The sequence below is a fragment of the Pseudomonas sp. Marseille-Q7302 genome (assembly GCF_965111925.1).
Map to the genome: position 1 here is coordinate 1,339,867 of NZ_CBCOPK010000001.1, position 55,923 is coordinate 1,395,789.

A 55,923-nucleotide genomic window follows, 5' to 3' on the forward strand; every position below is an offset into this window, starting at 1 on the left:
GGTGATCGGGGTGGTGGTGCTCTGCCTGCTGGACAACGGCATCCAGGATGCCAAGTGGCTGAACGTGCAGGAAAAGGCTGAGCTGACCCGGCGCCTCGCCGTGGACGCCTCGGAGAAGGTCAGCGTGCCCTTCAAGCGGCTCTTTGCCTTGCCCATCATCTGGTTGCTGACCGCCATCTACGTGCTGTTGATGCTCGGCAACTACGGCATCAATTTCTGGGTGCCGACCATCATCAAGAACGCCGGGGTGGCCTCGGTTCTGGATATCGGCCTCATCACCGCCATCCCCTATGTGTTCGGGGCGGTGACCATGGTCTGGGTGACCCGCCAAGCCCAGCGCACGGGTAACCAGCGTGCCTATGGCGCCCTGATGTCGATACTGGCCGGCATCGGCCTGATCCTCTGCGCGGCCTTCCCCCAGCAGCTGCTGCTGATGATCCTGGGCGTCGCCTTCGCGGTAGGTGGCAGCCTGAGCGCCATCGCACTGTTCTGGGGACTGCCCGGGGCCTTCCTGCAGGGCGCTGCCGCCGCAGCCGGCATCGCCCTCATCAACTCCTTCGGCAATCTCGGCGGCTTCGCCGGGCCCTATCTGCTGGGCCTGCTGACGACCCTGTTCGGTTCGGCGCAGGTCGGCCTGATGCTGCTTGGGGTTGCCTGCTGGTGTGTGCGGCGCTGATGCTGTGGGTGACCCGGCGGCCCGTGCCATCGAATGCCGGGATGCTGGCCGAGTAATCGCGCCGGCGCTACCCGCGCGTTTCCGAGCGGGAGCGGCCTTTGCTCGCTCCCGTTTCCTTTGCCAGCGAAGAGGGCGTCATGGATCTGGTCAGTGAGTTGCAAGCCATCGTCGGGCGTCGCCACGTCTTGCAGGGGGACGCCGCGACCCGCCGCTTCCGCCTGGGAATCCGCTATGGCGGCGGGGCGGTACTCGCCGTGGTGCAGCCCGGCAGCCTGCTGGAGATGTGGCGGGTGCTGCAGCGTTGTCACCAAGCCGGGACCATCATCATCTGCCAGGCGGCCAACACGGGCCTGACCGGGGGCTCCACCCCGGTGGCCGAGGGCTACGACCGCCCGGTGGTGCTGATCAACACCCTGCGCCTGACCCGCCTGGCCCTGCTGCGCCAGGGCGAGCAGGTGGTTTCCCAGCCGGGCGTGACCCTGAGCCAGTTGGAAACGACCCTGAAACCCCTGGGGCGCGAGCCGCATTCGGTGATCGGCTCGACTTGCATCGGTGCCTCCATCACCGGTGGCGTCTGCAACAACTCCGGAGGCTCGCTGATCCGCCGCGGCCCGGCCTTCACCCAGCTGTCGCTATTCGCCCGCATCGACGAAGCCGGGCAGCTGCAACTGGTCAATCATCTGGGCCTGAAATTGGGCGACACCCCCGAGGAGATTCTGAGCCGGCTCGACGAGGGGCGTTTCGACGACAGCGCCGTGCAGGACCCGGCCGGGGCCATGGCCTCCGATCGCGAGTACGCTCGCCACGTTCGCGACGTGACATCCGCTACGCCGGCCCGCTACAACGCCGACCCGCGGCGGCTGTACGAGGCGTCGGGCTCGGCGGGCAAGGTCGCCGTGTTCGCCCTGCGCCTGGATACCTTTGCCGCTGATCGCAACACCCGGGTGTTCTACATCGGCTCCAACCGAGCCGCTGATCTCGAAGCCATTCGCCGGCACATCCTGGTCAATTTCACCTCTCTGCCAATCGCCGGCGAGTACATGCACCGCACGGCCTATGAGCTGAGTCGCACCTACGGCAAGGATCTGTTTCTCTTCATCCAGCGTTGCGGTGCGCAGCGGGTGCCCCAGGCCTTTGCCTGGAAGACCCGCTTCGATGCCCTGAGCGAACGCCTGGGCCTGAGCGCCCAGCTCGGCGACCGACTCCTGCAACGCCTCGCCGCGCCGCTACCCGAGCATCTGCCGGCGCGGCTCAATGCGTTCGCCGAGCGCTTCGAGCATCATCTGCTGCTGAAGATGGGCGAAGAGGGCATCGACGAGGCGCGTGCCTATCTGCAGGCCTGGCTGCCCAGCGCGGACGCGGATTTCATCGAGTGCAGCGTGGAGGAGGGCAACGCCGCCTTCCTCAATCGCTTCGCGGTCGGCAACGCCATGAATCGCTACCGGGCGGTGCACCGGGATACCGTGGAAGACATCCTCGCCCTGGACATCGCCTTGCCGCGCAACACCCAGGACTGGTTCGAGACCCTGCCGCCAGAGCTGGCGGAACAGATCGAGGTGACCATGTACTGCGGGCACTTCTTCTGCCACGTGCTGCACCAGGAGTACCTGGTGAAGAAGGGGCACGACTGCGCGGCGCTCAAGCGGCGCCTGCTGGCCCTGCTGGATGCCCGCGGCGCCCGCTATCCGGCCGAGCACAATGTCGGCCACCTCTACGAGGCGGCGCCCGAACTGGAGCGGCACTATCGCCAGCTCGATCCGACCAATGCCTTCAATCCCGGCATCGGTCGGCTGACGCGCCGCTATCGTTGGCAGGACGAGTGTTGCGCCGAGCATGCCGGTGAGGCCATCGCCGCGGCCGCTGCCGTTGCCAGGGCGGAGCCTGCGGAGACCAGCGACACGCCCTGACCGCTGTTCCCGAGCGTGCTCAGGTCTCCTGCTGGATCGCGTAGAGCGACTCGACGAGCAGCTCGAACGCCGGATTCTGCTGGGCGCTGCGCCGCGAGACCAGCTCATAGGGCTCGCTGTGGGACCTCAGCTGCAGCGGCAGGCGACTGACCAGGCCATGCTGGCAGACATAGTCCGCCACCTCGACCGAGACCAGGGCCACCAGCCGTGGATTGCGGCTCAGCAGCGACAGGGTGGTCAGCGCCGAGGTGGTCTCGATCAGGTGCAGCGGAAACGGCAGCTGGGCTTCGAAGAACTCGTGCTCCAAGGTGCGGCGCATGGGCATGTTGGCCCGATAGACCACCCAGCGACTGTCCGACAGATCCTGCAGCTCGACTCGCTCGCGCTGAGCCGCCGGATGGGAGGCATGGGCGATGACCGCGAGGGACTCGTCCTTGATGACCAGGGCGTCGTAGGCAGCGGGCTTGTCGCTCACCGATAGCCGGCAGATGGCGGCATCCAGCCGCCCCTGATCGACCAGGCCGAGCAGACTCTCGCTGGTGTCCTCCACCACCTCGATCGACAGCCGCGGCTGCAGCTCCAGCAGCCGGGAAATGGCATGGGTGAGCAGGGGGACGGCGCCCATGATGGTGCCGATGGCCAACTTGCCGCCCGAGCCACTGGCGATGGCGTGCAGCTCATGGCGCAGGTTGTCCAGGTCGGCCTGGATCAGCCGGGCGAAGCGAATCGCGCAGGTGCCGGCCGGCGTCGGCAGCAGGCCGCGGTTGGTGCGCAGGAACAACTCCACCCCCAGCGTGGATTCCAGCTCCTTGAGCGCCTTGCTGGCGCCCGGCTGCGTGAGCCCCAGGCCGTCCGCCGCATTGAGCAGCGAGCCCTTTTCCGCCAGGGCGATGAGCAGGCGCAGCTGTTTGGCGTGCAGGCGGGACATGATGGAGTTGAGACTGGCGAGATTCTTCATTGATCGAAGGTTATACCGCAGTGGCTGCGATCAGATCCTTAACAATAAGCAGCAGGTACGCGGCTTGGCTCGGTTTGCTGGGCTGTGGCGATAGAACGCCCGCAACTCAATCTACGGAACCTGTGTAGGTTGGGTTGAGCGCAGCAAAGCCCAGCGGGCCGGATTCAAGGTGCGTACCCTTTCCCTCACCCCAACCCTCTCCCAGAGGGAGAGGGGGCGGCAAAGGCGCGAAGGGAGGCGGCGGCATCGAGAGGTACGCTTTTATCCCCTCTCACCCTGGGAGAGGGGGCGGTAAAAGCGTGAAGGGAGGTGGGGCGGTATCAAGATGCACGCTTTACCCCCTCTCCCTTTGGGAGAGGGTTGGGGTGAGGGCAGCCCCCTAGAGCAACGTGAAACTTCCCTCGCGCACCCGCTCCGAATCCAGGCCGACCATCACCTTGAATTCGCCCGGTTCCGAGACCAGCTTGAGGTCGTTGTTGTAGAAGCGCAGGTCCGCCTCGGTGATGGGAAAGTCCAGCTCGCGGCTTTCGCCTGGTTGCAGCATCACCTTCTGGAAGCCCTTGAGCTCCTTGACCGGTCGCGCCAGGGAGGCGGTCACGTCGTGCAGGTAGAGCTGCACCACGGTGGCGCCAGCACGATTGCCAGTGTTCTTGACCGTGACCCGAGCAGTCAGGGTGTCGCCCTTCTTCAGGGTGGCGCTGGACAGCTGCGGCGCCGAGACGTCGAAGGTGGTGTAGCTCAGGCCGTAACCGAAGGGGTAGAGCGGACCGTTGACGATGTCGAAGTAGCGCGAGGTGTACTTGTTCGGCTTGGCCGCGTCGAAGGGCCGGCCGCTGCTCAGGTGGTTGTAGTACAGCGGCACCTGGCCCACTTCGCGGGGAAAGGTCATGGTCAGCTTGCCGGACGGGTTGTGGTCGCCGAACAGCACATCGGCCACGGCGTTGCCGCCCTCGGTGCCGGGGAACCAGGCCTCCAGCAGCGCGTTGGCCTGCTCCTGTTCCCATTCCAGGGCCAGCGGGCGGCCGTTCATCAGCACCAGCACCAGCGGCTTGCCGGTGGCCTTGAGCGCCTTGATCAGCTCGCGCTGGGTGTCGGGCACGCTGATGCGGGCGCGGCTGGAGGCCTCGTGGGCCATGCCCTGCGACTCGCCGACCACGGCCACCACCACGTCGGCCTGGCGCGCGGTGGCCACGGCTTCGGCGATCAACTCGCTGGCGCTGCGCGGGTCCACCGCGACCGCGGGTTCATAGGAGTTGAGGTAGGCCAGCACATCGCGGTCGTCCAGCAGGTTGGCGCCCTTGGCATAGAGCACCTTGCCCTGGCCGGCCACGGCGTTTTCCAGCCCACGGCGGATGGAGACCGCCTGGGCGGCCACGCCAGCGGCGGACCAGTTGCCCATGACGTCGCGCGGGCTGTCGGCCAGCGGACCGACCACGGCCAGGGTGGCGCCCTTGCGCAGCGGCAGGACGGCCTTCTCGTTCTTCAGCAGCACCAGGCTCTCGCGGGCCACCTGGCGCGCCTCGACGCGGTGCAGGCGCGATTCGGCGTTGGTGTCGACCGGATCCTGGCCCTGCAGGCGACGATAGGGATCGTCGAACAGGCCCAGGCGGTACTTGGTAAGGAGCATGTCGCGCACGGCCTGGTCGATCTCGGCCTGGGTCACCTTGCCGGCCGCCAGCAGGGCGGGCAGCTGCTTGCCATAGACGTCGTCGTGCATGTTCAGCTCGACACCGGCCTTGAGCGCCTGCTCGGCGGCGTCGCGGGTGTCCTTGGCCACGCCGTGCAAGACCAGTTCGTTGATGGCGCCGTGGTCGCTGATCAACAGGCCCTGGTAGTTCCAGTCCTTGCGCAAGAGGTCCTGCAGCAGCCCGCGATTGGCCGTGGCTGGAACGCCGTTGATGCTGTTCAGGGCCACCATCACCGCGCCGGCTCCGGCCTCGGCGGCGGCGCGATAGGGCGGCAGGTAGTCCTGCATGAGCCGCTGCGGACTCATGTCGACGTTGCTGTAGTCACGCCCGGCTTCCACTGCGCCATAGCCGCCGAAGTGCTTGATGCTGGCCATGAGGCTGTCGGGCGCGCGCAGGTCTTTGCCCTGGTAGGCGCGTACCAGGGTGGCGCCGATGCGCGAGGTCAGCCAGGTGTCCTCGCCGAAGGTCTCGGAGGCACGGCCCCAGCGCGGTTCGCGGGTGACATCGACGGTGGGGGAGAAGGTCAGGTCGAGGCCGTCGGCGGCCGCCTCGATGGCGGAGATGTGCGCGCTGGTGGCGATGGCGTCGAGATTCCAGGTGCTGGCCAGGCCCAGGTTGATGGGGAAGATGGTGCGCATGCCGTGGATGACGTCATAGGCATAGAACAGCGGGATCTTCAGCCGGCTGTGCGCGACCTGGTCCTGCATCTGGCGGATGTCGGGGCGGGTCACGGTGTTGAACATGGCGCCCACCTTGCCGGCGCGGATGTCCGCCATGATGGCTTCCTTGGGATAGTCCGGCCCGACGCTCACCAGATTGAGCTGGCCGATCTTTTCCTCCAGGGTCATCTTCGCCAGCAGGGCGTCGACGTAGGCGCGCGCCGGATCGGCGTCTTGCGCCGAGGCGAGAGTGGCGCCGATGGCCAGTCCCAGGCCGAGCATGAGTGCGGTGAGGCGTGGTGCGTTCAACATCTTCCCCCGATTCCCTGTGCGTATTTTTTCGTTGTTCTTGGGCACTGTCGTGCGCCGCCGATTGTACACAGCGAAGGGGCGGGAGGCGGAGCCGTCGACGGCCGGCGCGGGGCCGGTCGTCCGGGCTCGGGTGGGCTGCTGGAGGCGTCAGAAGCGCGGCTTGCGCGTCTCCCAGTCCGGCTGGTACTTGCGCATCTGGCGCACGTCGTCGCGGCTGCGGATGTCGATGGCGAGGAACTGCTCATGCAGCTTGGCCAGTTGCTCCTGATCCAGCTCCACACCCAGGCCGGGGGCGTCGGTGATCGCCACGCAGCCGTTGCGGATCGGCAGCTTGCCGCCCTGGATGACTTCCTCGTCCTCTTCCTGCCACGGGTAGTGGGTGTCGCAGGCATAGGCGAGATTGGGCACGGCGGCGGCCACGTGGGTCATGGCCATGAGGCTGATGCCCAGGTGCGAGTTGGAGTGCATGGAGGCGCCCAGGCCGAAGGTGTCGCACATCCGCGCTAGGATCTGGGTGTCTCGGAGGCCACCCCAGTAGTGATGGTCAGCCAAGACGATCTGCACACTGTTCTGGGCCACGCTGCGGCGGAATTCGTCGAAGTCGGTGACCACCATGTTGGTGGCCAGGGGAATGCCGGTGCGCCGATGCAGTTCGGCCATGCCGTCGAGGCCGGGGGTCGGGTCCTCGTAGTACTGGAGGTCGCCCGCCAGGACCTCGGCGATGCGCAGCGACGTTTCCAGCGACCAGTTGCCGTTGGGGTCGATCCGCAGCGGTGCCTGGGGAAAGGCCTGGCGCAGCGCCTTGATGCAGGCCGCTTCGTGATCCGGGCCAAGCAGGGTGCCGGCCTTGAGCTTGATGCTCTGGAAGCCGTTCTCCTCGATCATCCGCGCGGCCTGGGCCACCACCTGCTCGGGGCTGATGGCCTCGCCCCAGCGATCGGGCGGGTAGGGGGCGTCGATGTGCTCGGCGTACTTGAGGAACAGGTAGGCGCTGAAGGGGACTTCGCGGCGCACCGCGCCACCGAGCAGCTCCACCAGCGGAATGCCCAGGGAGCGTGCCTGCAGATCGAGGAAGGCCACCTCGAAGGCGGAATAGGCATTGGCCACCTGCTTGCTCGGATGGGAGCCGGGCGCCAGCTCCGCACCGGCCACCACGCCGCCGGCGAGACTGGCGACGGTCTCCACCACCCGCGCGCGCAGGCCATTGAGATCCCAGGCGGAGAGGCCGACCAGGCTGCTTTCCATGGCCTTGAGCACTGCCAGCACCGGGGCGTCGCCGTAGCTTTCGCCGAGGCCGATGTAGCCGTTGTCGCCTTCCACCTCGATGATGGATCTCAGCGCATAGGGTTCGTGGATGCCGCTGGCATTGAGCAGCGGCGCATCGCGAAAGGCGATGGGGGTGACTTTGATGCGTTTGATCTTCACGCTCAGACTCCTGGACTTGTAATTATGACGGCGGTCTTTGTCAGTCATCGTATGACTACTGGTCGGCTTCTTCAACCTGGAAATCGCACGACCGCCTGGGCGAACGACCGCGCATCGCTTCAGGGTTGCCCGCTCCGGTCGGGGCTGGATAAATAGCCAGCCGCTCGCCTATTGCCCGTGTCGTCATGAACGCTCCGCTCGAAGATCCCCTCTATTATCTGCACAACTTCCAGCGGGTACTGGACTGGGTTGCCCTGCGCTATCCCGATCTGCTCGACGACCATGAGCAGGGTTTCATCGCGGCCTTCGCCGACTTGCCACAGCCCTCACGGGCATTGCTGGTGCGCCTGGTGATGCGCAAGGGCGAGGTGTTCCGTGCCAGCAAGCTGGTCTACAGCGAGATCGGCTGCCCCCGTGCCGCCGCCTTGCCGCTGGTGGACCTTGGCTGGCTGCTTTCCGATCCCGAATTGCACCTGATCGAACTCTTCGCCCTGCTGCGCAAGGAAGAACTGCTCGGCTGTTTTGGCAGCCGCCTGCCCAAGGCCGGTCGCAAGGAAGATTGGCTGGCGCGGCTGGAGGCCGAGCAGGCCACGCCCCTGGCCTTCAGCGGCTGGGCCGGCACGGTGCCGGAGCTGGTGGAGGAGGGCGTCTGGCGCCTGACGCTGATGGATCTCTGCGACCGCCTGCGCCTGCTGTTCTTTGGCAATCTGCACCAGGACTGGACCGACTTCGTGCTGGCCGATCTGGGCATCTTCCAGTACGAGACGGTGGCCTTCAGTGCCGAATCCCGCGCCTTTGGCCAGCGCCATGAGGTGGACGCCTATCTACACATCCAGCGTTGTCGCCAGGCGCTGCGCGATGGCCTGCCAGCCGCCGAGCTGCTGCCGCTGCTGCCCGCCGAGCGCTTTGCCAACACCTGGCTGGAATTGCGCCGCGGCAAGCTGCTCCACGAACTGGCCCAGCACCACGAGCGCCTCGGCGAACTGGCCCAGGCGCAGGCGCTCTATGCCGCCTCGGCGCATCCCGAGTCGCGTATTCGCGCTTTGCGCATGCTCGAACGGCTGGAGGACTGGCCCGCCGCCCAGGCGCTGGCGGAAGCCATCGCCGCCGCACCGGCCCATGACGCCGAGCGCCAGCAGGTGGCGCGTATCCTGCCGCGGCTGGTGCGCAAGCAAGGTGGCCCGCCCAACAAACGCCGCCCCGCCAGCCCGGTGGAGCGCCTCGATTTCGAGCTGGTGAACGACGGCCTGCGCCGGGTCGAGTGGCTGGTGCGCGAGCACCTGGGCCGCGACGAGGCGCCGGTGCACTATGTGGAAAACACCCTGCTTACCAGCCTCTTCGGCCTGCTGTGCTGGGACGCCATCTTCCTGGCCATCCCCGGCGCCTTCTTCCACCCCTATCAGCGCGAGCCGGCCGACCTGCGTCTGCCGGGCTTTCGCGAACGCCGCGCCGAGGCCTTCGCCGCCTGCCTGGCGCGGCTGGACGATGGCTCCTACGCGGCGGTGATCCGCGAGCGTTTCGCCGCCAAGCGCGGCCTGGCCTCGCCCTTCGTCGCCTGGGGCATCCTCGGCAGCGACTTGCTCGACCAGGCCCTGGCCTGCCTGCCGGCGCGTCACCTGCGGCTGTGCTTCGAGCGACTGCTGGAGGATCCGGAAAACAACCGCACCGGCTTGCCCGACCTGATCCAGTTTTGGCCGGCGAAAGGCCGCTACCGGATGATCGAGGTCAAGGGCCCGGGCGACCGTCTGCAGGACAACCAGCGCCGCTGGCTGGACTTCTTCGCCGCCCACGACATCCCGGTCAGCGTCTGCCACGTGCAGTGGCAGGTGGCCGCGACCTCCGCATGAGCTATCGCATCGCCGTTCGCGCCCTCTGCGAATTCACCGCCAAGGCCGGCGACCTGGATCTCAGGTTCACCCCGTCGCCCACCGCCCTGGAAGGTATCGAAGGCCACCAGCGGGTGGCGGCGCGGCGCGGTCCCGGCTATGAGCGCGAGGTCAGCCTGCAGGGCGACTTCGAGGACCTGCAGGTGCGTGGTCGCGCCGATGGCTTCGACGCCGCTGCCAATCGCCTGGAAGAGATCAAGACCCACAGGGGCAGCCTGGACCGCCAGCCCGGCAACCATCGTCACCTGCATTGGGCCCAGGCCAAGGTTTATGGGCATCTGCTTTGCCAGAGTCGTGAGTTATCCGGGCTGACCCTGGCGCTGGTCTATTTCGACATCGGCAGTGGCGCCGAGACCGTCTTCACCGAAGCCTGGACGGCGGCCGATCTGGCTGAGCACTTCGCCTTGCAGTGCTCGCGCTTTCTCGCCTGGGCGCGCCAGGAGCTGGCCCATCGCGCCGCGCGCGATGAGGCGCTGGCGACCCTGGCCTTTCCCCATGCCGACTTCCGCCACGGCCAGCGGCCGCTGGCGGAAGCCGTCTACAAGGCCGCCAGCGTCGGCTGTTGCCTGCTGGCCCAGGCGCCCACCGGCATCGGCAAGACGGTGGGCACCCTGTTCCCGCTGCTCAAGGCCATGCCGCGGCAGAACCTGGATCGGCTGTTCTTCCTGGCCGCCAAGACCCCCGGCCGCGCCCTGGCCCTGCATGGGCTGGAGTCCCTGGCCGCACCGGTGCGGGTGCTGGAACTGGTGGCGCGGGACAAGGCTTGCGAGCACCCGGAGCTGGCCTGCCATGGCGAGTCCTGTCCGCTGGCACGAGGTTTCTACGACCGCCTCCCGGCCGCCCGCGCGGCCGCCCTGGCCGAACCCATGCAGTTGACCCGGGCGCGGGTGCGGGAGACCGCCCTGGCCCATGAGGTCTGCCCCTACTACCTGGCCCAGGAACTGGCGCGCTGGAGCGATGTGGTGGTGGGCGACTACAACTACTATTTCGACGGCAGCGCCATGCTCCATGCCCTGGCCCAGACCCAGGAGTGGCGGGTCGGGGTGCTGGTGGACGAGGCCCACAACCTGCTCGACCGCGCCCGCGGCATGTACAGTGCCAGCCTCGACCAGCGCCGCCTGGCCGCCGGCAAGAGCGTGGCACCACCGGCAATCGCCAAGAGCCTGCAGGCGCTCAATCGCGAATGGAACCGCCTGCACAAGGAGCAGCAGGTCGACTACCAGGTGCAGCCGGAATTGCCCGCCGCCTTCCTCACCGCCCTGCAACGGGTGGTGGGTCTGCTCACCGAGCATTTCGGCGAATCCGGCCAGCCCCCGGCGCCGGAGTTGCAGACGCTGTTCTTCGACCTGCTGCAGTTCATGCGCCTGGGCGAGACCTTTGGTGATCACTCGCTGTTCGACGTCACCCTGCTCAAGGGCCGCGGCAAGGCGCAGTCGCAACTCAATCTGCGCAACCTGGTGCCGGCGCCCTTCGTCGGTCCGCGGCTGGCGGCGGCGCACAGCTGTACCCTGTTCTCCGCCACCCTGATTCCCCAGCATTTTCACCGCGACCTGCTCGGGATCCCGGTTGGCAGTGCCTGGGTCGATGTCGCTTCGCCCTTCGCCGCCGAGCAGCTGGAGGTGCGCCTGGTGCGGCTCTCCACCCGCTACGCCGACCGCGCCGCCTCCCGCGTACCCATCGCCGCCCTGATCGCCAGTCGCTATCGCCAGCGACCGGGCAACTACCTGGCCTTCTTCAGCAGCTTCGACTACCTCGACCAGGTGGCCGAAGCCCTGGCCGAATTGGCACCTGACGTCCCCCAGTGGCGCCAATCGCGCGGCATGGACGAAGCCGCGCGCCAGGCCTTTCTCGACCGTTTCCAGGCTGATGGCCGTGGTATCGGTTTCGCCGTTCTGGGCGGCAGTTTCGGCGAGGGCATCGACCTGCCCGGCGACCGCCTGATCGGCGCTTTCGTCGCCACCCTGGGGCTGCCCCAGCTCAATCCGGTCAACGAACAGCTGCGCCAGCGCCTGCAGCGGCGCTTCGGCGATGGCTATTGCTACGCCTATCTCTATCCGGGCCTGCAAAAGGTCATCCAGGCCGCCGGCCGGGTGATCCGTACCGTGCAGGACCGCGGCTGCCTCTATCTCATCGACGACAGATTCACCCAGCCCGAGGTCCGGGCGCTGCTGCCGAGTTGGTGGCAGGTGGAGGAGGGCACGGTGCCCCTGTTGGAGCCGTTGCCGGCCTGAGGCTGTTGGGCTTCGCTGGGCTCAACCCAACCTACGAATGAGACGGTGACCGCGGGCGGTGCCTTTCCCTCACCCCAACCCTCTCCCCGAGGGAGAGGGAGCGGAGCGGCAGGGGGGCGTGACGCCGGCGTAGGGTGGAAAACCGCGTAGCGTTTTCCACGAAGTGTGCCTGCCCTGATAGCCAAGTCCATCCAGGGTCTCCCGTAGGTTGGGTTGAGACAGCTCCACCGTCGAAGCCCAACATGGCGGCGTCGGGCGGTGCCTATCCCTCACCCCAGCCCTCTCCCCGAGGGAGAGGGGGCAGGGCGGCAGGGGCTTGGTCCTGTAGGTTGGGTTGAGACAGCTCCACCGTCGAAGCCCAACAAAGCGGGCCCGCGCCGGGGGCTAACCCGCCACCTCGTCCTCGCAAAACCTCAACCTGTTGCCAAAGGGATCGGCGATCTCCATCACCAGGCCCCAGGGCAGTTCCTCGATGCTCGGGCGGGCGAAGCCGTAATCCTTGGCCAGCAGCTCGGTCTGCAGAGCGCGGATGCCGGTCAGCCGTACGAAGACCGTCGAGCCGGGACAGGCGTCGCCATGATGGCCGGAAAGATGCAGGCGCAGACCGGCGCGCTCGACCTCGGCGTAGAGCGGCAATCCCGGCTCGAAGCGATGCTCCCAGACCAGGCGGAAGCCCAGGAAGCTGCAATAGAATTCACGCGCCTTTTCGTCATCGAAGATGCGCAGGATGGGGCTGGGTTGCCCGAAGGCGACGGTATCGACAGACATGGCGGTACTCGACAGGCGCAGAAAGCGCGGTGGGGTGAGCGCCAGGGCGCACCTTTGAGGCTGCCCGGCAACCCGAACTGTGATCCGGAAAGCTTTGGTAACCCCTCTGGCAGGCCAGAGCGTGCGCTAGGCTGCAGTTCACCGGTGCGATGGCGAACCTATCCGGGTATCGTGCATTCTTTTTCTCTCTGGCGGTTCGGCTGGGCCGAATCTTTTCATCCTTAGTGACCAAGGTTGATCCATGCAGCGTCGACACCTGCTCAAAGCGTCCCTGGCCCTGGCGGCCTACACCGGCATTCCTTCCACTGGGCTGTTCGCCCTCCAGGCCTTTGCCAATCCGGCCAATGGCGACGGCCAGGCCTTCGATTTCGACTGGCTCAAGCAGCATGCCAAGGAGCTGGCCGGCAAGGCCTACCAGCCTACCGCCCAGAAGCTGCCCGACACCCTGGCGAACATGACGCCCCAGCAGTTCAATGCCATTGGCTACGATGCCCAGCATTCGCTCTGGCACGACCTCAAGGGCCAGCTGGACGTGCAGTTCTTCCATGTCGGCATGGGTTTCAAGACACCCGTGCACATGTATTCGGTGGACCCCAAGACCAACGAGGCCAAGGAAGTCCACTTCCGCCCCGAGCTGTTCAACTACAACGACAGCGGTGTCGACAAGAGCCAGCTCAAGGGCGACCTGGGCTTTGCCGGCTTCAAGCTGTTCAAGGCGCCGCACCTGGCCCAGTACGACATCGTCTCCTTCCTGGGCGCCAGCTACTTCCGCGCCGTGGACAAGACCCGCCAGTACGGCCTTTCGGCCCGTGGCCTGGCCATCGATACCTACGCCGATCGGCCCGAGGAATTCCCGGATTTCACCAAGTTCTGGTTCGTCACCCCGAACAAGAACAGCACGCGCTTCGTGGTCTATGCGCTGCTGGATTCGCCCAGCGCCACCGGTGCCTATCGCTTCGACATCGACTGCCTGAACGACCGGGTGGTGATGGACGTGGACGCCAACGTCAACGCCCGTCGCGACATCAAGCAACTGGGCATCGCGCCCATGACCAGCATGTTCAGCTGTGGCACCCACGAGCGCCAGAGCTGCAACACCTACCATCCGCAAATCCACGACTCCGACCGCCTGGCCATGTGGAAGGGCAATGGCGAGTGGATCTGCCGCCCGCTGAACAACCCGCCCAAGCTGCAATTCAACGCCTTCAAGGACGACAGTCCCAAGGGCTTCGGCCTGGTGCAGACCGATCACGAGTTCGAAAGCTACCAGGACGTCATGGTCCGCTACGACCGCCGGCCGAGCCTGTGGGTCGAGCCCACCTCCGCCTGGGGCGAGGGCGCCATCCAGTTGCTGGAGATCCCCACCACCGGCGAGACCCTGGACAACATCGTGGCCTTCTGGGCCCCGGCCGAGACCATCACCGCCGGCAAATCGCTACACTATGGCTACAAGCTGCACTGGAGCGCGTTGCCACCGGTGAGCACGCCGCTGGCACGGGTCTACGCGACCCGTTCCGGGATCGGCGGCTTCCCCGAAGGCTGGGCGCCCGGTGAGCATTGGCCCAAGGTCTGGGCACGGCGCTTCGCCATCGACTTCAATGGCGGCGGCCTGTCCTTCCTGCCCGAGGGCACCGGCATCGAGCCGGTGGTGACCGTCACAGACGGCAAGGTGCAGGATTTCCATGTGCTCAAGATCGACGAGATTGGCGGCTACCGGGTGATCTTCGACTGGTACCCCACCAGCGACAAGGCCGACCCGGTGCAGATCCGCGCCTTCATCCGGACCCAGGACCGCGCCCTGAGCGAAACCTGGCTGTTCCAGTACTTCCCGCCGACGGCCGACCAGCGCCGCTATCCGGACTGGAAGCAGTCCTAAGCGGCTGACCTGAAAAAGCCGCTGTGCCTCGCCAGGCGCAGCGGCTTTTTTTCGTCCCGTGAAAGGCCAGGCAGGTGGTGATCGCCTGCGCTGGACACCGCTAGTCGGCCAGCATCACCTGGTTGCGCCCGCCGCGCTTGGCCTGATAGAGCGCCGCATCGGCCAGGCTGTAGGCGATCTCGAACTCGGTGCCCGGCGCATTCAGGCTGAGGCCGAAGCTGGCGGTCACCGGCGCCGGCCCTGTCGTGTCCTGGGCGATGCGCAGGCGCAGGCGCTCGGTCATGGCCAGGGCGTCGTCCCGCGCCATGGTTGGCAGCAAGACGGTGAATTCCTCGCCACCTACCCGGCCGACGATGGCCGGCGCCTGGACGATCTCCTGCAGACAGCGGGCGATGGCCTGGATGACCCGGTCTCCGACCGGATGGCCGAATTCGTCGTTGATGCGTTTGAAGTGATCGATGTCCAGCACGATCATGGCGCCGCCACCCTGGCGCAGGGCCTGGCCGGCCTGGTCGATGACCGCGCCGCGATTGAGCACCCCGGTCAGGGCATCGTGGGTGGCGCGGTACTCCAGCTGCTGGGTGAGGGTCTGCAACTGCTGGTTGAGGGCATTCATCTCGCGCTCGGCGCGATCGCTGCGCGCGATCAGCCGGCGTGTCTCGCGCATCAGCCGCTCGAAGTGCAGGGTCAGGTCGCCCAGCGCGGCTCGGTAGCGTTCGGCGTCGGCGTCATCGGCCGTATAGAGCGCGCGTGCGGCCTGCAGCACCCCGGCCTCCTGCTCGAACAGGTCGGGGCCTGGATCGGCCGGGCTATAGCGCCGGACGCTGGCGGTCATGCCGGCAGCTCGGGATGCTCGACGAACGCCAGGGCCTGGAAGTCCAGCCGCAACTCTTCGCCGAACTCCTGGATGGTCTCGTCTTCGGCATCGTAGTACCAGTGCAGCTCCACCCGGTTGCCGGCCTGGGCCGCCTGGTCCAGGGCGTCGAACAGGGTGAACAGCATCTTGGTGCTGGAACTGTTGAAGTAGGCGAGGGCGACATGCACCAGCAGCGTGGCCTCCTGCCGCTGGTCGAGATAGGCGCGTAGCTGCTCGATCACCGGCAGATAGAAGGCGGCGGCGTTTTCCGGAAAGGATTCACCCTTGAGCCAAAGCACGTCTTCGGCGAAGCGGAAATCCACCTCGGGCGACGTGGGCGTGGGGGCGATGAACAGATTGTCCATACGAGAGTAGGCCCTGGTCAGATGATGGCTTTCAGGCAGAACAGGGCGGTGCCCGGATTCCGCGTGGACGGATGGAAGGCGAACTCCAGTGGCGCGCTGGCATCGCGCGCCATGGTCAGGAAGCCCAGGCCGGCGCCCTTGCTGTCGGTGGGGGTCTCGGCGCGCAGGGACTCGCGGTAGGCCTGCTTGATCTGCTCGATCGACATGCTGCACAGGGGTTCGAGGCGTGCGCGCAGGGCCTGGACCTTGTCGCTGACGATGGGATTGGCGCAGAGCATCTGGTAGTTGCCGTCCTGGCGGGTGATACAGACCGAACCCTGGCCCAGCTTGGCATCCGCGAGCGTGTCCGGGGGCAGGGCATCGGCGGAATAGTGCAGGACGTTCTGTGACAGTTCGATGAAGGAGGAAAACAGCTTGCGCCGGGTGGCGCCGCTGATGCCCTCGAATTCCAGTTGCAGTTTCACCACCTCGGCCATGGCGGCGACGATGCCATGGGAGAAGTAACCGTGGTGATAGAAGATCACCTGTTGCTGCTGGGCGATCTCCAGGAAGGCCCCGTTCTCGGCTAGGGAGGTCAGCATGACGTCAGTCCACGCGGATGCAGAAGAAGGTGAGGTCGTCGCGGCGCTGCTCGTCGCCTTGCCAGGCGGCGAGATCGTCGGCGAGTTGCTGGCAGAACACCGCGGTCGGTGCCGTGCGCAAGTCGGTCAGCCGATTCAGGGCGCGTTTCTTGCCGAAGGAGGTGCGTCGCGGGCCGCCGATCTGGTCGAGCAGGCCATCGGTGGTGGCGAACAGCAGGCTTCCCGGTGGCAGCGGCAGGGTGGTGGCTGGCCAGCACTGCTCCAGCGGGCTGTCGGCATACCCCAAGCCCAGGCGCAGGGGGACCAGGGTCAAGACCTCTGCGGCGTCCGGCGCCAGGAGATGGAGCGGCAGGCGGGCGCCCGCATAGGTCAGGCCGTGGCCGTGGCGATCCACCCAAAAGCAGGCCAGGTCAAGGCCGTCGTTGGATTCGGAGATGCCCCCGGATTGCCCCAGCATCGCCTTGACACTCACGTTAATCGCCGCCAGCAGGGCGGAAGGATCACGCGGCCCCAGTTGTTGCAGGGCCTGGGTCAGGGAGGACGAGGCGATCATGGTCATGAAGGCGCCGGGCACCCCATGGCCGGTGCAGTCGGCGATGGCGCCGAACCAGCCGTCTTCGTATTGGGCGAAGTGATAGAAGTCGCCGCCGACCACGTCGCGCGGCTGCCAGACCAGGGTGGCGTCCTGGGCCATCACCGCCAGGGTCTCGCGAGAACTGCGCAGCATGGCACGCTGGATGACGCTGGCATATTCGATGCTGTGCATGATTTGGCGATTCTTCTCGGCCTGCAGATCCGCGACGATGCGCATCAGCTGCACGCCCAGGCCGAGGCCGACGAAGCGGCCTTCACGGGTGACGATGAAGCCATCGGCCAGCGCCTTCTCGCCCACCTCGACGGTGCGGCGGGTCAGCTCCTCGATGGACAGGCCGGCGTCCACCACCAGGGGTTCCTTGTCCATGAAGGCGATGCAGCTCTTGCGATCGTAGACTTCCCGGTGATACGGCTTGCTCATCTGCGAGAGGAAGATGTCGCGGTTGATGAGCCCGATCGGCCGGTCGTTCTCGATCACCGCGAGGCTGGTGATCTCGCGCCGCTCGTTGAACAGGTCCATGACCCTGGCATTGGTGTGCTCGGCCTCGACCGCCGGCCATTGCGTACAGAGATCCAGGGCGCTGCGCTGACAGGGGCGGAAGGCCGCGCGGGAGGAAGGCAGGGGAGCGGACGACATCGATAAGAATCCGTTCTCGGGAGGTCGATGCAGCCTAGGGGCTCCGTATTGAGCTTTGATGACAGGGGATAGCCAGGCGCCAGCATGGCGCTGCACCTGGCCTTGGGCGCTGGCGCTTCAACTCACCAGCAGCCCCAGGGAGCCGCGGGCGAACGGTTGGGGCGGGACGGCATTGAGCACCGCGCCTTGCAGGACCAGGCCGCTGTGGGCGAATTGGCGCTGGGTCGCCTCGATTTCCTTGGCGGTGTTGCAGCCATGGCGCGACACCAGCAGGCAGGTGCCGGCCTGGGCGGCGAGCAGTACCGCATCGGTCACCGCTAGCACCGGTGGGGTATCGAGGATCACCAGTTCGTAGTCCTGCTGCAGCCCACGCAGTAGCTCGGTACAGCGTGAACTCATCAGCAGTTCGGCTGGATTGGGTGGCCGGATGCCCCCCACCAGGCAATCCAGGCCGGCGAATACCGTGGGCTGGATCGCCTGCTCGGGCGTCGCCAGGCCGGCCAGCACCTCGGCAAGGCCCGGGCGGCGCGTCAGTTGCAGGCGACGGTGCAGGCGCCCGCGACGCAGGTCGGCGTCCACCAGCAGCACCCGCATCCCGCCTTCCGCCAAAACCCGGGCCAGCTGCACGGCCACCGAGGACTTGCCGGCGCCCGGGCTGGCGCTGGTGACCAGCAGCAGGTCATTGCGCGCCTCGGTACGGGCGAAGGCCAGGCTGGTACGCAGGATCCGCAGTGCCTCCTGATAGCCGGCGTCGAGCGGCGTCTGCAGCGATCCACCGGCCTGGCGACCTGGCGCCAGGGGCAGTTGCGCCAGCACCGGCAGGCCGAGTTCTTCCAGGCTTCCAGCGTCCTCGATGCCACGCTCCAGGCTGGCGCGCAGATAGACCCAGGCACCGCCGGCCAGGCAGCCGAAGAGCAGGGCGCTGAGGATCAGCAGGGGTTTCTTCGGGTAGACCGGCGCAATCTGGGTATAGGCGTGGTCGATGATGCGCACATCGCTCACCGTGCCGGCTCGCACCACCGACAACTCCTGGATGCGCCTGCTGATCAGCGCATAGACCTTGTCTGCCGCCTCCACCTCGCGTTGCAGGCGCAGCACCTCCTGCTGGGTCTGCGGCAATTGGCCCAGGCGCCGCTGCAGGACCTGACGCTGGCGATTCAATACCTGGCGCCGCGCCAGCAGGGTCTGGTACAGGGGGTGGGTGGGGGTGAAGCGCAGGGCCAGGCCCAGGCGCTCCATTTCCAGGGCCGATAGCTGGCCGTCGAGCTCCACCGCCTGGCTCAGCAGGCTGCGTCCCTCCGCACCGATGGCGATGGAGCCCCGTTGCCGCTGGTAGCTGTCCAGGGCCTGGCGACCGGCACTCAGGCGCTGGTTCACCCGTGGCAGCTCCTGGCGCAGGAAGGCCAGCTGCTGGGTGGACTCGTCGGCATTGCGGGTCACGTCCTGGCGCACATAGGCCTCGGTGATGCCCTGCAGGATGCGCTGGGCCCGCAGGGCATCGGTATCCTGCAACTGGATCGAGAGGATGCCCGAGCGCTTGCCGCGCTCGCTGACCCTGAGTCGCTCCTGCAGCGCCTGGATGGCCACGCCGCGGCGCTGCTTGACCAGGATGAATTCGGTGCCTGGATAGGCGTGCAGCTGGGCGATGTCCAGCCGCAACTCACCCGCACTGGCGGGCTGCCCCAGGCGACCCTCCAGCAGGCGATTCCCCTTGGCATCGGCCAGCACGAAGCGATCGGGTGCCTCGGCGGTGAGGGTGAGCGGCTGGCCATAGAGGGCAGCGGGTACCGTGAGACTGGCGATCGTGAGCTGCTCTCCGCCCCAGCCGAACCGATGGAGGCCGAACGGCGCGGTGGCTATCGCCGCGCTGGCCCGTTCGTGGCGGCGCGCCAGCCAGTCGCCGAGCAGCGGCACCCGCCGCGGGGTGACGCTGAGGTCGAGGCCCAGGGCATCCACCACCTCGCCAACCACGCGCCGCGAGGTGAGCAACTGCATCTCGGTGATGGCTTCCGGCGGTGGCATGGGCCGGCCGTTGTCCGCGTCGTCCAGGCGCACGATGCCACGCTGGTATTCGATCTGCAGGGTCGCCACCGCCTGGTAGCGCGGGGCGGCTAACTGGGCGTAGGCCACGCCCAGCAGGGTGCAGAGGACCACGCAGGCGAGCAGGCCGCGGCGATGGCGCCAGAGCGCGGCGCAGTAGCGCGCGAAACCGATGTCCGCGGCGTGAGGAGCAGGGGGTAGAGCCTGATGCGACTTGTCCATGCAGGAGCGGGCCTTGGGCAGGTACGGTGAGGACAGCCGTCGCGGCCGATGCCTGTCCGGGGGAGACGGCGGTCGGCGAACCGGGGTCGAGATTTTCACACCAGGCTGGGCACAGCTGGGAACGCCAGGCGCTGGATCAAGGATCCGCGCCTTGTCGGCTGGAGTGCTGCGTCGACTCTAAGCGAAAGCAAAAGCCAAAAATGTGACACCCCGTGCAGAACTCGCCGGATGCCGGCTTGGCAGCGTCAAGGTGCTAAGGCAGTCTTCTTTGCGACCTGTCATGCCTGCCGACGACGCACCGTGGCAGGCCCTGTTCCTCGTCCCTCCAGTGGGGCCGTCGAGCCAGTCTTTGCGTTAAGCGGCGTCGCCCCCGGGTGACGCCGTGTTCCTGACGGCTTCTTGAATGTAGTCAGCGGTTGAAGCCCGGTTACCCGCCTGTGTGGCCTCATGCCCACGCGCGGTCCTGTACCGGTTGTACCAGGCCTGCGGAGGGTAGCGCCTGGTTCTTCACTGCCCTGGACGGCGTTCTCGACTGCATGGCTGTCAGGAGACAGGACAATGAGTGTGGCATCTGGCGTTACCCATTCCGGGGTCCGGGTCGGACGATGGCCGTTCTGGCTGGGCGGTCTGGCGGTTGGCCTGTTGCTGCTGGCTGCGCTGCTCTGGCGCCTGCCGGATTTCCGCGACGGTACCGGAGCGCAGAATCTCGAAGCCAGCTACCACGTGCTGCTCAGTCTCAACGCCCTGGATGAATCCGGCGTGGCCCGCCACTGGTGGCTGCCCACCATCACCCTGGGCGGCAGCCATGACCAGCAGGTGTCCTGGGGCGCCACCATCCCGACCCACAGTGGCGACTACGTCTACACCAGCTTCAGCAGCTACGGTTTTCTCGCCCCCTATCTGGGGCTCAAGGTCGCCGGCCTGCCGCCTTCACTGCACAACCTGGCGCTGTTCAACGCCGCCCTTGGCGCCCTGACGGCGCTGCTGCTGTTCCGCTTGCTGTACCTGGTCTTGCGCAGCCAGGGCGCCAGTCGCGCCCTGGCCGCCGGCACCGCGGTGCTGGGCTGCCTGATCGCCGTGTTCAGTCGCGAGGCACTGCTCTCCCAGGGTCTGCTCTACTGGGTGCAGAGCTTCTACCAGGTGCTGCTGCTGGCCAGCCTGCTGACCTTCTTCCACTACCTCCAGGCACCGGTGGGCCAGCGTGCCCGTCTTGGCTGGGTACTGGCCGGGCTGGTCTGTTTCGGCGCCCTGACCGAATGGACCGGCTACGTCTTCGGCGGCGGCCTGGTCGCGCTGTTCTGGCTGCAACGTCGGCAATGGCCGGAAGGACGGCGGATGGCCTGGCGGCTGGCCTTCGCCACGGCGCTGGCCGGCCTGCTGGTGCTGCTGCACTACAGCCTGGCGGCGGGCCTCCTGCCGACGCTCAAGGCCTTTGCCCGGCGCTTTCTCGCCCGCAGCCCGAACAATGCCCATTTGACCGACTTCTTCGCCGGTTATGGGCTGTCGTTCGGGCTGTTCCTGGCGGCAGTGGCCATCGCCCTAGGCGTGCTGGTATGGAAACGGCGGACGCTGAACTGGCCGCGCAGCACGGCTCTGCTGCTGGCCGCCGCCAGCCTGCCGCTGCTGGAAAACCTGCTGCTGCTGCAGCACGCCACCCAGTTTTCCTTCGACCGTCTCAAGTTCATCTTTCCCGCCGCGCTGGTGCTCGGCCTGGCCTTCATCGCCCTGAAAACCCCCGGGCGCGCCCTGCTTGCCGTCTTGCTGGTGGCAGCCGCGCTGCAGAACGGCCAGACCTATCGCCAGGATATCGCCGGCTACGCCGGCTGGCGCGTCATCGACCAGCAGAACCGGGCCCTGGTGGGGCTGGTGAAGGGCCAGGTCGCGCTGGACTGCACCCTCATCTCCACCGACATGACGGTGCGCGGCTACGCCAACCTGCTGTTCCACCGCAGCATCCACGAATTGCAGCGCCAGCCATTGGACTACCACCGCGAGTCGGGGGCCTGTGGCGGGCTCTATCTGGAAGGCCGGGATTTCCGCGTCGACCTGCCTGAATACACCCGCGCCCGCCTGAGTCTGGCGGACGGCCGCCAGCTGACCTACGCCAAGGTCGAGGGTGACTGGCGCCTGCAATGAACGCCTTATCCATGAACACGCTGCGAGGAAACCGGGAATGCCGGGTACGCTGATCAATCGACTGAGTTTTCTGGCCCTGGGTGGCCTGATGGTCCTGCAGTTCGGCGTCTTCGAACAGAGCCCGACCAATCCGGTGGGCATCCGCTACGTGGGCGAGTTGTACCTGGCGATCTGCCTGGGTTTCTTCGTGCTCTTCACCCTGAGCACCTGGCAGCGACCGCAGCGTGACTATCAGCTGCTGATGGGCTTCTGCCTGTTTTCCACGGCGGTGTTCGTCGGGCTGCCGGCGCTGTTCGCCCAGCTGTTCTGGGGCCAGCCGCTGGTCTATGGCCTCATCGAGGAGCGACGGGTGCTCTACTGCTTCAGCGCCTTTCTGGTGCTCTATCTGGCCAAGCGCCTGAATGCCCCCCAGTTCGAAAACCTGATCATCCTGGTCGGGCTGCTCTCGGCACTGCTGTGCTGGCTGTCCTACTTCAAGATGCTGCCCGACCTGCGCGACGAGGTGAAGGACCTCAGCCGCCCCGGGCGCGCGTCCACGGGCGCGGGGGCCATCTTCTTCGGCTATTTCATCTGCATCTACTTCGCCGGTCGCGGGCGCTCCTTCATCGACGGCCAGCTGCGCCCCAAGCTGCGTCACGGCATGCTGGCGCTGTTCTTTCTGGCGACCATCGTGGTGGTGCTGCAGACCCGCCAGCTGATCGTGGTCTGCCTGGTGTTCACCATCCTCGCCCTGCGCGCGCGGCTGGTGGGACCGGCGCTGTTCGGCGCCATCATCGTGGCGCCGCTGATCCTCTATCCGCACCTCCTGGAAACCCTCGGCTTCAACCTGGATTTCTATGCGCGCTCGGTGCAGGAAGGGCCAACCGACAACGTTCGGGAAAACACCATTTCCCAGATCATCAACCACCTGCAGCTGTACAACGGCTTGCCCAGCGGCAGCCTGAGCCTGATGTGGAACGACGGCTTCAAGCCGATCTTCGGCGACTACTTCTTCCTCTCCGACGTTGGCATCTTCGGCACCGTGTTTCGATTCGGCTTCCTGTCCGTCCTGGTCATTCCCATTGGCCTGGCGGTCCATTACCTGGTCGCGCGCAAGCTGAGCCGGGACCTGGAATTCACCCTGGCGGTGTTCCTCGCCTTCATGACCATCTGGCCGCTGCAGGGCCTGTTCGAATACCAGGGCACCGCCGCCTTGCTCTTCGTCATGCAGGCGCTCAAGACCTATCACGGCGCGCCCCAGGTCGGGAGGGTGACCCTGCAGGAGCGACCGGCGGCCCTGCCGTCCGGTCACCAGCCCTTGCCGGTCTAGCGGTCCGTTCTAGCAGCCGGTCAGCCGCTCGACGCGACGCTCGCCGGGAAAGAAGAAGGGCCGCAGGCGCACGCCCAGGCTGTTGCCGGCGAAGGCCGCCACCAGCCACAGCCAGCCGTGCAGGCTGCCCGAGGCGATGCCGCTGAAGTAGGCGCCGATGTTGCAGCCATAGGCCAGGCGTGCACCGTAGCCCAGCAGCAGGCCGCCGAGCACCGCCGCGATCAGCGACCGCGCGGGAATGCGCAGGCTGGGGGCGAAGCGACCGGCCAGGCCGGCGGCGGCCAGGGCACCCAGCATGATGCCGAGGTTCATCACGCTGGTGATGTCGAACCAGAACGGCTCGGCCAGCGCCCGGGCATTCGCCGGTTGCTGCCAGAAGGCCCAGCCGGACACGTCCAGGCCGAGCAGCCCGGCGCCCTTGGCGCCCCAGAGCGCGAAAGCCGAGGTGACGCCCCAGGGGCGACCAGCCAGGGCCAGGGTGATGAAGTTGAGCACGGCCAGGGCGATGGCACCCCAGACCAGCGGCCAGCTGCCGCGCAACAGGCGCGCCGCGCCCTGATGTTCGCCGGGGACCGTGACTTCCAGGCTGCCGTGACGACGGCGCTCCAGCACCACCGTGGTCCAGGCGATCAACGCGAACAGCGCCAGGCTGACCAGGATACCGGGCAGCACGCCCAGGCTGGTCACCAGGGAGGTCGGCGGCAGGCTGGGCAAGGCGAACCACCAGCCCAGGTGCTGGGTGGCGACGAGCGAACCGATGACGAAGAACAGCAGGGTCACCAGCATCCGCGCATTGCCGCCGCCGGCGGTGAACAGGGTGCCGGAGGCGCAGCCACCGCCCAGTTGCATGCCGATGCCGAACAGGAAGGCGCCAACCACCACCGAGGTGGACAACGGCGAGACGTTGCCACGGACCGCCTCGCCGAAAAGGCTGCCAGCGCCCAGGGCGGGAAAGAACAGCAGCACGGCCAGGGCCAGCATCACCATCTGGGCGCGCAGGCCGGCGCCGCGGCGGTCACGGATGAAAACCCGCCAGGCCGAGGTGAAGCCAAAGGCGGCGTGATAGAGGGTCAGGCCCAGCGCGCCGCCCAACAGCAGCAAGAGGGCCTGACGGCTACCTGCGGCCTGGCCGACGAAGACCATGCCCAGGGCGAGCAGGAGCGCGGCCCAGCGAGCGGCCCAGGGCAGGCGCGGGGAGGAAAGCGTGGAGGTCTGCTGCATCATGGTTCCAGTAGGTTCGAACTAAAGTCCGACAATTCTAGTAGGACTTGTCGGGGAATCCCAGCGGACAGACGCGGCTGCTTGAATGAAAGCGTTACATCTATATAACCAATAGTTATAAATCTTCTGGCTCAGCCTTTTGACGTGGAGCGTGGTCAAAGCGGCCAAAGAAATCTTCTTGGAGCTGCCGTGTCGTCCGCCTTCGTCCTGCCTGCCCTTTCTCTACCCACCCGGTCGCGGCTGCGTAGCTGGACCGTCCTCGCTGGTGCACTGGTACTGGCCGGTTGCAGCCTGACGCCCACCTCCCAGGGGCCCACCCGCTCGCCAGCCGAGGTGCGGGCCGAGCTCCTGCGCCTGCTGCCCGCCAAGGTGGCGGATCGGCAGGGCTGGGCGAGCGACATCCAGACCGCCTTCAGCGCCCAGGAGCTCGATCCCTCGACGGACAATCTCTGCGCTGTGTTGGCTGTGGCAGAGCAGGAGTCCACCTACCAGGTCGATCCTCCGGTGCCGGGGCTGGGGCGGATCGCCCGCGAGGAGATCGATCGGCGCGCGGCGCGGGCCTATGTGCCTCAGCTGCTGGTGCGCACGGCGCTCAATCTCCAGTCGCCCAGCGGCAAGACCTATGCCCAGCGCCTGGACGGTGCCCGTACCGAGCGCGAACTGAGTCTGATCTTCGAGGACTTCATCGCCATGGTGCCTCTGGGTAGCCAGCTGTTCGGACGCTTCAATCCGGTGCGCACCGGCGGCCCCATGCAGGTCAGCATCGACTTCGCCGAGGCCCATGCCCGCGACTATCCCTATGACCACGAGGGCTCCATTCGCCACGAGGTGTTCAGCCGACGTGGTGGCCTCTATTTCGGCACCGCGCACCTGCTGGGCTATCCGGCGGACTATCCCACCCCACTGTATCGCTTCGCCGATTTCAACGCCGGCTGGTATGCCAGTCGCAACGCCGCCTTCCAGAGTGCGGTGAGCCGAGCTTCAGGGGTGAAGCTGGCGCTGGATGGTGATCTGGTGGTGCCCGGCTCGCGGACCCAGGGCGAGACCGAGCGCGCGGTGAATCGCCTGGCCCCGGCACTGGGCATGAGCGACATCGCCATCCGCCACGATCTGGAAGCGGGCAATTCGGAAGACTTCGCCAAGACCGATCTCTATGCCAAGGTCTATGCCCTGGCCGAGCGCAAGGCCGGCCGCAGCCTGCCGCGTGCCGTCCTGCCGGGCATCACCCTGGAGAGCCCCAAGATTACCCGCACCCTGACCACCGCCTGGTTCGCCCAGCGGGTGGAAGAGCGCTGGCAGCGCTGCCGGAGCCGCGCCGCGCGCTGAGTGGGGCAGGGGCCGAACGGCGCTGTCAGGGCGATGAGGGCCAGGGCAAGGTATGGCAATTGGCCAGACTATTGCCCTACCATGGGGAGATGAAGCGGCCTTACGCCGTACGGTTCTGGTGTAGTCCCCTAGAGGTCCAGATGACCGATATCCCCGGCTCCCGGTTGACGCTTATCGTCGACCAGCCCACCCCGTCGGCCCGCCATCGGCTGCCGCCCCGCGAACAGGCCAAGGCCCTGCGCCTGCTGCGCACCCTGGGCCTCGAAGCCAATACCCCGCCCGAGCTGGTGCTGGCCTGGCTGGAACGCCGCGATGGCGGCTGCTCGCTACCGGAAGCGGCGCGCCAGATCGGCCTGGGCAACTGGTTGGGGATCACCACCAGCCTGGCCGACCTCACGCAGAACCTGGCGCGCTTCGAGGCGGCCTATGCCCTGGACAACGTGCTCGACTCCCTGACCACCCTGGTCGAGCAATCACCGCCCGAGTCCCGCTAGCGGCTAGAGTCCGGCGCCGCGGATGTTGACGTAGAGGCTATAGAGCGAGTGGGAGCCGGCCATGAACAGCCGGTTGCCTTCCGGGCCACCAAAGCAGAGGTTGGGGCAGCGTTCCGGCAGATGGATATGCCCCAGTGCCTTGCCGCTGGGATCGAACACCCGCACGCCATCGAGCACCTCGGGCTTGGCCGCCGGGGCGCCGCTGCTACCCCAGCCGCACCAGAGATTGCCCGCCACGTCGCACTTGATGCCATCCAGGGCGCCGAACTCCAGCGCCTCGATGTGCTTGCGGCGCTCGCCCAGGCTGCCGTCGTCCTTGACGGTATAGGCCCATACCAGGCGATTGGGCTTGGCGCGGCCCTCGACCACATAGAGCAGCTTTTCGTCCGGCGAGAAGGCCAGGCCATTGGGGCCGTTGAGGTCGCCGATCACCCGGGTGACCGCCAGACTCTCGCCGTCGATGCGATAGACCCCGTCGGGTTGCTCGGTCTTCACGCGATGGCCCTCGTAATCGCTGTTCGCCTGGAACGGCGGATCGCTGAACCAGATGGAGCCATCCCGCTTGACCACCACGTCGTTGGGGGAGTTGAACGGCTTGCCCTCGAAGTTATCGGCCAGCACCGTGATGCGGCCATCGTGCTCGGTGCGGGTGACCCGCCGGCCCTGGCCGTGGGTGGTGGAACCTTCGCAAGCGATCAGCCGGCCCTGGCGGTCGCGGGTCAGGCCATTGGAGAAATTCGACTGGGGGCGATAGGTGTCCAGCCGGCCGCTGACCTCATCCCAGCGGATGATGCGGTTGTTGGGGATGTCGCTCATCAGCAGGTAGTTGCCGTCGCCGATCCAGACCGGCCCCTCGGCCCAGCGCAGACCGGTGGCCAGACGCTCGACGCTGGCATTGAAGAGGCGCAGTTCCAGGAAGCGGTCATCAAGGATCTCGATGAGCGGATCGGGATAGCGTTGGCTCAGGGGTTCGGCGGCACGGGCGAGGCTGGGCAGCGTGAGGGCGGCGCCGCAGACCAGGCCGCCCTGGAGCAGCCGGCGACGTGACAATGGCCGAGCGAGACCCGGATGGGAGTCGTGCATGAGGCAGGTCCTTGCTTGTTATTGTTGGACGAGACGATACGCATCAGCCCGGCGAGCCAGGCTGATCGTACGACATCATATGTCTTGTGGTGGATCGCGCCAACCCGGGTGCTGACCTAGTCGGCGTCCAGCACCAGACAGGTACGCCCACGGCCCTGGCGCTTGGCCTGATAGAGACGGCGATCGGCTTCGTGCAGGAAACCTTCGAGGTCGTTGGCGAGGCCACTGAAGACGCCCGCGCTGAACGACAGCGGTGGCGCGCCGGGGGCATAGGTCTGGGCGTGGCAGTAACGCCGCAACAGATCCAGTGCCTGCAGCAACTGCTCCGGCGGCATCCGGCTGACCAGGGCGAATTCCTCGCCACCCAGGCGACCGGTCAGGTCCTGGGGCAGGGTGCGCGCCAGGGCCTGGGCGAACACCACCAAGGCGCTGTCGCCACTGGCATGACCGTATTCGTCGTTGATGCGCTTGAAGTGATCCAGGTCGAGCATGGCGACGCTGAGCGACCGCCCCTCGCGCTCGGCCTGGCGAAACCAGTCCCGGGCCTGATCCTGGAAGGCGCGGCGATTGCGCAGGCCGGTCAGGGAATCGTACTGGGCGGCATGGGTCAGGGCGCGCATGAGATCCCGACGCTCCAGGGTCGAGACCACCCGGCAGTTGAGCTCCTCGGGGCAGAAGGGCTTGCGCAGGAAGTCGTCGGCGCCCTGCTTGATGAACTTGGCGCTGAGCGACCCCTTCTCGTCCGCTGACAGCCCGATGATGCTGAGATCGTGACGCCGCAGCTTCTGGCGCAACAGCTGCACCAGTTCGAAACCGCTGATGCCGGGCATGCTGTGGTCCACCACCAGCAGGTCGATGTCCGGCTGCTCCTGCAGCAGGCGCAGGGCCTCGTTGCCGTCGCAGGCATCCAGCAACTGGTAGCGGTGGGGCGTCAGCACGTGACGGATGTAGTTGCGGGTGGCGTCGGAATCCTCGGCGATCAGGATCTTGACCGCGGTATTGCTGTCCAGCCGGCGCAGCAGGCGGAAGGCGAATTCGTAGGAGTACTGGCTCTCCTTGAGCACATAGTCGACCACGCCCTTGGTCAAGAGGTCGTCGCGCCGACGTTCGTCGTAGGAACCGCTCAGGACGATGCAGGGCAGCCGATAGCGCAGCACCAGGTCAACGCTTTCGCCATTGGCGGCGTCGGGCAGGTTGAGATCCACCAGGGCGGCGAAGAAGAGGTTGGCCGAGGTCTCCAGCATCAGCTCGGCTTCGGCCAGGGTTGCGCAGAACACCGGCTCGAATTCGCGCTGCTGCCGAAAGAGGTGCGCCAGGATCTTGAGGACCATGGGGCTGTCTTCGATGACCAGGATGGAACGCACCGGTAACTCCTGCAGGGCAAAGGTCGGCCGAGAGCGGGTCTGGCGTCAGGTGAAGCGATGATTCGCCTAGGCGTATCGGCCAAAGGATCGGCGACTTGAATGGCCGCCGATCCTTCGATTCAGCTGTCCTGCTGGCCTTCGAGTTGGCGCTGCCGGGGCAGGCGCAGGGCGTCGTCGCGCGGTAGCGGGCGACTCAGCAGGTTGCCCTGCACCTTGTCCACCTGCAAGGCCTTGAGGGTCGCCAGTTCGGCGAGGGTTTCCACGCCCTCGGCGATCACTTCCTTACGCGTCTCGCGGGCGAAGGCGATGATCGCCGAGGCAAGCGCCCGGCGTTCGGCGTCGCTGTCGATGTCACGGACCAGGCTCATGTCCAGCTTGATCATGTCCGGGCGCAGCTTGAGGATGTGCCTCAGGCTCGAATAACCGGCGCCGGCATCGTCGATGGCCAGGCGCACGCCCTGCGCCCGCAAGGGTCGCAACTGGGCGTGGAGGGCATCGTAGTCGTTCACCTCGGCGTGCTCGGTGATCTCCAGTACCAGCCGTCCCGGCGGATTGCCAGCCAGCAGCGCGGGCAGGCGGCCGGCCAGGATGGTCTGCGGTGAACAGTTCATGGTCAGGTAGGTATCGTCCGGCAGGCTCTGCAAACCTTGCAACGCATAGCGCATGGCGCTTTCTTCGAGTTCGTCGCCCAGACCGATGGCGCTGGCCTCGGAAAACCACAGGTCGGGGCTGCGTTGCGGTGGGCAGTGGAAGCGCGACAGGGATTCCCAGCCGGCAATGCGCAGATCGGCCAGGTAATAGATCGGCTGGTAGACGATGCTGGGTTGATGGGCGGCCACCGCGCCCTGGATACGTTGGCGCATCTCAACCTGGCCGCGGCGGCTGGAGGCATCCAGGCTGAGACGATCCGCCACCAGTTCGGCGAAGGTTCGTACCAGTTCCAGATCGCGCGGACTCAAGGTCGGATCAGGCTGGTACCTGAAGCAACAGAAGGTGCCATAGAGTTCGCCATCGTTGAGACGGACAGGCACGCTCAGGTGCGCGCCGATGGGTACGGCGCGGGTTTCCGGGATCAAGCGGGTGGCGCCGATGGCGCGGGTATCGGGGATGAGTTCAGGCAGATGTCCGGTGACCACCTGCTGGCAATAGCCCTGGCTGAGCGGCAGCGCATCACCGGCCTTGATCGGCGCGTCGGGCTCGGCATCGACATTGCGGAAGACGCGATCCTGCTGACGAAATTCGGCCAGAAAGGCCACGTCCATGTTCAGATGGGTGCGCAGCGCGTGCAGCACCTTGTCAATGCAGCCCTGGCTGCTCAGATTGCCGGTATCCAGGCCAACCACGTCCAACAACTCGGTACCTGATTCCCTCATGTCCTCACTCCCGGGAAACTACGACCTGAACCAGTGTAGAGCCTGGAATGAATTTGTCAGTCAAATGACTTCGTCCTTTCGACTTAACCCTGTTTGGCGTACCAGGCCTCGAAGGCGGGCAGGGCCATGGGCCGCGCCAGCAGATAGCCCTGAACCTCGTCACAGCCGGCGTCTTGCAGAAAGGTCAGCACGTCTTCCGTCTCTATCCCTTCGGCGACGCTGCGATAGCCCAGCTTGCCGATCAGCGCCAGCAGTGCCCTGACCACCTCCTGCTTGCGCGGGTCGCTGGGCAGGTCATGGATCAGCGAGCGGTCGAGCTTGACGCTGGTGACCGGTAATTCGTAGAGGTAGGCGAAATTGCTGTAGCCGCTGCCGAAGTCGTCGATGGCGATGTTCAGTCCCAGGGCACGCAGGTCGTGCAGCTGCGCGATGGCCTCCGGATTACGCCTGAGCCATTCCCCTTCGGTGATCTCGACTTCCAGCCGCCGCGGGTCCACACCTTGGCGCTGGCAGGTCTCGCGCAACAGCGCCACCAAGTCGCCCTCGTCGAAATCCCGGGGCGACAGGTTGAGCGACAGCCGCCCCTGGTAGTCACTGTCCCAGCGCGCCAGCTGGGCGATGGCGGTGCGGATCACCCAGCGCGTGACGCTGTGGATCAGCGCGGTCTTCTCGATCGCCGGGATGAAGTCGCCGGGCGCGATGGGGCCGAGTTGCGGGTGAGTCCAGCGCAGCAAGGCCTCGGCACTGCACAGGGTACGGTCGGGCAAGGCCAGGCGTGGCTGGAAGGCCAGGCTGAAGTCGCCGCGTTCGAGGGCTTCGGGAAGTTGCCGCACCAGCTGGAAGATCCGCTGGAAGGCCTGGTCCTGCGGTCGCTCGTAGAGTCCCCAGTGGCGCGGGCTCAGGGCTGCCTGGTCGACGGCCACCAGGCCCTTGCGCAGCAGGTCGCGCACCTCGCCTGGCGTCAGCACGAAGGGCACCACGCCGGCCTTCACCGGTGGGTCGATGGGGATCCGGTCGGCTTGTACCGGCGTCCTCAACTGGGCGATCAGAGTGTCCAGCAGGGGCGGATAGTCGCAGTCCGCGGGCAGCAGGAAGGCGAATCGCCTGGTGTCCACGTGATAGACCTTGGCCCGCTCGCTCAGGGCGTCGCACAGCCGGAGGGCCAGGCAGCGCAAGAAGGTCTCGAAGGGCCACATGCCTTGGGCCAGGACCAGTTGGTCCTTCCACTGGGTTTCCAGGGGGTCTATCAGCACCAGCAGACGCAACTCGCCGGGACGGAGTTCGGCCAGTTGGGCGACATCCGCCTGGAACTGCTGGCGGTTGGGCAAGCCGCTGACCGGGTCGCGTCGGCGCAGGTGCTGGCGCAAGGCGATGAGCCTCATCACCTGGGCGGCGAAGTCGTCCAGCCGCTTGCGTTCCGTCGCGTTCAGTTCCCGTGGCTGGCTGTCGAGAATGCACAGGCTACCGATGGCATAGCCGCCCTCGGTGACCAGGGTCGAACCCGCATAGAAGCGCACATGGGGCGCGCGCACCACCAGCGGGTTATGGCTGAAGCGCGCATCGCAACGAGCATCGTTGATCTCCATCCGGCCGTCCGCCGCCTGGATGGTATGGGCGCAGAAGGCGTCCTCTCTCGGCATCTGCGGGAGGTCGAAGCCAACCCGTGCCTTGAACCACTGACGGTCGCGGTCCACTAGGCTGATCAGCGCGGTCGGCACGTTGAAACTGCTGGCGACCAGTTCGCAGAGGCGATCGAATTCCTCCGCTGGCGCCGAGTCGAGCAACTCCAGGGCGTGCAGGGCGTTGAGGCGATCATCTTCGTACTGCAGGGAATCGGCCATCGGGCTATCTCGGGCGGGTCGATGAGCCTTGTACGGGCAACAAGCACATCTTGGGAGAACTGTTGCCACTCGAGCCGGACGGGGGCGGCAAGCGAGAGGCAGCTCGACTGAGGTATCGGCGAGAAATCGTAAGGCTTTAGCCTTTTCGTCGCTCCTGCCAGGCTAAAACCTTAGCGCGGCTGCACCTCAATCGCGAGCCCTGGTCGAAGAGACATTCGCCGCCGAGTATTCCCCATGACCCTCACCTGCCTGTTCGACATCAACGAGACCGTGCTCGACCTGTCCGCGCTGGATGGCCTGTTCAGCGAGCTGTTCGGCAATCCCCATAGCCGTGAACTGTGGTTCGCCCAGACCCTGCAGAATGCCATGACGGCCGAACTCTGTGGCCGCCATGCGCCCTTCGAGGTCCAGGGCCAGGCGGCGCTGGACATGGTCGGCGAGCGGCTCGGGCGTTCGCTGACCGCGTCCGACAAGCAGCGGGTGGCCGCGGCGCTGAAAGCCTTACCCGCCCATCCCGACGTCAGACCTGGACTCGACTTCGCCCGGGAGCAGGGCGTGCACTGTATCGCCTTCTCCAACAACGCCCGCGCCGCCACCCAGGCACAGCTTGAGCACGCTGGCCTGAGCGACGCCTTCGCCACCATTCTTTCCGCCGAGGACGCCGGCGCCAGCAAGCCGGCCACTGCCACCTATCGCCAGGCCGCCGCCAGCCTGGGGCAGCCGGCCGAGCGTCTGTGGCTGGTCGCCGTCCACGGCTGGGACATCGCCGGGGCCCAGGCCGCCGGCTTCAAGGGCGCCCTCGTGCAGCGGCGCCCCGACCAGGTGGCCAATCCCCTGGCACCCCCCGTGGTGACCGGAAGCGACCTGAGAGAGGCAGTGGCGCGCATTCTGGCGCATGAGGGCCGCAGCTAGCGGCCTGGCGTGCTAACGTCCGCGCCATCACCGGCCAAGTGCCGGTTTTTCAAGACAGTGAGAGTCGCTTTGCCATGACGGATACCCTAGCCCGGCTGCGCGCCGGCGAACTGGCGGGGGCCACGCGGCTGACCCTGCGCGCCGACCTGACCGAGTTTCCCGAAGAGATCTATGCCCTGGCCGACAGCCTGGAAATCCTTGACCTGTCCGGCAACCGGCTGACCCATCTGCCCGCTGATCTGGGCCGGCTGCACCGGTTGCGCATTCTCTTCTGCTCGGGCAATCCCTTCACCGAATTGCCCGAGGTGCTGGGCACGCTGCCCAACCTGGAGATGATCGGCTTCAAGGCCTGTGAGCTGGAGCAGGTGAGCGCGGCTGCGCTGCCGCCGCGGTTGCGCTGGTTGATCCTGACCGACAACCGCATCGCTACCCTGCCGACCGCCCTGGGCGAACGCCCGGCGCTGCAAAAACTAATGTTGGCGGGCAATCAGCTGGAGGCATTGCCGGCGAGCATGGCCGAGCTGCACCAGCTGGAACTCCTGCGCCTGTCGGCGAATCGCTTCGCGGCGCTGCCGCCGGCCATTCTCGACCTGCCGCGGCTGACCTGGCTGGCCTATGGTGACAACCCCCTCGGCGCCGCCCGCGAACAGGCGGTGCGGGCCCAGGCGGCCCAGCAGCAACGCATCGCCTGGCGCGATCTGCAGCTTGGCGAGCGGCTGGGGGAGGGCGCCTCCGGCATCATTCACCAGGCGTGCTGGCAGTCGCCCGAGGGCCCGCGCGAGGTGGCGGTCAAGCTGTTCAAGGGCAGCATGACCAGTGACGGCACCCCGGAAAGCGAAAGCGCCGCCAGTCTCAGTGCCGGTACCCATCCCTGGCTGATCGGCGCCCTGGGCGATCTGGCCGATCATCCCGAGCAGCGCAGCGGCTTGGTGCTGGAACTGGTGGAACCGGCCTTCGGCAATCTGGCCGGTCCGCCCAGCTTCACCACCTGCAGCCGTGACGTCTATCCGGAAGACACCCGCTTTACCGCCGCCGCCGTACGCGAGATGGCGGGCGGCATGGCCAGCGCCCTGGCGCACCTGCATGGCCACGGCTTGGTCCATGGTGACTTCTATGCCCACAACATCCTCTGGGATGGCGGCGCGCGCTGCCTGCTGGGTGACTTCGGCGGTGCCTCCCTGCTGCCCGACGACACCGCGCAGGCCGCCCGGCTGCAGCGCTTCGAGAGTCGCGCCTTTGGCATCCTGCTGGACGAATGGCTGGCGCGGTGCAGCGAACCGGTCGATCCGGCCCTGGCGGCCCTGGCCGAGGAGTGCCAGCAGAGTACGCTGGATGCGCGCCCGCTGCTGGCGGACGTGGCGCGTCGCCTGCAGGGTCGGGCCGACACCTAACTCAGCGCCCAGTCCACGGCAGCCAGGGCGTGCAGTCGGGTGGTGTCGAACAGCGGCACCGCACTGTCGCTCTGGTCCACCAGCAGCATGATCTCCGTGCAGCCGAGCACGATGCCCTCGGCGCCCTGGGCGACCAGCTCGCCGATGACCGCGCGGTAGGCTTCTCGTGATTCCGCGCGTACCTCACCCCGCACCAGCTCCTCGTAGATGATGCGGTGTACGGTCTGGCGCCCTGCCAGCTCGGGTACCCGTACCTCCAGGCCAAAACGCTCCGTCAGGCGCTCGCGATAGAAGGCCTGTTCCATGGTGAAGGCGGTACCCAGCAGGCCAATGGTCTGAAGGCCCTGGGCACGGATCGCCGCACCCGTGGGATCGGCGATGTGCAACAGCGGCAGCGGGGCGGCCCCCTCGATTTCCGTCGCCAGGCAGTGCATGGTGTTGGTGCAGAGCACCAGCGCCTCGGCACCGCCGGCCGCCAGCTGCCGCGCATGGCCTTGCAAGCGCTGACCCAGCGTCGTCCAGTCACCCGCATGCTGCAGGGCGGCGATCTCGGCGAAATCCACCGACAGCAGCAGGCAGGCGGCCGAATGACTGCCGCCCAGCCGGCGCCGGACCTCTTCGTTGAGGATGCGATAGTAGTGAGCCGAACTCTCCCAGCTCATGCCGCCCAGCAGGCCCAGGGTACGCATGGATTTTTCTCTCGGTGGCCAAAGAGGCCATCTTGCCTGGCGGGCGCGACGGATGAAGAGAGGCAGTGGCGCTTGGATGGAGCGGTACAGTGCGGCGTGCGACCGCCAGGCGGCAAGCGAGTCGGCGACTGGCGACGGCACCACCCTTCGCTATGCTTGCCAAAGGCCACTGTCGGCCCTGGAGGTGATCGTCATGCTCAAGGCACTGTTCACCGCGGTAGCCCTGACGCTCTTCGCGTCTGCCAGTGTCCAGGCGGCGCCCTGTCGGGATGCCCAGGGCACGTTCGTCAAGTGCGACACGACCAAGGCCAAGGCCGCGCGATGCAAGGACGCCCAGGGCAAGTTCGCCAAATGCGGCATGCCTGGAGCCAAGCCGGTCGACTAGGGCAAGCCGTCCGCCAGCCTGGAGGCCGGCGGACGCCTCGCTTAGGCCACCTTGAAACGACCCACCAGCTGATTCATCTGCACCGCCAGTTGCGAGAGTTCGCTGCTGGCCGTGGCGGTCTGGCTGGCACCGGCGGCGCTCTGTACCGAGAGGTCGCGGATGGTCACCAGCGCCCGGTCCACTTCCCGGGCCACATGGGCCTGTTCTTCGGCAGCGGTGGCGATCAGGGTGGTGCGTTCGGTGATACCGGTCACCGCGCTGGTGATGACCGCCAGCGACTGTTCCGAATCCTGCGCCAGGTTCAGGGTGCGCTGGGCGAGACCGGCGGTGGCATTCATGGTGCTGACCGCCTCGCTGCTGCCGCGCTGCACCTGGCTGATGACGGCTTCGATCTCCTGGGTCGATTGTTGAGTCCGTTGCGCCAGCGCCCGTACCTCGTCGGCGACCACGGCGAAGCCCCGGCCCGCATCGCCGGCACGCGCGGCTTCGATGGCGGCGTTGAGGGCCAGCAGGTTGGTCTGTTCGGCCACCCCGCGGATCACCTCCAATACGGTGGTGATGTTGCCGACATCGTTTGCCAGTTGCTGGATTTGCTGGCTGCTGTCGGTGACGTTGCCATTGAGCGCCTCGATGGCATGCACGGTCTGTTCGACGCTGGCGCGACCCTGGCGCGAGGCGGTATCGGAATCACGCGCCTCGGTCGAGGTGCTCTCGGCGTTGCGGGCGACTTCTTCCACCGCCGCGGTCATCTGGTTGACGGCAGTGGCGGCCTGTTCGATTTCCTGATTCTGCTGATTCAGGCCCCGGTTGGCGTCTTCGGTCACTGCGTGCATCTCGGTGGCGGCCGACGCCAGCTGGATGGCGGAATCGCTGATCTGCTGCAGGGTTTGCACCAGATTGCTGCGCATCCGCTCGAAGGTCAGGCTCAGTTGGTGGATCTCGTCGCGGCCCTGGTCCTGCCAGGATTGCATGAGGTCGCCATTGGCGATGCTTTCGGCCACCGCCATGCTGCGGCGGACCGGCACCACCAGGCTCTGGGTGAAGCGCCAGGCGATCAGCAGGGTCATGACCAGTGCCAGGACCATGGTAGCGGTCACATAGGTGAGGCTCTGCTCATAGAGGCTGGTCGCTTCCTTGCCGATCTCGGTGGCCTGCTCACGATTGACCTTGATGAGGCCCTGAACCTTGGCCAGCACCGGCTCGTTGAGCGGACGGAAGGTCTGGTTCAGATAGCTTCGAGCAGCGTCGGTGCCTTCGCTGGCCGAGCGCCGCAGCACCTCGTCCAGGGCCGTACGCCAGGGGGCGATGAGTTGGCGCAATTCCTGATAGATGCCGGCTTCCTTGTCGCTGCCGACCACGCTTTGATAGCTTTCCAGCGCCTTGCCGAAGCGCTCCAGCTCCTGCTTGAGCTGGGCCTGACTGGTCTGACTCACGTTGCTGTCGGTGGTCGTGACGAATCTCAGGGTTTCCAGGCGAATCTGCAGGATGGCGGACTCGAGTTCGGCTGCGATTCTGGTGCCGCCCAGGCTGCCATGCTCGATCTGTTGCTCGCTCTCCCGAAGCTTGCCGATCTGGTTCAGGCTGAATAGCCCGAGGCCAATCAGCAAGACCGCGAAACTGGTAAAGCACAGCAGCGCTCTGCTACCTATTTTCAGATTCCTTAATGACATTAACCGCTCCTAATTGCTGGAAATGACTGGCGGCAATGTTTCAAAAAACAATGGAACTTGAATCAGGTGGCCGATGAATAAGCTGAATCTGCGCTTGATCGGTAGCGCGATAGCTTTGCATCTTCTCTTTTTGTTTAGTCAATCTTATGGCGCTATTTTTCCGGTCTATCAGCCTGAGAGGCATTTTGGGATGTAATAAGGCATTCCTATACGACATGGGATCTTTGGTTGGCGTCCGAGCGGAGGGTAGCTATTGCACCTCAAGATGGTACTAATAAGGAAAATAACTGGATAACGTGGTCCTGCATTTCGGACTTAATGGTCCGAAATAATTTAAATAGTCCGGTATGGATGTTTTGCTTCAATCAAAACGCCAGGAAGTTAAAGGGCTAAGTTAACTACCGGCGCCCAAAGAAATAGCAATGATGAAATAACCGGAGGTAGGCGACGTGAGCGCGGGGTGGTGATGCAGGTTTCGAAGGCCCTTGTCCTGGCATCGGGCCGCTTGGGCCCGATGCCAGTTGAAAACCGGTTCTCAGTCGTCCTTCTGCGCCGACCCGGGTTCCGACCAGGCGCGGTGACGTTCGGCCTTCTGGGCTTCGCTCTCGACGCGATTGAGCACCTCGCCCTCATGTTGGACCTCGGGCCCACCGCCGTAGACATGATCCAGGCCCTGCATCAGGGCGGCATAGCCCTGGGCCGCGACCTGTACCGGATCGTTCTTGGGACCGGCGCCGACGCTGGTGTCGTCCTCGCCGGCGCGGTGGAAGAAGTTGGTATCGGTCTGGCCGGGCATGAGCACCGTGAGGGTTACGCCGCTGTCTTTGAGTTCGTTGCGCACGGCGAAGGCGAAGGAATTGATGAAGGCCTTGGAGGCGCCGTAGACCGCCTCGAAGGGAATCGGCGCCGTGGCCGAGATGGACGAGGTAAAGAGCACCCGGCCGCGACCGGCGGCGACCATGTCCGGCAAGACCAGTTTGGCCAGGTGCACGGTGGACATCACATTGAGCTGGATCAGCGCCATCTCGTCTTCCAGGCGCGTCTGGCCGACGAAGGCGCCGCCGAGGCCAACCCCGGCGTTGAGCACCACGACGTCCAGCGGCCGCCCTTGGCGGCGCAGGAATCTATAGGTCTCTTCCACGCCCACGGCAGTGCGCAGGTCGGCCGCATGGCTCCAGACCTTGACCCCCAGGGCGCGCAGCTCCCGCTCGGCGGCATCCAGACCATCGCCACGGGAAACCAGCAGCAGATCATGACCATGGCGGGCCAGCTGCTTGGCCAATTCGAAGCCGATGCCGCTGGAGGCACCGGTAACGGCGGCCAGTGGCCGGGTAACATTGCTCATGCTGAAATCCTCTGCAGACCTGTTGTAGCTGGGATCGTCGCGTAGGCGTGGCGCTCCCCGCAACCGACGGGTAACCCGAACCGGCATGGCATAATCGCCACGCCGTGTAGAGGAGACAAGCGATGCAGCCCGCGGATCTGGAAGCCCTGGTGACCTGGACCATGCCCTATGGCAAGTACGCCGGCCGTCTACTGGCTGATCTGCCGGGTCACTACCTCAACTGGTTCGCCCGCAGCGGCTTTCCGCCCGGCGAACTGGGGCGGCTGTTGGCGCTGATGCAGGAGATCGACCACAACGGCCTCAAGCCGCTGCTCGATCCGCTGCGGCGACGCTAGTCCGCCACACGGCGCATATCGATATGCGGAATCCCATCCTCGTCATACACCCCTGAGCAGGGCGTGAAGCCGTAGCGGCCATAGTAGGCCTGCAGGTGGGCCTGGGCGGAGAGGAACAGCGGACGCCCGGGCCAGCGCTCGGCGCAGACCCGCAGGGCCTCTTCCAGCAACTGATGGCCGAGACCGCTGCCCCGGCCTTGCGGCGCCACGATCACCCGGCCGATCACCGCCTCGTCACGCACCGCGCCGAGCAGCCGGAGATAGGCGAGCAGTTCGCCATCCTGCCAACCGAACAGGTGCCAGACGTCTTCCGTCAGATCCAGGCCGTCGGGATCGGGATAGACGCACTGCTGCTCCACCACGAAGACCCGGGCGCGCAGCACCAGGGCGGCATAGAGCTCCGCGGTGGTCAGTGTCGGGGCAGCGCGGCAGGTCCACTGGATGGCCATGGTCAGTCCTTGCGCCGGCCGGACAGCATGCGGAAGCGATTGCGGTTGAGCAGCACGTAGCCGGTCAGTTGCAGGCCGGCGGCAAACAGCAGGCTGCGCATGGCGCCGGGCTCGGCGGGCCGTGGGCCCTGATAGAGACCATAGAGGGCGAAGGCCACGCCCAGCAGGCCGAGGATAAAGAAGACCAGGCCGATCTTGGTCAGGCGGGGAAGGTTGCGCAGGTTCATGGGCATGTCGTCAAAGGCAAAGGCCGCCACGCTAACCGCCCGGACCGGGCTTGTCGAGCCGATAGGCAGCCGCGGCGGACTGGTCTAACGTGACCTGATGACCCTTTTCGCAGGAGCAGAGCCGCATGTTCAGTCATGTACAGGTAGGCGCGCGTGATCTGGAGCGCCTGATCGATTTTTACGACGGCGTGTTGCACGAACTCGGCCTGGTACGGATGCCGGCCGAAGACGACGGTGGCCCGCCCGGGTGTGGCTGGCAGCGGCCAGGTCGAGAGTGGCCGCAATTCTATGTGCAGTTGCCGTTCAATGGCCTGCCGGCCTCCTGGGGCAACGGCGTGCAGGTGAGCTTTGCCGCACCGTCGCCAGCGGCAGTGGAAGCGGCCTGGCACCGGGCGCTGCAGCTGAGCGGCAGCGACGAGGGCGCGCCCGGGGTGCGGCCAGGGTATGGCCCGGACTTCTACGCCGCCTATTGCCGCGATCCGGAAGGCAACAAGCTGTGCTTCGTCCATGCCGAGGGGCTGACCGCCGCCTGCGACTAGGGCCGTGCCTTGAGTCGTCGATCCAGCGGCTAGACGCTGGCCGACAGGGCGACCGCGTCGGTGCGGGCCGCCATGATGAAGTCGTTGCGGTGCAGGCCGCCGATGTTGTGCGTCCACCAGCTCACCGTTACCGCGCCCCATTCGGTGAGCAGGGCCGGGTGATGATCCTCGTGCTGGGCCTCCCGGCCGACCCGATTGGTGAAGTCCAGGGCTTCGAGAAAGTTGCCGAAGCCATAGCGGCGCTCCAGCCGCGGAACCCCCTCGCGTTCCACCAGCGTCCACCCCGGGACGGCCTTGAGCAATTCGGCACTGGCGGCCTCGCTCAAGGCCGGCTCACTGGAGCGGCAGGGGACGCAATGGGACTGGGCGAGATCGGCCATGGGGCGCTCCTTGAGGGAAGAAAGTCATTAAAGCGGAAGGGTACCAGACCCGCCGGTCAGCCTATGGCGTCCCGTCCGACCATGGTCGAATGGCCCGAAACCGGTGCGCGCCGTACAACGGAAGGTAACAAGAACAACAGTTTCCCGCCGAGGAGATCGTCCCATGAGTGCCGCTTTCTACCCGGTCCGCGCGGAAGTCGCTTCCCGGACCCTGACCGATGAAGTCACCTATCGTCGCCTGTACCAGCAGTCCATCCTCAACCCCGATGGCTTCTGGCGCGAGCAGGCCCAGCGCCTGGACTGGATCAAGCCCTTCAGCCGGGTCAAGCAGACCTCCTTCGACGATCATCGGGTCGACATCCAGTGGTTCGCCGACGGCACCCTGAATGCCTCCTACAACTGCCTGGACCGCCACCTGGAAACCCGTGGCGACCAGACCGCCATCATCTGGGAAGGCGACGATCCGGCCGACAGCCGTCACATCACCTACCGCGAACTGCATCGCGAGGTCTGCCAGCTGGCCAACGCCCTGCGCGGCCAGGACATCCATCGCGGCGACGTAGTAACCATCTACATGCCGATGATTCCCGAGGCCGTGGTCGCCATGCTGGCCTGCGCCCGCATTGGCGCGGTGCACTCGGTGGTGTTTGGCGGTTTCTCCCCTGAATCCCTGGCCGGCCGCATCAGCGACTGCCAGTCCAAGCTGGTCATCACCGCCGACGAAGGCGTGCGCGGCGGTCGCAAGATCCCGCTCAAGGCCAACGTCGACGAGGCCCTGACCAACCCGGCCACCTATTCGGTGCGTAAGGTGATCGTCTGCAAGCGCACCGGCGCCGACATCGCCTGGCACCGCCACCGTGACGTCTGGTATGAAGACATCACCTCGGTGGCCCCGGAGCACTGCGAGCCCAAGGAGATGTCCGCCGAGGCGCCGCTGTTCATCCTCTATACCTCCGGCTCCACCGGCAAGCCCAAGGGCATCCTGCACACCACCGGTGGCTACCTGACCTATGCCGCCCTGACCCACGAGCGGGTCTTCGACTATCGCCCCGGCGAGGTCTACTGGTGCACCGCCGACGTCGGCTGGATCACCGGCCACAGCTACATCGTCTACGGCCCCCTGGCCAATGGCGCCACCACCCTGCTGTTCGAGGGCGTGCCCAACTACCCTGACGTCACCCGCATGGGCCAGGTGGTGGACAAGCACCAGGTCAACATCCTCTACACCGCGCCCACCGCCATCCGCGCCATGATGGCCCAGGGCGATGCGGCCATGCAGGGCGTCGACGGCAGCAGCCTGCGCCTGCTCGGGTCCGTTGGCGAGCCCATCAACCCCGAGGCCTGGCACTGGTACTACAAGACCGTGGGCCAGGAGCGCTGCCCCATCGTCGATACCTGGTGGCAGACCGAGACCGGCGGCATCCTCATCAGCCCGCTGCCCGGCGCCATCGGCCAGAAGCCCGGTTCGGCGACCCGCCCGTTCTTCGGCATCCAGCCGGCACTGGTGGACAACGAGGGCAACCTGCTCGACGGCGCCGTGGAAGGCAACCTGGTGATCCTCGATTCCTGGCCGGGCCAGTCGCGCTCCATCTATGGTGACCACGACCGCTTCGTCGACACCTATTTCAAGACCTTCAAGGGCATGTACTTCACCGGTGACGGCGCCCGCCGCGACGAAGATGGCTACTACTGGATCACCGGTCGCGTCGATGACGTGCTCAACGTCTCCGGCCATCGCATGGGCACCGCCGAGATCGAGAGCGCCCTGGTCGCCCATGCCAAGGTCGCCGAGGCCGCGGTGGTGGGCATGCCCCATGACCTCAAGGGCCAGGGCATCTATGTCTACGTCACCCTCAACCAGGGCGAGGAGGGCAGCGAGGCGCTGCGCCAGGAGCTCAAGCAGTGGGTGCGCAAGGAGATCGGGCCCATCGCCACGCCCGACGTCATCCAGTGGGCGCCTGGTCTGCCCAAGACCCGTTCCGGCAAGATCATGAGGCGCATCCTGCGCAAGATCGCCGTGGGTGAGTATGACTCCCTCGGTGACATCTCCACCCTGGCCGACCCGGGCGTGGTCCAGCACCTGGTCGGTACCCATCAGCAGATGAGCCAGGCCGTGGCCTGATCCATCCGTCTTGCCAGCCGCCCGCGACCGTCACCGGTCGCGGGCGGTTTCTTTTGGGCGTCCCTATAAGGACTTGTCGCCAGGGTAAAAGCCCTGGCCGGTCAGCCGGGGCTAGAATCGCGCCAGCCGGCGGACCGGAGCGCACATCGGTCCGCTACCCGTGGCAAAGGCCGGGACAGGGGCACCACTCCGGCGTACCATGCGTGCACCCCACAAGGGTTTCATGGCGCGCGGTCCCCGGATCGGTCCGCACCCGCCGCTCTCGACAGGAAGCCAGACGTTAGATGACCATCCGCATCGCCTTTCTGCTGTGGCCCGACGTTCGTCCGCTGACCGTGGGCCTGGTCGAGGAAGCGCTGGAACTCGCTGCTCGCCATTCGAGCGATACGCCCTACGAGGTGCGCTTCCTGCAGCCTGGCAGCGACTTGCAGCCGCGGCTGCCGGGTGGCCACTGGGAGGGGCAGCTGGAACGCCTGGATCGGCTCTTCGTGCTGGCCGACGAACCTTCGCCCGCGCTGCCGCCGCCCCTGGTCGCGGCGCTGCGCCAGACCGCCCGGGCCGGTGTGGTCATGGGAGGCTTTTCCGCGGGCGTGCATATCCTGGCCCAGCTCGGCCTGCTCGACGGTCATCGCGCCGCCGTGCACTGGCGCTGGCTGGAGGAATTCAGCGAGCAGTTTCCCAAGGTCATCGCCACCCATCATCTCTACGAATGGGATCGCGATCGCCTGACCGCCTGCGGTGGCCTGGCCATCCTCGATCTCCTGCTGGCCATGATCGGTCGCGATCGCGACGCCGAACAGGCCGGCACCATCGCCGAGGAGCTGATCGTCGAGCGCCTGCGCGAAGGCAGCGAGCGGCAGCGCATTCCGCTGAAGAATCGGCTGGGGTCGAGTCATCCCAAGCTGACCCAGGCGGTGATGCTGATGGAAGCCAACATCGAAGAGCCCCTCACCACCGACGAGATCGCCCAGCACGTCTGTGTGTCCCGCCGGCAGCTGGAGCGGATCTTCAAGCAGTACCTGGCGCGGGTGCCCAGCCAGTACTACTTGGAATTGCGGCTGAACCGGGCGCGCAAGATGCTCACCCAGACCAGCAAGTCCATCATCCAGATCGGCCTGTCCTGCGGCTTCTCGTCGGGACCGCACTTTTCCAGCGCCTATCGCAACTTCTTCGGCGTCACCCCCCGCGATGACCGCAACCAGCGCCGCGGCGCGGCAGGCGAGGGCAGCATGGTGGCCGAGCGCTAGGCGAAGGGCCTGGCCCACGCCCGTCACTTCAGCTCAGCGGCTGCGCCGCCACTTCGCCCAGCCAGGTGCCCAGGCGGTTGGCTGGCAAGGGCGCGCCGCAGTGGAAGCCCTGGATCTCGTCCGCCGGCAGGTGCTGCACCTGGCGCAGGTGGTCGGCGTCTTCCACGCCCTTGAGCGTTACCGTCAGCCCCAGTGACCGACCGAGGTCGATCATCGCCCGAACCAGGGCACTGTCTTCCGGCGCATGGTCGGGCCGCGGGATCAGACTGCGATCGAGGCGGATGCCGTCCAGTGGATAGCGGCGCAGATAGGCCAGGGAGCACAGGCCGGAGCCGAAGTCGTCCAGGCACAGGCGCACGCCCAGGCCCTTGAGCGCGCCCAGGGTGTTGGCCACGTCCGCCGCCGGATCCAGCAGGGTACGCTCGGTAAGTTCCAGCTCCAGACGGGGCGCCGCCAGGCCGCTCTGATAGAGCACCTCGGCTACGGTCTGCACCGGATCCTCGTTGGCATGGAATTGCTGCGGCGACAGGTTCACCGATACCGAGAGCTGTTCCGGCCAGCCCTGGGCATCGTGGCAGGCGGTCTCCAGCACCCAGCGTCCCAGGCGTTGCCCGAGCCCGGCGTCTTCCGCCAAGGCCAGGAAGTCCAGGGGTTCCAGTAGGCCCTGGGTGGGATGGTCCCACCGTACCAGGGCCTCGAAGCCGCGCAGACTGCCATCGGCCAGGCAGCGCCGTGGTTGGTAGTAGAGACTGAGACGGTTGTCGCGCAAGGCCTGGCGCAGGTCCTGTTCCAACTGCCGGCGCAGCAGCACCTGTTCGTTCATGGCCGGCTCGTGGAAGCGCCAGGTGCCGCGACCGGCCGCCTTGGCCTGGTAGAGCGCGATGTCCGCCAGCCGCAGCAGTTCCGCCGGGATGCCGGTATCCCGTGGCGCCAGGGCCACGCCCAGGCTGCTGCCGATGAACACCCGCTGCTCGCCGAGGCGGAAGGGCTGGCGCAACTGCTCCACCAGGCGCCGGCAGAGGTCGGCGATGGCGCGTGGGTCGCGTTCGCCGCTGAGCACCACGCAGAATTCGTCGCCGCCCAGCCGCGCCACCAGATCGGTGGCGGTCACGTTCTGCCGCAGGCGCTGTGCCACTTCCTGCAGGACCTGGTCACCGGCCGCATGACCGAGGGCGTCGTTGACCGTCTTGAAGCGATCCAGATCCAGGCTGATCAGGGCCAGGGGACGCGGGTCCGGACCGTCCAGGCGGGTGGCGAGAAACTGGTGCAGGCGGTGGCGATTGGGCAGGCCGGTCAGGGGGTCGTGCCAGGACAGGTGCTGCACCTGGGCCAGGGCTTCGATCTCGTCGGTGAGATCCGTGACGGTGCCGCGATAGCCACCCTCGGGAATGGCGCGGGCCGCCACCCGACAGGTGCGCTCGCGACCACTGCCGTCCAGGTAGTGGCAGACCAGGGGCGGTCGCGGCTTGCGATCGTGCTCATGGCTGGCGAGCCAGTGCGCCAGGGTATCGGCATGGGGTGTCAGCAGCTCGTTGAGCGGGCGCCCCAGCCAACGTTCGGCGGCCTCGCCGGTGACCTCGGCGAAGCGCTCCGAAACGTAGACCAGACGCAGGTTGGCGTCGACCTCCCATAGCCAGTCCGAGGTCGCCTCGGCGATATCGCGGAAGCGGCGTTCGCCGATGGCCAATTCGCTGCGGCTGGCCAGGAGGTCGTCGTACTGGGCATCCAGCTGGCGCATCGAGACCAGCGCCTGACGAAACAGCCAGATCAGCCCCAACAGCAGGATCAGGACGCCACCACCGAATAGCGGCAGGGTCTGCTGCATGAGCCACAACCCCGGACGCGGCGGGCGCCAGGTCAGCTGATAGCGGGAGCCCGGCAGTTGCCAGCTGGCGCGGCTGCCGGTCGGGTCGGTGGTGATGCCCAGGGGTGGCAGGCCGTTGACTTCGCTCAGCATGGCCAGCTTGGCCGGACTCAGGACATTGACGAACACCAGCACCGAGGCTGGGGGATCCTGGGGGCGGACGCCGGCATGGTCGCTCGGCGTGATGGCGGCAGCGGCCACCAGCGCTGGCGTACCGCCTACGTTCAGGACGCCGGAGACGCTGCCGGCGCGGGCATCCGCGCTGCGTGCGGCCGCCAGCAGACCGGCGACGTCGCCGGCCAGCCAGGGCGTGGCGGGGTCGGCGAGCTGGCCATCGAGCAGGCGATAGCGGGGCTGGTTCTGGCCGTCGAACACCAGCACCCCTTCGTAGCCATAGACCCGGAACAGCGACTCGCCGAGGTTGCCCTGCGCGAAGGCCCAGTCACTGTCCAGCGCCTGGTGGAGGCGGAGATAGGCCTCGTCCCATTTGCTGTAGTCGATGAGGTTGCGGGCGACCTCTTCGTCGAGGCGTGTGAAGGTACGGCCAATGGCGCGCTCGGTCTGCTGGGCGACAGTGGCATCCTGGCGCACGGCGTTGTCGACCAGCAGGTAGCAGCCCAGGCCGATGAGCGCCAGCAGCAGTACGCACAGTGCCGGAAACAACCGCAGGATGATGGTGTGGCCGCGCCGGCGCGGCGGTGCGCTGCCGGACACTGGAGATGATGACATGCCTGAACCCTGGCTGATTGAGCGTTCCTGTGCCTTCGCCGGACGGTGCCCGAAGGCGACCGAGCGAAGCGGGTAGAACCTTGCCGCCGCTAGACTAGCCCGTGAAGAGGCGCGACGCTAAACGTAAAGTGGGAGATGCCAAGGAGATCGCGCTAAGCGACGCGCGAACCCCGTCCTAGGTGGGATTTCCCGCGCCGCCATAGGAGGCGCAGCCCTGCCAGGTCTGGCCATTGATGCGCAGTTCGGCCTGCAGCGACTGGACGGTGCCGGTACGGCCGTCCACGCAGCGCCGGGGGTTGATCCACAGCTCGACCTTCTCCCCGTTGGCTTCGGTAGACAGGGCGCGCATCCCGCCGGGCAGTTCTTCCTGCAGGTAGGGAAGGGCGCGGCGCTGCTGGCCAGCGGTGCTGATCAGCATGCCCTGGTTGCTCACCTGGACGTTCCAGTCCGGCCCGTGGCCGCTGGCGCTCATGGCGGTACGCTTGAAGTTGGGATCGCTGCAGCCGGGTCCGCTGTACTGCACGCGATAGACATCGGTGACGGCGAAGATGCCCTGGGCACCGTCGCGGCCGCCGGACTTCAGCTTGCCGCGCAGGTCGGCGAACAGCGACGCGGCGCCACTGTCGGCGGCCAGTTCGTGGGCGTCGCGCAGGATGGCGGTGTTGTTGGCATCGGTGACGTCGAAGAAGCGCTGTTCCTGGCAGGGACGGAACAGCAGCTGCTCGCCGCTCCAGCGCAGATCGCCCTGCAGGCGCTCGCCGCCCGGTGCACGCGGGGTGTCGTCGCTCTGGAACAGACTGCAGCCGCCGAGGAGGCCGAGCAGGGCGAGGGGAAAGATGGAACGCGGCGCTGGCATCGCGGGACTCCCGACTGAGGTGGGCACACGTTACTCAGACAACGCCGGGAGCTCAAGGACTTACCAGACGCGATAAGTCTTGCCGGTTTCCCTGCCTTCCACGCTGCGTTCGTAGGCCAGGGCCACGTCGGCGCCAGGTACTGGCTTGAAGCCGCGGAAGAAATCGCCGTAGTGGCCCAACGATTCTTCCAGCACCGTCGGACTCACCGCGTTGAGACGCTGACCCCGCGGCAGCTCGATGGCCGCGCCGCGTACGAAGCCCTCCAAGGCGGCATTGACCATGGCCGCCGAGCTGCCCTGGGCGATGGGCTGCTCGCTGAGGATGCCGGTGGTGAGGGTGAAGGAGGCGCCATCGGCGGCCTGCGCCTGGCCCAGCAGCACCAGGTTGACCTGGCCCATGAGCTTGTCCTGCAGGCCCTTCTGAAAGGCCTCCGGGGTCATCTCGGTGAAGGGCGCGAAGGTCACCGAACCCACCGCGCTGATCAGGGCATCGAAGCGGCCGACCTGGGCGAACAGGGTACGGATGGACTCCGGCTGGGTGATGTCGACCTGCAGATCGCCGGATTGGCGACCGACACGGATCAGTTCATGACGACTGCCGAGGCGTGCGGCGATGGCACTGCCCAGGGTGCCGCTGGCACCGACGAGGATGACTTTCATGGCTTGGACTCCTTGTAGAAGAGGAGTCCAGCCTAGGATGATCCATTGGCATGATAAATCGGCCTACAGGCAATCCAGTGTTTCCAGGAGGAAACGATGCAGGAACAGCTGGCGGATCTGGTGGCATTTGCCGTGCTCTGCGAAGTGGGCAGCTTCACCACGGCGGCGCAGCGGCTGGGCTGCAGCAAGGGACAGCTGTCCAAGCGTATCCGGGCGTTGGAGAGTCGGCTGGAAACCGACCTGCTGCACCGAACCACCCGCCGGCTGACCCTGACCGCCGCGGGTCGTGAACTGTTGCCGGAAGCCCAGGCGCTGCGTCGCCAGGGCGAGCGGGCGTTGCAGAGCGTGGCGCGGCTGCGCGAGGAGGCGACCGGTCAGGTGCGGCTCACGGTGCCGGTCTCGCTAGGCTACACCTTCTTCGAGGTGCTGCTGGCCTGTCGCATGGCGCATCCTGGTATTCAGTTGGAGGTGGTGCTGGACAACGGCTATCGCGAGCTGGTGGCGGACGGCTTCGACCTGGCCATCCGCGCCCGGGTGGAACCGGACGAGCGCCTGGTGGCGCGGCCGCTGTTTGCCATGCAGGAGCTGACCTGCGCCGCGCCTGGGTATCTGCAGCGGCACGAGATACCGGCAGCGCCGGCCGATCTCGCCGGGCACGCCTGCCTGGTGAACAGCCACTATGCCGAAGGTGAGCGCTGGCTCTATCACCGCGACCACGGGCTCGAACGGGTGCAGGTGAACCCTGGCCTGGCCTGCAACCACTACAGCCTGCTCAAGCAGGCGGCGCTGGCGGGGCACGGCATCGCCCGGTTGCCGTCGTTCATGGTGCACGAGGAGTTGGCCAGTGGCGCCCTGGTCTGGCTGCTCAAGGAGTGGCGCACGCCCAGCCTGCCGCTGTTTCTGGTACATCCTTACCAGGGTGGGCTGCCCAAGCGGACGCGGGTCGTAGCGGAAGCCTTGAGCGACTGGTTCGAGCGCAGTCGGCAGCGGTTGGAGGCCTTGGGGTAGTGGGGCTGATGGAGCTAAAGGCCTGCAGGGATAGCCCCCTCTCCCTCCGGGAGAGGGCTGGGGTGAGGGTACCCTTCGCCAGGAAGCCCCAGTGGAAAAGGCTGCGCCGTTTTCCACGCTACGGTGCTGTTGAGCTTCGACGATGGAGCCATCTCAACCCAACCTACGCGTTGCAGGGATAGCCCCCCTCTCCCTCCGGGAGAGGGCTGGGGTGAGGGCACCCTTCGCCAGGAAGCCCCAGTGGAAAAGGCTGCGCCGTTTTCCACGCTACGGTGCTGTTGGGCTTCGACGATGGAGCTGTCTCAACCCAACCTACGCGCTGCAGGGATAGCCCCCTCTCCCTCCGGGAGAGGGCTGGGGTGAGGGCACCCTTCGCCAGGAAGCCCCAGTGGAAAAGGCTGCGCCGTTTTCCACGCTACGGTGCTGTTGGGCTTCGACGATGGAGCTGTCTCAACCCAACCTACGCGCTGCAGGGATAGCCCCCTCTCCCTGCGGGAGAGGTCTGGGTGAGGGCACCCTTCGCCAGGAAGCCCCAGTGGAAAAGGCTGCGCCGTTTTCCACGCTACGGTGCTGTTGGGCTTCGACGATGGAGCTGTCTCAACCCAACCTACGCGCTGCAGGGATAGCCCCCTCTCCCTGCGGGAGAGGTCTGGGTGAGGGCACCCTTCGCCAAAAAAACCCAGTGGAAAAGGCTGCGCCGTTTTCCACGCTACGGTGCTAATGCGGCCGCTCCTACAGGTTCCTGTAGGAGCGGCCCATGGCCGCGATAAAATCCACAGCAAGAGTGCCTGCATCGGCAGATCGCCGGCGTCAAGAACTCAACCGCCCAGGTAGGCCTTGCGCACGTCCGGGTTGGCCAGCAGTTCGGCGCCGCTGTCCTGCATGACGATGCGGCCGTTCTCCAGCACGTAGCCGCGGTCGGCCAGCTTGAGCGCCTGGTTGGCGTTCTGCTCGACCAGGAACACCGTCACCCCATCCTGACGTAGCTGTTCGATGATCTCGAAGATCTGCTGGATGATGATGGGCGCCAGCCCCAGGGAGGGTTCGTCGAGCAGCAGCAGGCGCGGTTCGCTCATCATCGCCCGGCCGATGGCGAGCATCTGCTGCTCGCCGCCGGACATGGTGCCGGCGCGCTGGGCATAGCGCTCCTTGAGGCGGGGGAAGAGGCCGAGGACCTTGTCCAGCTGACGGTCGTAGCCGTCCTGCTCGGTAAAGAAGCCGCCCATGGCCAGGTTCTCTTCCACGGTCAGGCGGGCGAACACCCGGCGGCCTTCCGGCACCACGGCGATGCCCTTGCGCATGATCTGCGCGGTTTCCTGGCCGACCAGTTCCTCGCCTTCGTAGCGGATGCTGCCGCCATGGGCGCGCGGCGTGCCGCAGAGGGTCATCAGCAGGGTGGACTTGCCGGCGCCGTTGGCGCCGATCAGGGTGACGATCTCGCCCCGGTTCACCTGCACGCTGACGCCATGCAGCGCCTGGATCTTGCCGTAGAAGGTGGAGACGTTGTCGAACTGCAGCATGGAGGTCTCCATCAGGATTCGCCCAGGTAGGCCTTGATCACGTCGGGATTGTTGCGGATCTGCTCCGGCGTCCCGTCGGCCAGGGGCGTGCCCTGGTTGATCACCACGATGTGGTCGGAAATGCTCATCACCAGGTGCATGTCGTGCTCGATCAAGAGCACGGTCACGCCGTGCTCGGCGCGCAGCAGGGCGATGAGCGCCTTGAGGTCCTCGGTCTCGCGCGGGTTGAGACCAGCGGCCGGTTCGTCGAGCATGAGGATCTGCGGGCGGGTCATCATGCAGCGGGCGATTTCCAGGCGCCGCTGCTGGCCATAGGCGAGGTTGCCGGCGTTGCGGTTGGCGAACTCGGTGAGGTTGACCTGCTCCAGCCAGAAGCGCGCATAGTCCATGGCCTCGGCTTCGCTCTTGCGAAAGGCCGGGGTCTTGAACAGTCCGGCCAGGAAGCCGGTGTTGAGGTGGCGGTGCTGGGCGACCAGCAGGTTCTCCACTGCGGTCATTTCCTTGAACAGACGAACGTTCTGGAAGGTGCGCACCACGCCCTTGCGGGCGATCTTGTGCCCGGGCAGGCCCTGGATGGCCTCGCCGCGCAGGAGAATCTCACCGCCGCTGGGCCGGTAGAAGCCGGTCAGGCAGTTGAACACCGTGGTCTTGCCGGCACCGTTGGGACCGATCAGTGAGACCACCTGGCCCTGCTCCACGCGGATGTTGACGCCGTTGACGGCCAGTAGGCCGCCGAACCTCATGGACAGGCCGGAGACATCGAGAAGGGCTTGGCTCATTTGCGCAACTCCAGGTGCGGGCGTTGCATCGGGAGCAGGCCTTGCGGACGCCAGATCATCATCACGACCATCAGTAGGCCGAACATCAACATGCGGTATTCGCTGAATTCGCGCATCAGCTCCGGCAGCAGGATCATCACGATGGCCGCGAGGATCACGCCAAGCTGGGAACCCATGCCGCCCAGCACCACGATGGCCAGGATGATGGCCGACTCGATGAAGGTGAAGGATTCCGGCGACACCAGGCCCTGCCGGGCAGCGAAGAAGCTGCCGGCGAAACCGGCGAAGCAGGCGCCCAGGGTAAAGGCCGAGAGCTTGATCAGCGTGGGGTTCAGCCCCAGGGCGCGGCAGGCGATCTCGTCTTCGCGCAGGGCCTCCCAGGCGCGGCCGATGGGCATGCGCAGGAGGCGGTTGATCACGAACAGGGTCAGCAGCACCAGCAGCAGGGCGATCAGGTAGAGGAAGATCACCTTGTATTCGGAGTTGTAGGGGATGCCGAAATACTCGTGGAAGGGCGTCATGCCCTCGGGTGCCCGGCGCTCGAAGGTCAGGCCGAACAGGGTCGGCTTGTCGATGCCACTGATGCCGTTGGGACCGCCGGTCCACTGGGTGAGGTTGCGCAGCAGGATGCGGATGATCTCGCCGAAGCCCAGGGTGACGATGGCCAGGTAGTCGCCGCGCAGGCGCAGCACCGGGAAACCGAGCACGAAACCGAACAGCGCCGCCATCAGCCCCGCCAGTGGCAGGCAGACCCAGAAGCCCAGCCCGTAGTAGTGCGAGAGCATGGCGTAGGTATAGGCGCCGACGGCATAGAAGCCGACGTAGCCCAGGTCCAGCAGACCGGCCAGACCCACCACGATGTTCAGGCCGAGGCCGAGCATCACGTAGATAAGGATCAGGGTGGCGATGTCCACCGCGCCACGCGAGCCATAGAAGGGCCATACCAGGGCGACCAGCACCAGGCCCAGGATCACCCAGCGCTGGGTCTTGGGTTCGGTGAGCCTGGTGCCCAGGCCGGTAGCCGGCAGCTGCAGGCCGCCGCGGTTACGCCAGCCAGCGGTGAGCGAATCACGCACCAGTTGCCAGACGAACATCAGCACCGCGGCCAGGGCCACGATCCAGAGGGTACGCGGCGTGGCGCCGTGCACTTCGAGGTTGACGCCTACCGTCTCCAGCTTGAGGCCGAGGATGGGGTAGGCGACGGCCAGCACCAGCAGGGCGCTGAAGAAGGCGGTTCGCAGACGGGCACTCATACCTTTTCCACCTCCGGGCGACCCAGGATGCCGGTGGGGCGGAACAGCAGCACCAGCACCAGCAGGCTGAAGGCCACCACGTCCTTGTACTGGTCGCCGAAGACGTCGGCGCCGAAGGCCTCGGCCACGCCCAGTACCAGGCCGCCGAGCATGGCGCCGGGGATGCTGCCGATACCGCCGAGCACCGCCGCGGTGAAGGCCTTGATGCCGGCCAGGAAGCCCAGGCTCGGGTTGATCACGCCGTACTGGATGCCCAGCAGCACCGCGGCCACGGCGGCCAGGGTGGCGCCGATGACGAAGGTCAGGGCGATGATGCCGTTGGTGTTGATGCCCAGCAGGTTGGCCATCTTGATGTCCTCGGCGCAGGCGCGGCAGGCGCGGCCCAGGCGGGAGCGGGAGATGAACCAGGTCAGGCCGAACATGGTGAGCAGGGTGACGATGAAGATCAGCACCTGCACATAGGAGATCACCACGCCGTTCATGGCGTCGGTGCCGATGATGAAGTTGCCCGGCAGCAGGTTGGGGATCGACTTGTCCTTGGAGTCCTGGGCCAGCAGCACCCAGTTCTGCAGGAAGATCGACATGCCGATCGCCGAGATCAGCGGGATCAGCCGGTTACCGCCGCGCAGGGGGCGATAGGCGATGCGTTCGATGCTGTAGCCGTAGGCACTGGCGATGACGATGCTGGCGGCGAAGGCGGCGAGCATGACGATGGGCAGGCTGTGGATGCCCAGCATGGCGAGGCCCGCGATGGCGATGAACGCCACATAGGAGCCGATCATGTACACCTCGCCATGGGCGAAGTTGATCATGCCGATGATGCCGTAGACCATGGTGTAGCCGATGGCGATCAGGGCATAGGTGCTGCCGACCGTGAGGCCGTTCACCAGCTGTTGCAGGTAGTGGTAGAACTCGGGCATGGGTGTCTCCAGGGGACCTATGAGCACTTCTGGTGCGGGTCCCAGGCCTCGGATGGAGGCGGATAAACGAAGCCCACCGCCGTTGGCGGTGGGCTCCGGTGTTACAGGCAGGGCTTACTTGGCTTCGGTCTTGGTGCCGTCGGCATGCCATTCGTAGACCACGAACTCGAAGTTCTTCAGGTCGCCTTTGTCGTCGAACGCCAACTCACCGGTGGGGGTGTCGAAGGTGTTGCTGCGCAGGGCCTTGGCCACGTCCTCGGGCTTCTCGTCGCCAGCCTTCTCGATGCCCTGGGCGATGACCTGCACGGCGGCATAGGAGGGGAACACGAAGGGACCGCTCGGATCCTGCTTCTTGTCCTTGAACGCCTGGACCAGGGCCTGGTTCTTGGGATCCTGGTCGAAGGAGCGCGGCAGGGTGACCAGCAGGCCTTCGGAGGCCTTGCCGGCGATGGCGGAGATGGAGCTGTTGCCCACGCCTTCCGGACCCATGAACTTGGCGGTCAGGCCCTTCTCGGCCGCCTGACGCAGGATCAGGCCCAGCTCGGGGTGGTAGCCGCCGTAGTAGACGAAGTCGACGTTGGCCTGCTTGAGCTTGGCGATCAGCGAGGAGAAGTCCTTGTCGCCGGAGTTGATGCCTTCGAACACGGCGACCTTGACGCCGGCCTTGTCCAGAGTCTGCTTGACCGCGGTGGCGATGCCTTCGCCGTACTGCTGCTTGTCATGGATGACGGCGACGACCTTGGGCTTGACGTGCTCGACGATGAACTTGCCGGCGGTCGGGCCCTGCATGTTGTCCAGGCCGATGGTACGGAAGATCAGCTTGTAGCCGCGGTTGGTGAGGTCGGGGCTGGTGGCCGCCGGGGTCACCATCAGGATGCCTTCGTCCTCATAGATGTCGGAGGCGGGCTGGGTCGAGCTGGAGCACAGGTGGCCGACCACGAACTTGATGCCATCGTTGACGATCTTGTTGGCCACGGCCACGGCTTGCTTGGGATCGCAGGCGTCGTCGTAGATCACGCCTTCGAGCTGCTTGCCCTTGACGCCGCCGGCCTTGTTGATCTGCTCGATGGCCATCTGGGCACCAATGAACTCCATGTCACCGTACTGGGCGACCGGACCGGTCTTGGGACCGGCCAGACCGATCTTCAGGGTATCGGCCGCCAGGGTGTGGCTGGCCATGCCGGCGAGTGCCAGGGCCGCGATCAGACGGGAGAAACGCAGAGATGCCTTTTTCATGAGTGCTCCACTCGGAATGCTTTTATTAATGAGGCAGTTGGAAGCGAAAATGTGCCGATTTTGTTCTTTATGACGCGCTGCGCAGTTTAATCACCGTCTGTTCGTCTTGGAAAGCTGGCGACGACAACTTGTCGGACTTGTCGACCGCGCGTCCGGGCGCTCGGCAAGTGGGAAGGGCGCCGGTAGAATCCGCCCTTTTCGCGAGGCCCGCACCATGACCGATCACGCAACGCTCTACGCCACCCTGCTCGGGCAGACCGCCGCCATCGGCTGGGAAGAATTGCAACCGCATTTTGCGCGGGGCGTGTTGCTGGAAGTGGCGCCCGAACTGGACCTGATCAAGGCGGCCATCGCCGTGACCCAGGACGATGCCGGTCGTGTGGGGCAATGGCTGCAGCAGGGTCAGCTGGCCAAGGTCGACGAAGACCGGGCACGGCGGCGGCTGGAAGCCCCGGCGGTGGCCCTGTGGGCGGTGGTGGTCGCGCCCTGGGTACTGATGCAGGAGCGTCCGGTCGAGCGTTCCGCGGACTGAAACGCAGCGGCCCGCGCAAGGCGGGCCGTTGGTCGACGGTGAGAATCAAGCTTCGCTGTCGAGATCGCGCAGCTGGTGTTCGCCATAGCGATCGCCGGCAACCGCCTCCGGTGGCAGCAGTCGTTCCAGTTCGACGCGGTCCGCGGCGCTGAGCGTGATGTCCAGTGCGCCCAGGGATTCGTCCAGCTGATCGCGCCGCCGGGCACCGACCAGGGGCAGGATATCCTCACCCTGGGCGGCGACCCAGGCCACCGCCAGCCGGGCAGGGGTGGTGCCCCGGCGTTCGGCGAACTGCTTCAGGCCTTCGACCAGCGCCAGGTTGCGCTCCACGTTGCCCGGCTGGAAGCGCGGGCTGAGCGCGCGGAAGTCGCCGCTGCCGGAGGGCTGGCGCCAGTGGCCGCTGAGCAGGCCCCGGGAGAGCACGCCATAGGCGGTGATGCCGATGCCCAGTTCGCGGCAGGTCGGCAGGATCTCCGCCTCGATACCGCGCGAGACCAGCGAATACTCGATCTGCAGGTCGCAGACCGGATGCACCGCTGTCGCCCGCCGTAGGGTATCCGCCCCCACTTCGGAAAGGCCGATGTGGCGGATGTAGCCGGCCTGCACCAGCTCGGCGAGGGCGCCCATGGTGTCCTCGATGGGCACCTGGCGATCCAGCCGCGCCGGGCGATAGATGTCGATATGGTCCACACCCAGCCGCTTGAGGCTATAGGCGACGAAATTCTTGATCGCCACGGGGCGGGTGTCGTAGCCCAGCCATTCGCCGCCCGGACCGCGTAGGGCGCCGAACTTGACGCTGATCAGGGCCTCATCCCGCCGACCGCGCAGGGCGTCGCCCAGGAGCAGCTCGTTGTGGCCCATGCCATAGAAGTCACCGGTATCGAACAGGGTGACGCCGCGTTCGAGGGCGGCCTGAACGGTGGCGATGGCTTCGCCACGGTCGGCGGCGCCATAGAGGTCGGACATGCCCATGCAGCCCAGACCGAGCGTGGATACCAGGGGGCCCTGCTGGCCCAAGCGACGCTGTTGCATGAGGGATTCCTCGTC

At 66.4% G+C, this 55,923-nt stretch carries 47 protein-coding genes (1 of these 47 only partly in view); 18 read left to right on the forward strand and 29 right to left on the reverse strand.

Going from position 1 to position 55,923, the window contains the following annotated elements; translation table 11 throughout:
- Together ACWPW1_RS06210 and dld are read left to right on the forward strand one after the other, a co-directional pair.
- A protein-coding gene (locus tag ACWPW1_RS06210) for an MFS transporter (RefSeq protein WP_454252580.1) crosses the window boundary here: on the forward strand, positions 1–676 show its 3' portion. The gene continues 611 nt to the left of window position 1, outside the view; the window shows 676 of its 1,287 coding nt (coding positions 612–1,287); its start codon lies off the left edge, out of view; its stop codon occupies positions 674–676.
- A gap of 137 nt (positions 677–813) precedes the next feature.
- On the forward strand, positions 814–2,583 hold the full coding sequence (gene dld, locus ACWPW1_RS06215; protein ID WP_454252581.1) for a D-lactate dehydrogenase: 1,770 nt from the start codon (positions 814–816) through the stop codon (positions 2,581–2,583).
- A gap of 19 nt (positions 2,584–2,602) precedes the next feature.
- Here the strand turns inward: dld and ACWPW1_RS06220 are convergent, their stop codons facing one another.
- The 3 genes from ACWPW1_RS06220 to ACWPW1_RS06230 form a co-directional block, all read right to left on the reverse strand.
- Complete coding sequence (locus ACWPW1_RS06220; RefSeq protein ID WP_059313941.1) at positions 2,603–3,541, reverse strand: LysR family transcriptional regulator; 939 nt, start codon at positions 3,539–3,541, stop codon at positions 2,603–2,605.
- A gap of 379 nt (positions 3,542–3,920) precedes the next feature.
- Entirely contained in the window at positions 3,921–6,200 is a 2,280-nt protein-coding gene (gene bglX, locus ACWPW1_RS06225; protein WP_454252582.1) for a beta-glucosidase BglX, read from the reverse strand.
- 147 nt (positions 6,201–6,347) lie between these two features.
- A complete protein-coding gene (locus tag ACWPW1_RS06230) occupies positions 6,348–7,625 on the reverse strand; it encodes a glucarate dehydratase family protein (RefSeq protein WP_454252583.1) in 1,278 nt (425 codons plus the stop codon).
- Between the two features lie 185 nt (positions 7,626–7,810).
- On the opposite strand from ACWPW1_RS06230, the gene ACWPW1_RS06235 reads away from it, so the two are divergent.
- Entirely contained in the window at positions 7,811–9,472 is a 1,662-nt protein-coding gene (locus ACWPW1_RS06235; protein WP_454252584.1) for a VRR-NUC domain-containing protein, read from the forward strand.
- Entirely contained in the window at positions 9,469–11,742 is a 2,274-nt protein-coding gene (locus ACWPW1_RS06240) for an ATP-dependent DNA helicase (protein WP_454252585.1), read from the forward strand. Before ACWPW1_RS06235 ends, ACWPW1_RS06240 begins: the two co-directional genes overlap by 4 nt.
- Positions 11,743–12,126: 384 nt before the next feature.
- Here the strand turns inward: ACWPW1_RS06240 and ACWPW1_RS06245 are convergent, their stop codons facing one another.
- On the reverse strand, positions 12,127–12,510 hold the full coding sequence (locus ACWPW1_RS06245) for a glyoxalase superfamily protein (RefSeq protein ID WP_454252586.1): 384 nt from the start codon (positions 12,508–12,510) through the stop codon (positions 12,127–12,129).
- Between the two features lie 241 nt (positions 12,511–12,751).
- On the opposite strand from ACWPW1_RS06245, the gene ACWPW1_RS06250 reads away from it, so the two are divergent.
- Complete coding sequence (locus ACWPW1_RS06250; RefSeq protein WP_454252587.1) at positions 12,752–14,386, forward strand: glucan biosynthesis protein D; 1,635 nt, start codon at positions 12,752–12,754, stop codon at positions 14,384–14,386.
- A gap of 100 nt (positions 14,387–14,486) precedes the next feature.
- Here ACWPW1_RS06250 and ACWPW1_RS06255 read toward each other — a convergent pair whose 3' ends face one another.
- The 5 genes from ACWPW1_RS06255 to ACWPW1_RS06275 form a co-directional block, all read right to left on the reverse strand.
- On the reverse strand, positions 14,487–15,221 hold the full coding sequence (locus tag ACWPW1_RS06255) for a GGDEF domain-containing protein (RefSeq protein WP_454252588.1): 735 nt from the start codon (positions 15,219–15,221) through the stop codon (positions 14,487–14,489).
- Entirely contained in the window at positions 15,218–15,607 is a 390-nt protein-coding gene (locus ACWPW1_RS06260; protein ID WP_059313949.1) for a DUF1987 domain-containing protein, read from the reverse strand. The genes ACWPW1_RS06255 and ACWPW1_RS06260 overlap by 4 nt, the downstream gene beginning before the upstream one ends.
- A gap of 17 nt (positions 15,608–15,624) precedes the next feature.
- The gene (locus ACWPW1_RS06265) at positions 15,625–16,188 is read right to left on the reverse strand and encodes a SiaB family protein kinase (protein WP_059313950.1); all 564 of its coding nucleotides are present in this window, start codon (positions 16,186–16,188) and stop codon (positions 15,625–15,627) included.
- Between the two features lie 4 nt (positions 16,189–16,192).
- The gene (locus ACWPW1_RS06270) at positions 16,193–17,419 is read right to left on the reverse strand and encodes a SpoIIE family protein phosphatase (RefSeq protein ID WP_434775986.1); all 1,227 of its coding nucleotides are present in this window, start codon (positions 17,417–17,419) and stop codon (positions 16,193–16,195) included.
- A gap of 117 nt (positions 17,420–17,536) precedes the next feature.
- Positions 17,537–19,681: a polysaccharide biosynthesis tyrosine autokinase gene (locus ACWPW1_RS06275; RefSeq protein ID WP_454252589.1), complete on the reverse strand. Its 2,145-nt coding sequence runs from the start codon at positions 19,679–19,681 to the stop codon at positions 17,537–17,539.
- 558 nt (positions 19,682–20,239) lie between these two features.
- Between ACWPW1_RS06275 and ACWPW1_RS06280 the strand changes: the two genes are divergently transcribed.
- Together ACWPW1_RS06280 and ACWPW1_RS06285 are read left to right on the forward strand one after the other, a co-directional pair.
- The gene (locus ACWPW1_RS06280) at positions 20,240–21,817 is read left to right on the forward strand and encodes a hypothetical protein (RefSeq protein ID WP_454252590.1); all 1,578 of its coding nucleotides are present in this window, start codon (positions 20,240–20,242) and stop codon (positions 21,815–21,817) included.
- Positions 21,818–21,854: 37 nt separating this feature from the next.
- Positions 21,855–23,126, forward strand: coding sequence for a hypothetical protein (locus tag ACWPW1_RS06285; RefSeq protein WP_434775989.1), 1,272 nt, complete (start codon positions 21,855–21,857; stop codon positions 23,124–23,126).
- Between the two features lie 9 nt (positions 23,127–23,135).
- On the opposite strand, the gene ACWPW1_RS06290 is transcribed toward ACWPW1_RS06285, so the two are convergent.
- Positions 23,136–24,347: a YeeE/YedE family protein gene (locus ACWPW1_RS06290; RefSeq protein WP_454252591.1), complete on the reverse strand. Its 1,212-nt coding sequence runs from the start codon at positions 24,345–24,347 to the stop codon at positions 23,136–23,138.
- A gap of 240 nt (positions 24,348–24,587) precedes the next feature.
- Between ACWPW1_RS06290 and ACWPW1_RS06295 the strand changes: the two genes are divergently transcribed.
- Together ACWPW1_RS06295 and ACWPW1_RS06300 are read left to right on the forward strand one after the other, a co-directional pair.
- Positions 24,588–25,673, forward strand: a complete 1,086-nt coding sequence (locus ACWPW1_RS06295) for a DUF1615 domain-containing protein (RefSeq protein ID WP_454253905.1) — start codon at positions 24,588–24,590, stop codon at positions 25,671–25,673.
- A gap of 140 nt (positions 25,674–25,813) precedes the next feature.
- Entirely contained in the window at positions 25,814–26,167 is a 354-nt protein-coding gene (locus tag ACWPW1_RS06300; RefSeq protein WP_059313956.1) for a hypothetical protein, read from the forward strand.
- A gap of 3 nt (positions 26,168–26,170) precedes the next feature.
- On the opposite strand, the gene ACWPW1_RS06305 is transcribed toward ACWPW1_RS06300, so the two are convergent.
- From ACWPW1_RS06305 to ACWPW1_RS06320, 4 genes are all read right to left on the reverse strand, one after another.
- Positions 26,171–27,250: an SMP-30/gluconolactonase/LRE family protein gene (locus ACWPW1_RS06305; RefSeq protein WP_454252592.1), complete on the reverse strand. Its 1,080-nt coding sequence runs from the start codon at positions 27,248–27,250 to the stop codon at positions 26,171–26,173.
- Positions 27,251–27,366: 116 nt separating this feature from the next.
- Entirely contained in the window at positions 27,367–28,614 is a 1,248-nt protein-coding gene (locus ACWPW1_RS06310) for a GGDEF domain-containing response regulator (RefSeq protein WP_271654153.1), read from the reverse strand.
- Positions 28,615–28,733: 119 nt separating this feature from the next.
- On the reverse strand, positions 28,734–29,987 hold the full coding sequence (locus tag ACWPW1_RS06315; RefSeq protein WP_454252593.1) for a sensor domain-containing phosphodiesterase: 1,254 nt from the start codon (positions 29,985–29,987) through the stop codon (positions 28,734–28,736).
- Positions 29,988–30,070: 83 nt separating this feature from the next.
- A complete protein-coding gene (locus tag ACWPW1_RS06320) occupies positions 30,071–31,828 on the reverse strand; it encodes a putative bifunctional diguanylate cyclase/phosphodiesterase (protein WP_454252594.1) in 1,758 nt (585 codons plus the stop codon).
- Positions 31,829–32,062: 234 nt separating this feature from the next.
- On the opposite strand from ACWPW1_RS06320, the gene ACWPW1_RS06325 reads away from it, so the two are divergent.
- Together ACWPW1_RS06325 and ACWPW1_RS06330 are read left to right on the forward strand one after the other, a co-directional pair.
- Complete coding sequence (locus tag ACWPW1_RS06325; protein ID WP_454252595.1) at positions 32,063–32,740, forward strand: haloacid dehalogenase type II; 678 nt, start codon at positions 32,063–32,065, stop codon at positions 32,738–32,740.
- A gap of 74 nt (positions 32,741–32,814) precedes the next feature.
- Positions 32,815–34,131 carry a leucine-rich repeat-containing protein kinase family protein gene (locus tag ACWPW1_RS06330; RefSeq protein ID WP_454252596.1) on the forward strand — a complete coding sequence of 439 codons (1,317 nt, stop codon included), beginning with the start codon at positions 32,815–32,817 and terminating at the stop codon, positions 34,129–34,131.
- On the opposite strand, the gene ACWPW1_RS06335 is transcribed toward ACWPW1_RS06330, so the two are convergent.
- A complete protein-coding gene (locus ACWPW1_RS06335) occupies positions 34,128–34,820 on the reverse strand; it encodes an aspartate/glutamate racemase family protein (protein WP_454252597.1) in 693 nt (230 codons plus the stop codon). The two genes, ACWPW1_RS06330 and ACWPW1_RS06335, sit on opposite strands and share 4 nt — an antisense overlap.
- 193 nt (positions 34,821–35,013) lie before the next feature.
- Between ACWPW1_RS06335 and ACWPW1_RS06340 the strand changes: the two genes are divergently transcribed.
- Positions 35,014–35,205, forward strand: a complete 192-nt coding sequence (locus ACWPW1_RS06340; protein ID WP_454252598.1) for a hypothetical protein — start codon at positions 35,014–35,016, stop codon at positions 35,203–35,205.
- Positions 35,206–35,246: 41 nt separating this feature from the next.
- Here the strand turns inward: ACWPW1_RS06340 and ACWPW1_RS06345 are convergent, their stop codons facing one another.
- Together ACWPW1_RS06345 and ACWPW1_RS06350 are read right to left on the reverse strand one after the other, a co-directional pair.
- Positions 35,247–36,875 (reverse strand): methyl-accepting chemotaxis protein, encoded by a 1,629-nt coding sequence (locus tag ACWPW1_RS06345; RefSeq protein WP_454252599.1) that lies wholly within the window; start codon positions 36,873–36,875, stop codon positions 35,247–35,249.
- Between the two features lie 535 nt (positions 36,876–37,410).
- The gene (locus ACWPW1_RS06350; protein ID WP_059313965.1) at positions 37,411–38,220 is read right to left on the reverse strand and encodes an SDR family NAD(P)-dependent oxidoreductase; all 810 of its coding nucleotides are present in this window, start codon (positions 38,218–38,220) and stop codon (positions 37,411–37,413) included.
- Between the two features lie 122 nt (positions 38,221–38,342).
- On the opposite strand from ACWPW1_RS06350, the gene ACWPW1_RS06355 reads away from it, so the two are divergent.
- Positions 38,343–38,555, forward strand: a complete 213-nt coding sequence (locus tag ACWPW1_RS06355) for a DUF3820 family protein (protein WP_042136137.1) — start codon at positions 38,343–38,345, stop codon at positions 38,553–38,555.
- On the opposite strand, the gene ACWPW1_RS06360 is transcribed toward ACWPW1_RS06355, so the two are convergent.
- Together ACWPW1_RS06360 and ACWPW1_RS06365 are read right to left on the reverse strand one after the other, a co-directional pair.
- On the reverse strand, positions 38,552–39,004 hold the full coding sequence (locus tag ACWPW1_RS06360; RefSeq protein ID WP_434776000.1) for a GNAT family N-acetyltransferase: 453 nt from the start codon (positions 39,002–39,004) through the stop codon (positions 38,552–38,554). The two genes, ACWPW1_RS06355 and ACWPW1_RS06360, sit on opposite strands and share 4 nt — an antisense overlap.
- A 2-nt stretch (positions 39,005–39,006) precedes the next feature.
- Positions 39,007–39,231, reverse strand: coding sequence for a hypothetical protein (locus ACWPW1_RS06365; protein WP_059316831.1), 225 nt, complete (start codon positions 39,229–39,231; stop codon positions 39,007–39,009).
- Positions 39,232–39,356: 125 nt separating this feature from the next.
- On the opposite strand from ACWPW1_RS06365, the gene ACWPW1_RS06370 reads away from it, so the two are divergent.
- Positions 39,357–39,770 carry a VOC family protein gene (locus ACWPW1_RS06370; RefSeq protein ID WP_434776001.1) on the forward strand — a complete coding sequence of 138 codons (414 nt, stop codon included), beginning with the start codon at positions 39,357–39,359 and terminating at the stop codon, positions 39,768–39,770.
- A gap of 29 nt (positions 39,771–39,799) precedes the next feature.
- Here the strand turns inward: ACWPW1_RS06370 and ACWPW1_RS06375 are convergent, their stop codons facing one another.
- The gene (locus ACWPW1_RS06375) at positions 39,800–40,150 is read right to left on the reverse strand and encodes a 4a-hydroxytetrahydrobiopterin dehydratase (RefSeq protein WP_434776002.1); all 351 of its coding nucleotides are present in this window, start codon (positions 40,148–40,150) and stop codon (positions 39,800–39,802) included.
- Between the two features lie 163 nt (positions 40,151–40,313).
- Between ACWPW1_RS06375 and acs the strand changes: the two genes are divergently transcribed.
- Entirely contained in the window at positions 40,314–42,272 is a 1,959-nt protein-coding gene (gene acs / locus ACWPW1_RS06380; protein WP_059313969.1) for an acetate--CoA ligase, read from the forward strand.
- Positions 42,273–42,556: 284 nt separating this feature from the next.
- Positions 42,557–43,519: a GlxA family transcriptional regulator gene (locus ACWPW1_RS06385; protein WP_454252600.1), complete on the forward strand. Its 963-nt coding sequence runs from the start codon at positions 42,557–42,559 to the stop codon at positions 43,517–43,519.
- A gap of 28 nt (positions 43,520–43,547) precedes the next feature.
- Here the strand turns inward: ACWPW1_RS06385 and ACWPW1_RS06390 are convergent, their stop codons facing one another.
- The 3 genes from ACWPW1_RS06390 to ACWPW1_RS06400 all read right to left on the reverse strand — a co-directional run bounded on the left by ACWPW1_RS06390 (position 43,548) and on the right by ACWPW1_RS06400 (position 47,628).
- Positions 43,548–46,112 carry an EAL domain-containing protein gene (locus ACWPW1_RS06390; protein WP_434776003.1) on the reverse strand — a complete coding sequence of 855 codons (2,565 nt, stop codon included), beginning with the start codon at positions 46,110–46,112 and terminating at the stop codon, positions 43,548–43,550.
- 175 nt (positions 46,113–46,287) lie between these two features.
- A complete protein-coding gene (locus ACWPW1_RS06395; RefSeq protein WP_323149889.1) occupies positions 46,288–46,968 on the reverse strand; it encodes a COG3650 family protein in 681 nt (226 codons plus the stop codon).
- A gap of 60 nt (positions 46,969–47,028) precedes the next feature.
- The gene (locus tag ACWPW1_RS06400; protein ID WP_271654166.1) at positions 47,029–47,628 is read right to left on the reverse strand and encodes a short chain dehydrogenase; all 600 of its coding nucleotides are present in this window, start codon (positions 47,626–47,628) and stop codon (positions 47,029–47,031) included.
- A gap of 96 nt (positions 47,629–47,724) precedes the next feature.
- Between ACWPW1_RS06400 and ACWPW1_RS06405 the strand changes: the two genes are divergently transcribed.
- Positions 47,725–48,636, forward strand: a complete 912-nt coding sequence (locus tag ACWPW1_RS06405) for a LysR substrate-binding domain-containing protein (protein WP_434776004.1) — start codon at positions 47,725–47,727, stop codon at positions 48,634–48,636.
- Positions 48,637–49,454: 818 nt separating this feature from the next.
- Here the strand turns inward: ACWPW1_RS06405 and ACWPW1_RS06410 are convergent.
- The 5 genes from ACWPW1_RS06410 to ACWPW1_RS06430 form a co-directional block, all read right to left on the reverse strand.
- Positions 49,455–50,156, reverse strand: coding sequence for an ATP-binding cassette domain-containing protein (locus tag ACWPW1_RS06410; RefSeq protein WP_434776005.1), 702 nt, complete (start codon positions 50,154–50,156; stop codon positions 49,455–49,457).
- A gap of 11 nt (positions 50,157–50,167) precedes the next feature.
- The gene (gene livG / locus ACWPW1_RS06415; protein ID WP_007159573.1) at positions 50,168–50,935 is read right to left on the reverse strand and encodes a high-affinity branched-chain amino acid ABC transporter ATP-binding protein LivG; all 768 of its coding nucleotides are present in this window, start codon (positions 50,933–50,935) and stop codon (positions 50,168–50,170) included.
- Entirely contained in the window at positions 50,932–52,188 is a 1,257-nt protein-coding gene (locus ACWPW1_RS06420) for a high-affinity branched-chain amino acid ABC transporter permease LivM (protein ID WP_059313977.1), read from the reverse strand. The genes livG and ACWPW1_RS06420 overlap by 4 nt, the downstream gene beginning before the upstream one ends.
- The gene (gene livH / locus ACWPW1_RS06425; protein ID WP_017642422.1) at positions 52,185–53,108 is read right to left on the reverse strand and encodes a high-affinity branched-chain amino acid ABC transporter permease LivH; all 924 of its coding nucleotides are present in this window, start codon (positions 53,106–53,108) and stop codon (positions 52,185–52,187) included. Before livH ends, ACWPW1_RS06420 begins: the two co-directional genes overlap by 4 nt.
- Positions 53,109–53,222: 114 nt before the next feature.
- Positions 53,223–54,344, reverse strand: coding sequence for a branched-chain amino acid ABC transporter substrate-binding protein (locus ACWPW1_RS06430; protein WP_059313978.1), 1,122 nt, complete (start codon positions 54,342–54,344; stop codon positions 53,223–53,225).
- A gap of 214 nt (positions 54,345–54,558) precedes the next feature.
- On the opposite strand from ACWPW1_RS06430, the gene ACWPW1_RS06435 reads away from it, so the two are divergent.
- Positions 54,559–54,876 carry a DUF2288 family protein gene (locus tag ACWPW1_RS06435; protein ID WP_454252601.1) on the forward strand — a complete coding sequence of 106 codons (318 nt, stop codon included), beginning with the start codon at positions 54,559–54,561 and terminating at the stop codon, positions 54,874–54,876.
- Between the two features lie 45 nt (positions 54,877–54,921).
- Here ACWPW1_RS06435 and ACWPW1_RS06440 read toward each other — a convergent pair whose 3' ends face one another.
- Positions 54,922–55,908: an aldo/keto reductase gene (locus ACWPW1_RS06440; protein WP_454252602.1), complete on the reverse strand. Its 987-nt coding sequence runs from the start codon at positions 55,906–55,908 to the stop codon at positions 54,922–54,924.
- Between the last annotated feature and the right edge of the window lie 15 nt (positions 55,909–55,923).

What these genes read in the sequence shown, in the direction of transcription:
- dld (WP_454252581.1), top strand. Translation starts at nt 814, where the DNA reads ATGGATCTGGTCAGTGAGTTGCAAGCCATCGTCGGGCGTCGCCACGTC.
- ACWPW1_RS06220 (WP_059313941.1), bottom strand. Translation starts at nt 3,541, where the DNA reads ATGAAGAATCTCGCCAGTCTCAACTCCATCATGTCCCGCCTGCACGCC.
- bglX (WP_454252582.1), bottom strand. Translation starts at nt 6,200, where the DNA reads ATGTTGAACGCACCACGCCTCACCGCACTCATGCTCGGCCTGGGACTG.
- ACWPW1_RS06235 (WP_454252584.1), top strand. Translation starts at nt 7,811, where the DNA reads ATGAACGCTCCGCTCGAAGATCCCCTCTATTATCTGCACAACTTCCAG.
- ACWPW1_RS06240 (WP_454252585.1), top strand. Translation starts at nt 9,469, where the DNA reads ATGAGCTATCGCATCGCCGTTCGCGCCCTCTGCGAATTCACCGCCAAG.
- ACWPW1_RS06245 (WP_454252586.1), bottom strand. Translation starts at nt 12,510, where the DNA reads ATGTCTGTCGATACCGTCGCCTTCGGGCAACCCAGCCCCATCCTGCGC.
- ACWPW1_RS06250 (WP_454252587.1), top strand. Translation starts at nt 12,752, where the DNA reads ATGCAGCGTCGACACCTGCTCAAAGCGTCCCTGGCCCTGGCGGCCTAC.
- ACWPW1_RS06255 (WP_454252588.1), bottom strand. Translation starts at nt 15,221, where the DNA reads ATGACCGCCAGCGTCCGGCGCTATAGCCCGGCCGATCCAGGCCCCGAC.
- ACWPW1_RS06260 (WP_059313949.1), bottom strand. Translation starts at nt 15,607, where the DNA reads ATGGACAATCTGTTCATCGCCCCCACGCCCACGTCGCCCGAGGTGGAT.
- ACWPW1_RS06265 (WP_059313950.1), bottom strand. Translation starts at nt 16,188, where the DNA reads ATGCTGACCTCCCTAGCCGAGAACGGGGCCTTCCTGGAGATCGCCCAG.
- ACWPW1_RS06270 (WP_434775986.1), bottom strand. Translation starts at nt 17,419, where the DNA reads ATGTCGTCCGCTCCCCTGCCTTCCTCCCGCGCGGCCTTCCGCCCCTGT.
- ACWPW1_RS06275 (WP_454252589.1), bottom strand. Translation starts at nt 19,681, where the DNA reads ATGGACAAGTCGCATCAGGCTCTACCCCCTGCTCCTCACGCCGCGGAC.
- ACWPW1_RS06280 (WP_454252590.1), top strand. Translation starts at nt 20,240, where the DNA reads ATGAGTGTGGCATCTGGCGTTACCCATTCCGGGGTCCGGGTCGGACGA.
- ACWPW1_RS06285 (WP_434775989.1), top strand. Translation starts at nt 21,855, where the DNA reads ATGCCGGGTACGCTGATCAATCGACTGAGTTTTCTGGCCCTGGGTGGC.
- ACWPW1_RS06290 (WP_454252591.1), bottom strand. Translation starts at nt 24,347, where the DNA reads ATGCAGCAGACCTCCACGCTTTCCTCCCCGCGCCTGCCCTGGGCCGCT.
- ACWPW1_RS06300 (WP_059313956.1), top strand. Translation starts at nt 25,814, where the DNA reads ATGACCGATATCCCCGGCTCCCGGTTGACGCTTATCGTCGACCAGCCC.
- ACWPW1_RS06305 (WP_454252592.1), bottom strand. Translation starts at nt 27,250, where the DNA reads ATGCACGACTCCCATCCGGGTCTCGCTCGGCCATTGTCACGTCGCCGG.
- ACWPW1_RS06315 (WP_454252593.1), bottom strand. Translation starts at nt 29,987, where the DNA reads ATGAGGGAATCAGGTACCGAGTTGTTGGACGTGGTTGGCCTGGATACC.
- ACWPW1_RS06320 (WP_454252594.1), bottom strand. Translation starts at nt 31,828, where the DNA reads ATGGCCGATTCCCTGCAGTACGAAGATGATCGCCTCAACGCCCTGCAC.
- ACWPW1_RS06325 (WP_454252595.1), top strand. Translation starts at nt 32,063, where the DNA reads ATGACCCTCACCTGCCTGTTCGACATCAACGAGACCGTGCTCGACCTG.
- ACWPW1_RS06330 (WP_454252596.1), top strand. Translation starts at nt 32,815, where the DNA reads ATGACGGATACCCTAGCCCGGCTGCGCGCCGGCGAACTGGCGGGGGCC.
- ACWPW1_RS06335 (WP_454252597.1), bottom strand. Translation starts at nt 34,820, where the DNA reads ATGCGTACCCTGGGCCTGCTGGGCGGCATGAGCTGGGAGAGTTCGGCT.
- ACWPW1_RS06340 (WP_454252598.1), top strand. Translation starts at nt 35,014, where the DNA reads ATGCTCAAGGCACTGTTCACCGCGGTAGCCCTGACGCTCTTCGCGTCT.
- ACWPW1_RS06345 (WP_454252599.1), bottom strand. Translation starts at nt 36,875, where the DNA reads ATGTCATTAAGGAATCTGAAAATAGGTAGCAGAGCGCTGCTGTGCTTT.
- ACWPW1_RS06350 (WP_059313965.1), bottom strand. Translation starts at nt 38,220, where the DNA reads ATGAGCAATGTTACCCGGCCACTGGCCGCCGTTACCGGTGCCTCCAGC.
- ACWPW1_RS06355 (WP_042136137.1), top strand. Translation starts at nt 38,343, where the DNA reads ATGCAGCCCGCGGATCTGGAAGCCCTGGTGACCTGGACCATGCCCTAT.
- ACWPW1_RS06360 (WP_434776000.1), bottom strand. Translation starts at nt 39,004, where the DNA reads ATGGCCATCCAGTGGACCTGCCGCGCTGCCCCGACACTGACCACCGCG.
- ACWPW1_RS06365 (WP_059316831.1), bottom strand. Translation starts at nt 39,231, where the DNA reads ATGAACCTGCGCAACCTTCCCCGCCTGACCAAGATCGGCCTGGTCTTC.
- ACWPW1_RS06370 (WP_434776001.1), top strand. Translation starts at nt 39,357, where the DNA reads ATGTTCAGTCATGTACAGGTAGGCGCGCGTGATCTGGAGCGCCTGATC.
- ACWPW1_RS06375 (WP_434776002.1), bottom strand. Translation starts at nt 40,150, where the DNA reads ATGGCCGATCTCGCCCAGTCCCATTGCGTCCCCTGCCGCTCCAGTGAG.
- acs (WP_059313969.1), top strand. Translation starts at nt 40,314, where the DNA reads ATGAGTGCCGCTTTCTACCCGGTCCGCGCGGAAGTCGCTTCCCGGACC.
- ACWPW1_RS06385 (WP_454252600.1), top strand. Translation starts at nt 42,557, where the DNA reads ATGACCATCCGCATCGCCTTTCTGCTGTGGCCCGACGTTCGTCCGCTG.
- ACWPW1_RS06390 (WP_434776003.1), bottom strand. Translation starts at nt 46,112, where the DNA reads ATGTCATCATCTCCAGTGTCCGGCAGCGCACCGCCGCGCCGGCGCGGC.
- ACWPW1_RS06395 (WP_323149889.1), bottom strand. Translation starts at nt 46,968, where the DNA reads ATGCCAGCGCCGCGTTCCATCTTTCCCCTCGCCCTGCTCGGCCTCCTC.
- ACWPW1_RS06400 (WP_271654166.1), bottom strand. Translation starts at nt 47,628, where the DNA reads ATGAAAGTCATCCTCGTCGGTGCCAGCGGCACCCTGGGCAGTGCCATC.
- ACWPW1_RS06405 (WP_434776004.1), top strand. Translation starts at nt 47,725, where the DNA reads ATGCAGGAACAGCTGGCGGATCTGGTGGCATTTGCCGTGCTCTGCGAA.
- ACWPW1_RS06410 (WP_434776005.1), bottom strand. Translation starts at nt 50,156, where the DNA reads ATGCTGCAGTTCGACAACGTCTCCACCTTCTACGGCAAGATCCAGGCG.
- livG (WP_007159573.1), bottom strand. Translation starts at nt 50,935, where the DNA reads ATGAGCCAAGCCCTTCTCGATGTCTCCGGCCTGTCCATGAGGTTCGGC.
- ACWPW1_RS06420 (WP_059313977.1), bottom strand. Translation starts at nt 52,188, where the DNA reads ATGAGTGCCCGTCTGCGAACCGCCTTCTTCAGCGCCCTGCTGGTGCTG.
- livH (WP_017642422.1), bottom strand. Translation starts at nt 53,108, where the DNA reads ATGCCCGAGTTCTACCACTACCTGCAACAGCTGGTGAACGGCCTCACG.
- ACWPW1_RS06430 (WP_059313978.1), bottom strand. Translation starts at nt 54,344, where the DNA reads ATGAAAAAGGCATCTCTGCGTTTCTCCCGTCTGATCGCGGCCCTGGCA.
- ACWPW1_RS06435 (WP_454252601.1), top strand. Translation starts at nt 54,559, where the DNA reads ATGACCGATCACGCAACGCTCTACGCCACCCTGCTCGGGCAGACCGCC.
- ACWPW1_RS06440 (WP_454252602.1), bottom strand. Translation starts at nt 55,908, where the DNA reads ATGCAACAGCGTCGCTTGGGCCAGCAGGGCCCCCTGGTATCCACGCTC.